Consider the following 57,671-nt stretch of genomic DNA (forward strand, 5'->3'; position numbering starts at 1 on the left):
GAATGCCTGTTTTACTACAGTTTAGACGACGAGCTCGCTCATACTGGTAATCATCGGGATACTCTTTGACATCATTAAGTAGCACATCATCTGGTATTTTATAGGGCTTGGTTTGCCTGGTTGTTTTACTATGAACACGCCGCTTCCAGTTCTGTATGGTGGTTGGGCTCAGATTATAAGACTCAGCCGCCTCGGCAAAGGTCATACCCTCGTCTAAGCTTTTTAGTACCTGTTTGCGAAAATCTAGTGAGTAAGTCATGGTCTTTATAATAACAATTGGATTTGATAATTAATTTATAACACTTTTAGGTGGAATTGACTATAATTGAACAATCTGATATTAACGAAATGAATGTTGAATACCCTGAAGTATTATTTTTCTTAAAAAATATACTTGAAGTTTCTTAGACTTTAGAATTAATCTTTATATAGTTATCTCAAATGCAAAAGCATGACCAAAACCCACCACCCTATTCATCAACTAAATAAACACTATCCAACACGCGCACCGCCTACCTCTGCTACAGTAAGTCATGCAAATATCCTAATAAAAAGGAGCCATTCATGAGCTTACTCAATACGCTTAACCTCACCTACCCCATCGTCCAAGCACCAATGGCAGGAGCGACTACGCCTGAGCTGGCGCTGACAGTGAGTGATTTTGGTGGGCTTGGCTCATTGGGTGCTGGCACCACATCGCCTGAGGTGTTAAACGAGCAAATCAATACCATCAAATCGCGCACCGACCGTCCTTTTATGATTAATTTAATGGTGTTGTCTGAGCATGAGTCTAATACCTTTACTAGCGACATCCCTGCTTGGTTAGACGAATATTATCAAAAAAACCAGATAGACACCTCATTGCCTGAGCGACCAGCGCTTAGGTTTGCAGACCAGTTACAAGTGCTCTATGACAACCCCGTGCCTGTCGCTAGCTTTACCTTTGGTATTATCAGTGCCGAGCAAGTGCAGCACTTACAGAGTCTAGGCACACGTGTCGTCGGTACGGCCAATCATCCTCACGAGGCAAAAGCATGGGCGGATATTGGCGCGGACGCCGTCTGCGTACAAGGCGTCGAAGCGGGCGGCCATCGCGGTGGCTGGCTGCCACAAAGCGCAAATGACCCCATGGGGCTGCTGACATTGATTGGTCAAACGCGCGCTTGCACGGATATTCCAATGATCGCCGCGGGCGGCATCATGACGGGACAGGATATTAAGGCAGTACAAGCGGCAGGTGCTGAGCTTGCGCAAATGGGAACGGCGTTTTTGACCACAGATCAATGCGGTATTAATGATACGTATAAACAAGCGCTTATTGATGCCAGTCAAGGGTTACGCAGTACTGAGACGCGCTTAACCAGATTGTTCTCAGATAAGCTTGCACGTGGATTATTAAACAACTATTTGCGTGATTTTGCTCAGTTTGAGTGTGCAGATACGCTACCGCCCTACCCGCAACTCAATGCCATGACCAAGTTTATGCGGGCGGATGCAGCCAAGCGTTTGGACGCCGAGCATCTGTCGTTATGGGCAGGGCAAGGCGTCACGTTAGTCAAAAACGAAAGTACAGACGCCTTACTGACACGATTAATAAAAGGTTTGTGAATTACTGACCCTTCAGCGTTGCACGAAACCCTTCATAGTCATCAGCCGTTTGCTCTACTGCCTCTATCATCGGCACATGACCGATATCTTCCATCATAATGACTTGCGCTTGCGGGATGATGTCTTTGATCACATTGACCGTTTCAGGTTTGATGACTTGATCTTTATCACCCCAAACCACGAGCGTTGGAATATGATAGTTCGCGATGATTTGAGCGCGCTCCTCGACACTATCAGTGACGATTTGCTCAAGGATTTTGGCGTCCAACTCCTTATTATTGATACGCTCTTGCGCGAATACCGCTTTGACTGACTTGGGCAAATAAGGCGGCTTATACATGACAAAATCGTACATCTTGTAGAAGTCTTCTTTGCTATTGATCAGCAATGGGTTGTTCTCAAGGGTTGCGCCCTCAAGCGATTTTGGCACGCCTGCTGACCAAAACCCTGCGCTATCGACAAGCCACAGACTTTTGACGTCTTTTGGGTACTGTGCAGCATACGCGACACTGATCGCGCCGCCCATCGAGTTACCGCCGATGTGAATATTGCTTGCCAATCCTTTAGCTTGCAACAGCTCATGTAAGCGCGTGGCCTGTGCCTGTGAGCGATAGTCTGCGCTCATAGGTTTGCTCGATTCACCAAAACCCAGCAGATCAGGAATGATCAGATGATAGTCCTCTAACTCATCAGCGATACGGGTGAAGTTGTCTTTATTACCACCAAAACCGTGAATAAGGAGTAAGGGCTCGCCTGTTAGGTTGGCGTTTTCGGCATAAACTAACTTGTCGCCAGAAGTTAGCGTAAATGATTTGACATCCAGATCAGACTTATTGCGCTCATATTGGATAATTTTTTGGGTAGTGTTAACGGCAAGCGTATTGGGCGCTGTGGTACAGCCTACGATAGAGAGACTAAATAGTGCGGCAAGGCCTAAGCGTTTAAATAGCATAAAGACATCCTTGTTTAGAATTAAGGTGGAAACAAAATCTGACTTTGATTTTAGCGCTAAACTTGTGCCTAGATTTTTTAATTTATAACTTTCTAGTCAAACCCTTATTTCTTATGCCTATAAACAAGACTATCGTTAGCTCTTGTTTACCTTTCTAGCCAAGATAGCTTAAGCATTGTCATTTATAATAGGAGCGCTTTATAGCAGTAGTGGTTATAACTACAACCCTAAGCTCACTATCTATTCTCAATTAAACCCAACTGACACTCATCAAAGCCCAATCAAAGTGGCATATAAGGATGCACCTTAAGCGACACGAGTACGCCCTCTAATAAATCGCGTGACCTTACCAAAGGGTCTATCGCCAAAACCATGCTGCTATTTGCCCTACCAACGACACCATGGAGACGGTTACCGCTGCGCCGTATCGTCAAAGTGCACAAAAAGGTTCATGATAGCCATTAACCAACTTACGATAAAGGCTAAACGGTCGCAGCAGGCTTTATGCTATCTTTGCAGTATTTAGCCGACTGCCTTATCCACTAAAAACCTTACCGCAGCTCGCGCATGGATAGCGGTGGTATCAAACACAGGGATGGGGCTGTCAGCTTGCTTAATCAGCATGCCAATCTCAGTACAGCCCAAGATCGCGCCCTCGCAGCCTGCATCAGCTAACTGCTCAATGATCCTTTGATAATATTCTCTTGAGCTATCCAATAACTGCCCTTGGCACAGCTCCTCATAGATAATTCGGTGCACCTCTACCCTTGCGTCTTCTTGAGGTATCACCATTTGCAAACCGCTATCTGTCAGACGCTGCTTATAAAAATCTTGGGTCATCGTAAACTGCGTATCCAATAGCGCTATTTTCCTATTTATCGTTTAGTCTTACTTATCATAGATTATCGTAGCAAAAGTTGCTCTCTAGAAGAGCGCATTATCTAGAGATATTGTTTTTCTCAAGATAAAAAGATGGTTATGAATCTATAGCAAACCTGACGATTGATAATAACGATTTTACCAGTCCGTCATCACGGAGTATCATGAGCACTGCTATCACTTGTAGGATAATCGAAACTATGGCCAACTTCCCCACCATCAGAATACGCACCCGCCGCAAATACTATCGCCTGATCTTTACTGGTCTTATGGCGATGATGATGTCACTCATCATCTCAACCGTATTATTGCTTATAAAGGTGGGCTATATTGACGGTTTTTTTACCGAGCTGATGCACTCGTGGGGATTGGCCTTTATCGTGGCGTGGCCCAGCGCGTATTTTTGTGCTTATATGGTGCAGGAGCACATCCTTAGTCGCATTGAGTTTTATTAAGCCGCTATTTTATTAAGCCTCTATTCTATATAGTCAATCTCTTTCCATATAGCGCCGTGTCATTGACGGCTCAAGCACTATGTCTGTACATGATCAGTATGGCGACTGCTCATCTTTATCAAATGCAGCAATCCATATCTATGCTGTCAAGACAATGACTGAGCATTTAATCCACCTGAAACAAAACCATACATAACGTTATCATCTATTTACTAGACGACCAGTCTATTGTTATCTATAGTATGATCCATACTGATTATATTTAAACCAGATCACACAGTACGATAGCTACACCATAACGTGCTGGTCTGGGACCCACACACATAATAACAAATAATTGATTAAGGATAATTTATGCGCGTTGCTACTTATGATCACTTTGGCAAACCTTCCGACGTACTGAGCGTGGGCGAGCGTCCTATGCCGCAGCCTGCTGCCAACGAAGTACGTATCAAAACCATCCTTTCCCCCATTCATAACCACGACATGCTAACGGTCAGCGGGCAATACGGCTACAAGCCAGAAATGCCAGCGGTTGGCGGTAGTGAAGCGTTAGGAATTATTGATGCGGTCGGTGATGAGGTCACAGACTTAAGCATCGGTCAGCGCGTGGCCTGTGCCAGTGTGCACGAAACGTGGGCAGAGTATTTTGTCGCCCCTGCCACTATGGTATTTGTCATCCCTGATAGCATCGAAGACGAACTGGCCGCGCAGCTGATTGCTATGCCATTATCCGCCTTGATGCTTCTTGAATTCCTAGAAGTAGATAGTGGACAATGGATCATCCATAATGCGGCTAATGGTGCTGTTGGTAAAACACTAGCCATGCTGGCAGCGGCACGCGGTGTGAACACCATTAATCTCGTGCGTAGCAAAGACTCGTTAGAAGAGCTGACCGCGCTAGATATCAAAAACAATGTCGTCACTACTGATGATGACTGGCAAGACCAAGTCCGCGCTATCATCGGTGAGGACAAGATCACCGCTGCTGTGGACTCCGTCGGTGGCGAATCAAGCAATGAGCTGCTATCGCTACTCGGTAGCAACGGCACGTTGGTCTCGTTTGGTATTATGTCAGGTAAACCAATGCAACTAGACGCTGGCAGCCTGATCTTTAAGCAAGCTATCGTCAAAGGCTTCTGGGGCAGCAAAACTAGCCAAGAAATGGATCTGGACAACAAACAGCGTCTGATTGATGAACTACTAGAGCGCGCGACCAACGGCAATCTAAAATTACCAATTGAAGCGGTTTATGGGCTTGATGAGATTACCAAAGCCGTCTCAGGTGATGTGCAATCTGGCAAAAAAGGTAAGGTACTATTAAAACCTTAGTAACTTTAAAGTATTGTCAAAACTATAATTTACACACTAACCTTTCAACGACTATTATCATCAGAGGTAGCATAAAATAACAAGAAGCCCGTTTGTATTTATCCTAAAGTACAGTGGGATTTTTTTGCTTTAATGGCTTTGCAGTCATGAGATAATGAAGCATGCGATAGTTAAGCCATGACTCATGAACATAAACAATAAAACGTAATAGGGATATCACTATGTCAAACGAGAAAACGTTTAAAGCCTTAGTCGTTGAAGAAACTAACGACGGTGAATTCAAAAAAAGCATTCACGAGCGCAAAGTCAGTGACTTACCAGAGAATGACTTGCTCATCGAAGTGCATTATTCATCATTGAACTACAAAGATGCCATGTCAGCCACGGGCAATAAAAGAATCACCAGAAACTATCCGCATACCCCTGGTATTGACGCGGCAGGTGTCGTCGTCAGTGACAAATCAGGCACGTTTAGCGCAGGGCAAGAAGTGTTGGTATTCGGCTATGATCTCGGCATGGACACCGCAGGCGGGCTTGGCCAGATAATCTCGATACCCGCTGATTGGGCGATAGAATGTCCAAAATCATTAACATTAAAAGAAGCAATGATTTATGGTACTGGCGGCCTAACCGCAGCCTTAAGCGTGCAAAAGCTTGAGAAAATGGGCGCAAAACCTGAAGACGGACCAGTCGCCGTCACGGGCGCAACGGGCGGCGTCGGTAGTATCAGTATCGCTATATTAAGTCAATTGGGCTACGAGGTTATCGCCTTCTCAGGTAAGCCTGAACAAAGCGATTATCTAAAAAATCTTGGCGCAAGCGAAGTCCGTCATCGCGATACGATCAATGAAATCGGTAGCAAACCTATCGGCCGTGAGCTGTGGGCCAATGCCATTGATACACTCGGTGGCGATTATCTAGCTAATTTGCTCAAGCAAACCAAAGCGGGCGGCGCAGTGACCAGTTGCGGCCTAGCGGGCGGTGCGGAGTTTTCGATGACGGTCATGCCATTTATCACCAGAGCAGTGTCATTATTGGGTGTCGACTCGGTACTTATCCCCCTTGAGGACAAAAAAGCGATTTGGCAGCGCGTTTCAACCGATATGAAATTGCCTGACCTTGAGGGTTATGCTGAAGAAATTACCCTTGAGCAAACGCCTGAATACTTAGATCGCTTTATTTCGAGTAAGGTGGTTGGGCGTTATGTGGTGAATGTGCGGGGTTAGGTTATTGGTTTAGAGAAATGAGTTTTTAGATGATGGCAGTGCTCTTTCGGGGTGCTGCTTTTTTTTGGAATTCTCAATTGTTTTCCAAAAATTACACAACTAATTACACATAGTGTGTATTATATAATAACTTTAAATAGACTTATCAGCTTACTGAGAGTTCAACATGTGTGACTATAAAAAGTTATCAAATCAACCTTTGGTCTTTGTATTAGCAGAATTTAGATTTTCTCCTATACTAGGTATAAAGGAATACATACCTAAGATTCAAGATGCTTTGAGAAATAAGCTACCAATTCTAAGGAACACTGAGACCCAAGAAATTACGGTGTCGCCTAACGGTATAAGCTTAGAGGCTCAAGCCAACTGGGAGTTTATCTCTAAAAATAGTCATACCGCAGCTTCGGTTAACCAGAATCGTTTATTGTTTATGACTAGTGAATATGAACGCTTTAATGGATTTGAAGAGAACTGTGATTTCTTATTACAAACTATTATAGATGTTATTAACCCAAGCCTCTGTTTAGGTCTTGGCTTACGTTATAGCGATACCATTTTTAACATTGAAGGCAAAGGCTCAATAGAAGATTTTGTTCAGCCTAGACTATACAACAACGATGATTTAAAACTGTCAGGGAGCTTACTAAGACAGACTAATGAAACTTTATGGAGAACCACAGAAGGGGCTATTTTTATTCGTTCGATATACGGTGAGGATAAAGTTTTAGTTTGGCCTGATGCAGAGAATTTACCCATTGCAATAGAAAAATCTTCTGATAAGCCTGTCAAAAGACTACTATTGGATATCGACCATGTATGGAATGCTCAGGAAGAAGAGTCCGGTCCACTAGATTTTAATAAAGGATTAATACTTAGTAAGCTATCACACATGCATAAAATCAGTCGAAAAGCATTTTGGAATGTAACAACAGAACAAGCCAAGGAGGCATGGAAATGAGACAAAACAGTTATGGAGCAAATAGCTGGATAAATAAGAACATTACTACCGCTTTTATAGGCGCTTCTATTCTTGCCACTACTCCAGCCTATGCTTTTAAGAAATCAACCAGTTACGATAACAGTCGTTATATAATTGACAAAATGAGCCAAGCAAGCGGATCAAGTATTAATGTTAAGTACAATACTCGCCAGTCTCAGCTTTCGACAATAAAAGAGTATTTTGATTTGAGTGATGAAGAGCTTGCTAAGCTTGTTGGTGTCTCAAGAAAAACACTGTACAACTGGGAGAAGCAAGGGATTAGTAAAGAAAAAGATAGACAAAGAGTGTTTGAGTTAAGCGTTATCGCAGAAGACTGGAGTTATAACAAGCTTCCTACTGATAAAGAAAAGCTGTTTACCCCTATCCTAGGTTCTACTAGCGTGATGCAAATGTTAACAGACGAAAAGCTTGATAGAGAAAAAATAATTTTTGCAGGTCGACGTCTTGCTCATCAATCACTGACGCCTGAATTAGGTTTAATTTAGAGGTTTAAATGCAGCGTATACTCGAAGCATTAGGATGGCGACAAGGCAGCTTTGTCAAACCTGAAACAGTTGCAAAGCTAATAGGTGATATAGATAGTACGTTCACTATATCTGCTAACAACTTGTTGGTTGTTGCCTCGCAATCATGCGACGTTGCCTCCTCGCAAGAAGAATACATCGAGCTCTCTATTGTCCGGCCTTTATCAGCTGAAGCGTTTAATAAACAGTATAGCCATAATCGTCATCCTAGAATATTGCATATAGAAGCCAACTCAAACAGCTCTGATGAGAAGGTTATTTTAGAGCTAAAAGCTCACGAAAAAATTCAAATAAAAAAGTCACTTCTTGAAGAATTTAAACCTGATTCTTCAATTAACTTTTTAGAAGGGAACCTAAATCAGTATATTGATTGGCTAGCTGGTCGTTATAAAAGACCAGCATTACCTACTAAATTCGATCAGCTAATCGCGTCTTCTGATAAAAAAGGTAAAAGAAAAAAGATTGCTAAGCGAGCTAATGAATATCTAACTGGTATATATGTTGATATTTATCCAAATCGAGATATTAAGGATGAAGAAACTTATTCAGTTAATTTGTTAGGTATAGCTTCTAATGATCAGTCTATTGCTTCTGCTACTGATGCACTTAATGAATATGCCGATATATTAAAAGATGCAGGAATGGACGTCTCTGTTCCTAAAGTAGGCACTGAATTTAAAATTTCTGTAGGTACTTTACGCCAATATCAACGTATCAATTTTGACTATCTTTCGTACGAAGAAAATAACCCTATACCACCTGATACAGGAATTTAGACAAAAAACACCCAACCAAGTTGAGTGTTTTTTATTTCAGCTAAATACTGAGTAGAGATTATTCCCACTCAATCGTCGCCGGCGGCTTGCTCGATACATCATACGTCACGCGTGAGACCTCAGCGATTTCATTCATGATGCGATTCGATACTGTCTCAATCAAATCATACGGTAGATGGGCAAAGCGCGCGGTCATAAAGTCCACCGTCTCAACGGCACGTAGCGCAATCACCCACGCATAGCGGCGGCCATCACCGACCACGCCAACTGATTTGATTGGTTGGAATACCGCAAAGGCTTGCGCGGTTTTGTCATACCAGCCAGAGCGCTCCAGCTCCTGCATAAAGATAGCATCTGCCAAACGCAAGACATCAGCGTATTCTTTTTTCACTTCGCCAAGGATTCGTACGCCTAGACCTGGCCCTGGGAATGGATGACGGTAAATCATCTTCTCTGGTAGACCAAGGGTGATACCAAGTTTACGCACTTCATCTTTAAATAGATCGCGTAACGGCTCAACCAATTCAAACGCCAAGTCATCTGGCAAACCGCCAACGTTATGATGGCTCTTAATGACGTGTGCTTTACCTTGATGTGACTTAGCAGATTCGATCACGTCTGGGTAAATCGTACCCTGTGCTAAGAACTCAACAACTTTACCATCGCTCTGCTCGCTCACTTGACGCGCACTATCAGCGAATACGTCGATGAAGGTTTTACCAATGATTTTACGCTTTTTCTCTGGGTCGCTCTCGCCAGCCAGCGCGGTTAAGAAGCGCTCTTCGGCATCGACGCGGACGACTTTGACGCCCATGTTTTCTGCAAAAACTTGCATGACCTGATCGCCTTCATGCAGACGCAAGAGACCATTATCCACAAACACACAAGTCAGCTGATCGCCAATGGCTTTGTGCAGTAGTGCTGCAACGACTGAGCTGTCCACGCCGCCCGATAGTCCGAGCAATACTTGCTTGTCACCGATTTGCTCTTTGAGCTGTGCAATACGCATATCAGCGATATTGTCTGGCGTCCACTCACCAGCACAATCGCAAATCTGATGGACAAAACGACCTAGCAGCGCTTGACCTTGTAGGGTGTGCGTCACTTCTGGGTGGAACTGTAGACCGTAGTATTTCTTGTCATCATTAGCCATAATCGCAATCGGGCAGCTTGGCGTACTAGCAACGATGTCAAAGCCTTCAGGCGCTTTGATGACTTTATCACCATGACTCATCCAAACGTTTAGCTTGGCAGCCGCGCCGTCAGTCTTGCTGTCTTCGATACCGTCAGTCAGCTGCGAGTGACCATTTACTTCGATGGTCGCCGCACCAAACTCATGAATATCACTGGCATGAACTTGCCCGCCGAAGCGATCTGCCATCGCCTGCATACCGTAGCAAATGCCAAGTACTGGTACACCGAGCTCAAACACCGCGTCATTGATACGCGGGCTATTGTCCGCATGCACACTCTCAGGGCCACCCGATAAGATGACGCCTTTTGCGCCAAAATCGATGATACGCTGAGTGTCGATGTCATAAGGGAACATCTCACAAAATACCCCAGAATCGCGCACACGGCGGGCGATTAACTGACTGTATTGCGAGCCAAAATCGAGGATTAAAATGCGGTCTTGCTTGATAGTTGGCGTCGATGATGCGGTCGTCATAAGGTGAGTATCCATCAATAAAAAATTGGTGCCCTATTTTAACAAGTTTAGCGCCATGAATGGCGGTTGATATGCGGTTTATTCTTAACTATTTTTTTCAAGCGTTGACGCACTCAACATAAGGACATGACTAAGACAGATTTTTGACGCCTATCGCTATAAACCTTTTATAAAACCTTATTTTATAGGTGTGTATCTCTATATTTTCGATGCTTCACTAAATTTCTTAAGTTAATGACTGAAAAACTTACGTAACATTACGAGATAGTGCAGAAACTAACACTTAATAATCAATATGTTACCAAGCTTTGTATTACTATGAATTTGTTCTCTCAAGCGCCAATTAAATATTTCATTAAAACCAAAGCGCTATTTGCTGCCCCTGTTTCCAACGTCCACAGCTCGATAACGATAAGAATAAAAGATTATGACTCCTTTAACGTCTGCGTCTCGTATGATGCACGGTGTGCAAGATACAGTTTTTGCGCCCGTATCATCTCAGTCGACTACTGCCACGATTGCCTTTAGCTTCCAGCTAATGACACGAGCGGAGCCACCTGAGATTGTGATTGCAACCATTAAGTCGTTATTGGCTGTCAAACAGGCAGTGGATGAAATCTTAATTATTGATAATAACCATACGGATAAATCTCTTTATCAACCACTGGCCGCCTTTTGTGAATCGCTAGATGCCGCGCTCAACGTGCGCTTTTATCATATTGATGAGATTGCAGGCTACAAAGCGGGTGCACTTAACTTGGCGCTGGCGTGGATGGACAGACGCTGTAGTCATATCGTGGTGGTGGATAGCGATTATGAAGCATTGCCGCATGCCCGTGAGGCGATGGTACAAGCCATTAACGACTATCCTGAGCACACACTATTACAGTTTCCGCAGTTTTATCGCAGCGCCCATCTTGAGGACATTCACAGCGAGCTGAATCATTACTTTAACCATCACCTATATCAGCCGCGCAATCGTATACGCGCCTTATCGACAGGCACCTATGCGGTCATTCGCCGTCGTGATTTGCAGCAGCTGGGCGGCTGGTCGGGCGCATCAATCACCGAAGACGCGCAGATGGGGGTGCTCATGCATCAGCATGATATGCGTAGCGCCTTTATTCCTACAGTGATTGCAACGGGACTGCTGCCCGCAACCTTGTGTGATTTATTGGCACAGCGTCAGCGCTGGGTATATGGCAATATGCAGATTTTTTGTCGCTATCTTGCCGCGCCATTGTTACGTCGTCTGCATCCGACGTATGCCGCGAGTATGGCGACAACCAAACACAGCAAAGCTGAGCAGCGCCGCTATCAGCGCGCGCACTTGTCGCAGCTCAGTGCATGGGTCAACGGCACAGGGATTTTAATCTTGCTTCAGCTTATCACCGTGATGCTGATGGCGCTCACCTTGATAGTGGGGCACGACAGCACATGGGCGTTACCGATTTTGGCTGTCATCTATGCAGGTTACGGCGTATTTTTACTGCGCCGTTTATGGGCGTATTTGCACGACCAAGCGCCACTCACCCAGCAAATGCAGCGCGGCTATCGACATTCTATTCCTAAACGCTTACGTACATGGCTGATGCATTTAAACTTTTGGGAAGTGGGTGCGCTGTGCTGGTTGCCTGTATTGTGGGGACGGCAAAAGCCCTTTGTGTGTACCCCAAAAATCGCTCCTGATGCCACGCAATCAGCGCTAAAGCACGCCAATCGCCGTGCCTTACCCAAATTACTATTGATATTAAATGCACTCACTGCCCTGTTGGTATCACCGCTGTCTGCGGCTTATTCCCCGATACTATTTGTCTGTGCGCTCACCGTCTTTGGTTTAAAACTCATTGCCGCAAGACTTGCCTTAGCCAATTACAGCACTGCCAGCGAGGCCGAGTACCTGCGTTCTTTATCAGAACCATCAGCACCTTTTCCCTTATTAAATACAGAATATGTAAAGCCACTAAACATTCAAAAAATGCCCTTTATCAAGACGACTGATCGCGTACAAGATAAGCAGACCATCAACTTTTAACCTTTATTTTACTTTTTATTTTGCGCACATTTTTATCCTGACTTTTACCTTTATTTTCAATAACAACAACCATAACAGCGGCGGCCATAACGATGATGAATAAGCGCCGCCATAGGAAATATTATGACCCTTTTATCTTTACCCACTGCTTCTGTCACGCCGCAGAAGCGACCCTTACGCATTGCTATCATTGCGCATTCTTTATACCCGATTGCTGAGCCTTACGCAGGCGGGCTTGAGATGATTACGCATTTGCTATGTGATAAGCTGGTTGCGGCGGGGCACGAGGTGCTGCTTTACGCGCATGCTGACAGTCAGACGGAGGCGACCCTTGTACCGCTATTGTCGCGTCAAGAATTTGAGGCGATGGTCTATCCAAACGAGCATGAGTCGGTGGCGATGGGGCGCGAGGAGATGTACCAATACCTCACCTATCAACATGCGCTTCGCGATATCATCGAGCGTGACGAACGCGGCGAGATTGATGTGGTACACAATCACAGCTTGCATCATATTCCGATGATGATGGGTCAGGTCTTTGGCAAGCGCTTTTTTACCACTTTTCATACGCCGATTTTTCCGCAGCTGCGCTTGGCATTATTGACCCTACAACTGGGCACCGATACGCAATTCACCTCGATTAGTACCTATCAGCAAAAACTGTTTGCCGAATTTGTGCCATCTAAAGTGGTGTATAACGGTATTGATGTGGACTCTTTTGACGCGCAGCTGACACCTATCGATGACGAAGTGTATCTGTGGTACGGACGTATTTGCCCTGAAAAAGGCACGCATTTGGCAATGCAATATTGCTTGGCGGCGGGCAAGCGCCTGATTATCGCAGGCCCCAAAAGCAATGCACAGTATTTTGAGCAATCTGTCGCGCCGTTATTACTCCAAGACAAGCAGCAGGGCAGCGATTTGCTCGACTATGTCGGTCACAAAACCAAAGCAGAGATTAACCGCTACTTGAGTCAAGCGACGGCGATGCTGTTTACCAGTACGTGGGATGAGCCGTATGGTCTGATATTGGCAGAGAGTCTCGCCTGCGGCACGCCTGTGATTGGCTTTGATGTGGGTGCGTGCGCGGAGATTGTCACGTCTGAAACGGGCATTGTGGTCGCTAAAGAAGACAAAGCCGCCTTTATTAAAGCGTTTGATAGCATCAAAAACATCTCACGGGCGGCGTGCCGTGCGCGTGCCAAGTTATTTTGTGCCGATACCACGATGGTCGATGGCTATTTGGATTTGTATTATCAAACGCTGACACCAGAACAACAATCGCTATCCACAGCGCAAAAGCCCAGTGCTGCCATGACCAAGCGCTTACCTTCGATGCCACCACCACAAGCGACGCCAAGTCTCGACACCTTGCCCCAGCACGCTGAGGGTTAAGGGATGCGCATCGGCTATTACGCCCATCATCACGGCTCGGGGCATTGTCGGCAGGCGGACAAGCTGGCGGCGCTACTGCCTGAGCCTGTGCGCGCGCAGTTCACGGTTTTTACCAGCGTGTCTGCGGCGGACTATAGCTTTAGCAATATCAGTGAAGCGCAAGTCGTCCGCCTCGCGCCTGAAGATGAGCGCGCAGACGATGTGCTCAAAGGGCGTGCGGGACAATACTGGCAGCCTGAGAGCTTACACTATTCCCCTGTCGGCAATCGCGACATTCAAACGCGTAGCCATCAGCTGATACAGGCGCTACACGCGCGGCAGATTGCTCTAATGATTATTGATGTCAGTGTGGAAATTGCCATGCTATGCCGCACGATCAGCATGCCCTATCTGTACGTGCGTTTGACTGGCGTGCGGGACGATACGCCGCACATAGAGGCTTTTAAAGGTGCGCTGGCAATGCTTGCCCCGTATCCGCGCGCGCTTGAAGCGATAGACACGCCTGCATGGATGCCAAAGAAAAGCCTGCATTTGGACTTTATCGGTACAGCGCTCAGTACGGATTTAACCCGTTCCGAGTTTTTGACATTACTCAATGATTTAGCAGACGATGCTACGCCGCATCGTGAGGGCGCGCCCATCATCACGGTGATAAAAGGCTATGGCGGACACCAAGCGATTGATGCGCGCCTGCCCACATTGCGTGAGCTATTGCCCGATGCCTTTATCATCTCGCTCGGTCCTATTGACGATAATGTACTCCATCTGGTCGATATCGCCACACAGGTCAAAGACGTGCGCCCGTTTATCATTCATAGCGATGCCTTGTTTATGGCGTGCGGGCTGAACAGCATCGCGCAGGTCTATTACGAGCAGACGCCGCTTATCGTACAACCTGACGCGCGCCCGCATGACGAGCAAGTTGCCACCGCCAATGCTTTGATTGCGCAAGGTCGGGCGCTCAGCTGGAATGACTTTTGTAAAACGGTGCAAAACAATAACGGGCAGCTGCCTACGCCGACAGCCATTACGCAGACAGCGCCTGACTCGGACACCTCAGCTGCCGCATTGATGCATAGCTTTGGCGACTATAGCGATACCAAGGCATGGTTTAATGAGTGGCTGTTGCCCAAACTTGCGCTGCGTCCCGAATAATCATCTTTTAATAATAAGAAAAACTAAGCCTATGATGCATCACGACCCAATCTCCCCGAAGCGACCGACCGCCTCCCCGAAGCGACCGACCGCGCCTGTGAGCGTCATCACTACCTGCTATGGGCGTAACACGCACTTATACAATCTGCTTGCCGCCCTTGCCAACAGCAGTACGCCACCTGCCGAAGTCATCATCGTCAATGACGACGCCGACCCCAAGCGCCTAAACGAATACGCGCTGAACATCGTACAGATTCCGACCACGAAAGATGGCAACGATAAGCAAGCGCGCTTTGATATCGGGCACAATCGCAATATCGGCGCCACGCACGCGAGCTTCGATGCGCTGATATTCTTAGATGTCGATTGTCTGGTTGCGGCGGACAGCATCGCTGGACTGTATAGCAAGCTCACGGCGCATCCTAACGCGCTGCTGATGGGGCAGCCCAAATATCTGACGCGCCCGCTGTCAGCCGCCGAGTCAGCAGCGCTGTCAGCTGGGATGCTAAATAATGCCGCGCTAGATGCGCTCTCCGTATACAACCCTTATCGTCCCAACTTTGCGCCCACAGACTCACTCGCGCCCGCCGCGATGACGCAGACCGAGGACTTCGGGGCGTTTTGGAGCTTGTGCTTTGCCATCACGCGCCAGCAGTTTGATGCGCTTGGGGGCTTTGACACCGCTTATGTCGGCTACGGCGCGGAGGACACTGACTTTGCGTTTCGCGCACGCGCGTGCGGCATGCCGTTTTATCTGACTGCCGAAATCGTCTACCATCAGCAGCACAGCGTCTGCCGTCCGCCGCTAAATCACTTGGACAGTATCGTTATCAATGCCAATCGCTTTTATGATCAGTGGCAACATTGGGCAATGGCAGGCTGGCTGGGTGAGTTTGCTGAGCTCGGCTTGATTGAGTGGCAAGCGGCGCAGACAGCGCCGATTACGTTGCTGCGCGCACCTACAGAAAAAGAACTGGAAGCGTCGCATTGTCCTGATGCACCGTTTGTTTAGAGGTGGTTTTGTTGATGCGTGGCAGGTGAGCTTGCCGCAAAAGTGAAAGCGCCCAAACAGTACCTGCGCTCAAGCCCGCATGGTAAGCTATCTCCGATAGAGTAACTGTATAGATATTAAGGCTCAATGGTTATGACCGATTGAGCTTTGGGAAGTGGTTGAAAATTTAGACCATACTATTTTGTACAATTCAACATACATTCGCAGCTAGTTGTAGGAGAGTTGAAAAATTCCGAGGAAATGCACATCTTAAACTTTGTCCGAGTTTGCGACAAAGTAATTATAGTATTTTTGCGCCTCATCCTCTGAACCTAACGCAACGTCAATAAGCATTTGAAGACCCCATACTGGACCTGGAGTAACCTGCTCTAAATCTAGATCTTCAGGATAAGCATCTGGGTCTATTGCCATATCTAGGTTTACAAACCACCAAATCTCTATCTTTCTCAATAAACCGACCATTTCTTCAAAAGTTTCTGTGACATCAAAGTCAATCCCAGACGAAGCAAATGTTAACATTTCATGAGCTAAGGTGTTGCGGCACCTTTCGATATACTCAAATTTCTCTAAATCTTCATCATCAATGGCACCCATATCTCGTAGCCACGTTAAAGATGCATAGAGTCGGCTTCTATTCAAGACAAGCACCTTTTCTTTATACTCAGCGCTAACAATCATTCCATTTTCATCGAACCCATTAGTAAAAAAGCCTTTTATCTTTTCAACAATACTATTCTTGAGCATCTCGAAGCCCATCGAAAATATAGAGGCTGTAATGATATTTTTTTTAAGCGTCGTGGGGTGAAGTACACGCTCCCATGATGCTTTAACTTTTTCATCCATGTTTGATCTCGATTAATAGAATCAATAGTTTGCTTGTTTCACTAGGTCAGCAATAAGGCATTGCCCATTTTCTCAATAATGTCTTAATTCCCCAACCCCTCAAACGCCACCACCATCCGCGCCAAGCCCGCTTCTAACAGCATACGCGGACAGGCAACATTGATACGCATTTTTGAATGCCCCTCACTGCCATACTTATAGCCTGCGCTCAGCTCCACTTTCGCCGCACGTAAAATATCATAAAGCTGCTCGTCGTCTTGACTATATGCTGAGCAATCCAGCCAAATCAGATAGGACACTTCTGGTCGCATTACCTTGATATTGGGTAGATGTTCAGCGAAAAACTGCAAGGTAAACTCAATATTGTCCTCAATATAGGCAAGCAGCTGTGCCAACCATTCACCGCCGTCACGATAGGCGCTGTGCATCGCGGCATAGGCGAACATGTTGAGCTCATACTCATCGTTTAGATGCTGCTGGGCGTCAATTTTTTCTATCAGTGCGGCATCCTTAGAAAAAATCAGCGAGCCTTTAATCCCCGCAATATTAAAGGTCTTGGTCATTGAGGTCAGACTGACCACCTTATGCTCATAGCCTTGTGCCAGCGTTAAAAACGGTGTAAAGGTATGCTCGCGCAAGGTCAAATCCTGATGAATCTCATCACTGACAATCGCTACATCATGCTTTTTGCAAATCGTCAGTAGCGCCTCAAGCTCCTCTCTCATCCATACGCGCCCGCCCGGATTGTGCGGATTGCAGACTAAATATAGCTTCACATCATGATCGATAATCTTGGCTTCGATATCAGCTAAATTTAAGTGATATTTACCCTCGCTCTCTTGTAACGATGAGGTGATGAGCGTGCGACCATTTTGCTCAACCTTACTCATAAAGGGCGTGTACACAGGATCATTGACCAGCACCGCATCCCCTACCTCGGTAAAGACGTTCATCATCAGCGCTAAGCTTGGCACGACACCCGGGGAAAACAAAATATTTTCTTTAGCAAGTGGTAACTCATAGCGACTGCCATGCCACTCGATAATGGCGTCATATAGCGCCTCAGTAGGTTTGGTATAGCCCAATATGCCATGCTGTACGGCTTGCTCAATCGCGTTTAAGATAGGCGGTGCGGCCTTAAAATCCATATCCGCCACCCACAGCGGAATCGTATCATCGCTATAGTGCCATTTAAGCGATCCCGTACCACGTCTATCGATGACTTCATCAAAGTTATACAACACCCGCATTCCCCTTCATTTAAAATAATGGTTCAGGGTACAACAGGAATGGCGTCATCAACAATCGCTTTATGCAGGATATATAAAGCCGCTGTCTGATTATCAACATCACGCCTATCTCGTCCCTTTTAAAACCTGTTACTATTGGCTAATAGTGGTATACACTCAAAGCATCAACCAAGGAGACCGATGATGACGACACCAGAACAAAAGCCGCCTAAGGACACGCAAGCATACGTCTTGACCAAATCCGATATCGACAACACGCCTGAGACTAAGCATATCCACCAGTTCAATGAGCACGCTATCCGCCATACGGTATCGCTCAGTGATATCGTTGGTCTGACCAAGTTTGGCTTGCACCTCGTACGGGTGGAAGCGGGAGATGAGACGACGACCCATCACTATCACGAGGAGTCGGATGAGTTCATTTATGTGCTGTCAGGTGAGCTGTCGCTGCGCTATGGTGATGAGTATTATGAGCTGAGTGCTGGAGATTTTGTTGGCTTTCCTGCACATGGCGCGGCGCATTCGATGCGCAATGAGAGCGATGCCGATGCCACTTACCTGATGGGCGGCAGCCGACCACCGATCGATATTACCCTGTATCCAGAGATCGACCGTAAGATGTATAAGATTCATGGTAAAAAGGAGTATGTGGATATGGAAGATTTGGGTGAGGTTTGAGTTATTCCTGATGTACCCTATCTATTTAGCTGTCCTTATAATCAGAAATAACATCTTCCGCTTCCCTTTTATAACTATTAGCAAGCTCTCGAAGTGTCACTGCAAAACGGTGATAACCTGCATTTTCAACAGCCTCTGCTTTACTATCATATTCGATTGCTAGCTTTTTCTCTGCTTCACCAGTTGGATCTACCCAATGAGCACCTCTCGAGTTGTATAAGCCAATTCTATAACCACCACGAAGTTCTCCAGCATCTTTATCATTCAAAGTAGCAGCAACTGTCCTGTCAATCCATAACCCATCGCTATCTTTTGGTGTATTGTTAAGAACACTACCTATTTGCTGCATAGCAACTCTGTAATGCCCAGAATCTATACATATTTTTTTAACTTCTTCGAACCATTCTTGAAATAAACCTGAGTCAAAGTGACCTTCCATATCTGTTCCAGGCACAGTATTCCAGTTATGAAGTAATTGCCAAGCATTAGTAGCTAATTGTCTATTGTTTTCACCTATAGTATCTTTTTTGAAATTGTCACTAGTAGATCTATAAATCGACTGAATTATCTGACAAAAGAAATTCGCATCTGTCCCAAGTTTCCATTCTAAAAGCCTAGGTCTGGCATCAAGCTTGTAATCAAGCCATGGTAAGTAAGCCCATTCTATTTTAGCTAACGCTTCTTGATTTATCTCTTCTTTAGACTGTAAGTATTTTATTAACTTAACAACTTCGTATGGTACGAGTGCGTTAATAGATTCTTTAGAGTTTACGCTAGCTAGTAGTACTTCTATACATTGTTCACTATCCAAGCTCTTACCTTGAAACATCCAACTAGATATACATCTTAGAGCTGCTCGTGGTCTCTCATATTGTAAAAGCTTGTTCACAGCAAACTTTATATCTGTCTCAACATATAAAGCATTGGTAAATGTTCGAGTCCAATATTTAGATTCATCTTCTGACAACCAAGACTCGACTCTTTCCCATGTGTTTTCAGAAAATGGCAAATAAGATAAAAACTGACCTAAATCCTCTTCTGACCAGTTCAGTCTATTAATATTATCAACCCAATTCCAACTTTTCTCTCTTAATGATTTCGATATGTATGAACTCAAAAACTCTTTTAACTTATTATCTGACGTTGTTAACAAGCTTGGTAATAAATATTCATCTATCTCATTATTCGAGATACTAGCTAAAGCATACCCGACAGCTTGAGGTGAGGATACTACTTGTACGAATTCTATAACCTGTTCAATACCGCTATAAGTTAACAACTCTTCTATTGCAGCCTTCCTTTTTTCATCAAGTTTACTTTGCTCTTGATTAAAGTCGTCATTGCTTTCATAAAGCTCAAAGTCTCTTTCTGAAAACAAATATTGATAAAGCAAAAAAGGATTATTTGGTGCAAATTTTTCAGAAACATCCTCTATTTTATCGACCATATGACTTGGTAATACCCACTCTGCATCTGTAAATTTACGATGCTTAATAAATAGTGTTGTTAATTCGTTCCAAACTTCCTTTTTATTTTCTTCTGAATACTCGCTAAAACTTTCAGAGCTTAGTTTTTCAATAAAAGACTCAAAACTTTTTTCAGGAAAATGATCTAAATTTTTAATCAACTCTATATTACGCTCAATATTTTTCTCTGTCATACCTACAATCAAATCACCCAAGAACTCGTTCTGTTCCCAATATTCTTGATTTGAAATATTAGCTTCCCACTCACTAGAGATAATATTTTGCCATTTAGGCTTATAGTTTTCAAAAGCAGTTAAATGTTTATTAGGCAACAACTCAAGTAGTAGAATCCAACCTATATCTGGCTCCTCTCTCACTACAGTACTAATAGCAATTTTTCTTTTTTCTGCATCAGCTGTAGTTTGTGGCCTCCAAGGGAGTAAAATTGTAATGAGAGAGTTGATTGGTCTATTTGCCCAATTGCCACCTATATCATGGCTTGCAAGTTCACTCAATATACAAACCACACGTACTAAATGTTGCGGATTCCAAGCTAAAGCTTCAAGTCCCCATAGAAGACCTACAAGGTAGTTTGCCTGACCAAAACCACTACCTTCCTGTTCGAATATCTTATCGAAGGGGCAAGGGTCTAAGCTTAGTGTGTTTTCTATTTGTTTAAGAAACTCATTAGGATTGGCTTCAGCTAAATCAGGTAGTAAGTTATTGATCGTTGCCCATTGTTGCCAAGTAGCTTCACTTAATAGCTCTCTTACTAAGATACAAACTATATTTTCCGCTTTTGATGGAGTACATTGAGTAAATAATTTTGCATTATTTCCAGTCAGCGCCATACCTTCTGCAAGATTCTGGCGAAGTATGCCTGAATATGTAATAACCTTTCCTTGTATACTAGCTAAATATCTTTCATCTTTAGATAACTCAAAGGCAGGATCTTCTTCATTCAATACTAATTCTACAATAGCTTTGAAGTTGTCTAAATCATTATCAAAAATCAGCGAGCCTAAAGCCTCAAGTAATTCTATTTTTCCTCTAACCAACCAAGCTCCATTTTTAAAAACTAGAGGACTATTAAATTGTTTAGAAATATCTTTAATAATAAGTAAGCAGTCTTCATATTCCTTTTTCAAAAGTTGGCTAACTATTTTTCTATCATTTTCATTTTTATCATTCCATCCACCAATTAGTAGTAGAAGTGCTAACTCTGAGCTGTATTGATAGCTAATCAATTGAGTATGATCTTGCACCCTACTATTTTTTAAATGGCTAGGTATTTCTATAATAGACCTATGCTTGGCAAAATCTTCCAACAAATCTTCAGGTAGGTTATCTTTAGTTATAGTTGTACCACTTTGATTATATGATTGAACAACATCTACGATTCTACTCCATACCCTCCTAACATCCTTATTCTGGAATTGGGAAATATGAGAGTGAATTAGAGATAGAACCACACCTTTTTCATCTCCCAAGTCATAACCTAAGACCTGAAAACAGCCTAAAAAATTATATAATTCTTCATCGGTTAAATCTGTACCATTATTGGCATTTTTTAAATGTAATTTAAAAACATCAAGTTTATTAGTCGCTTGGGAAGGGCTAAATTTAGCCATATTAACGTTTGTAAAAAACTCCAAAGAATCCTTAGCATATTTAGCTTGGCGCAAAATGAACTGAACATTTTTATGGTCAGTTGCACTTATATGACTAGTAATCAATGCAATAATATCTTTGCGTTTATCGAAGATAGAGCTATTGTTAAAGTCAGTCCACGCTGCTTGTATAACCTCACCAAATGTAGAGTCACCTTTAGTGATAGCAATAGAATGCTTTACTTGCCCCAAAAGTTTGCGAGACTTATTAGTTTCCAAGTCTTCAATAAATAGAACCAAGTCATCAGTCTCATAACCTAGCCTTTTACCTTGAAAGGCTATTTCTTTGATAGGCCAACATGGCATATTAGGAACATGACCTCTAGATAGCATCAAAACTACAAAACACGCTTGAATATGTGCTTCGAAGTGAGCACCTCCACCTCCTGTAGAAAACGGATTGCTTATTTCCTTATCTTTTTTAGCCAATTATTTTCTCCAAAATATGTTGTGAAATTATTTTTCTCTAGAACTAAAACCCTGAGAAACTAGTTCCACGCTTTACTTATCAAATATAATTCTTATAGATTACTACCCTAATACCCCTTAAACTCCGCTTCCCTTCTCTCAACCATCGCCATCACGCCCTCTTTGGCATCTTCTGAATGAAACAGCGGCGGCAGATAGCTATGGATATTAGCCAGTGCCGTTGCGGCACCATTGCGGCTCGCATCTTGCGCGGAAGATAGCGCGCCTCTAACGCCCAGCGGCGCAGCTTTGCTGATCTCTTGCGCCAGTGTTAATGCGCGCTCGTACTCAGTCCCATTTGCCACCACTTCACTGACCAAGTTCAGTCGATCAGCCGTTTGCGCATCGAACGTTTTGCCCGTGAGTAGATATGGCATGGCTTTTTGCCAGCCTGCCGCCGCGACAAAGCGTACCGTCGCTCCGCCAAATGGCATGATGCCGCGCTGGACTTCCATTTGAGCAAAGTTACAGTTGTCGCTTGCGATGACCACATCACAATTGAGCATCAACTCGATAGCCACGGTAAAGCACGTGCCTTTGACCGCCACCACCACAGGTTTGGTGCGTAAGCGTCCACTAATGCCCCACGGGTCAATTTGATTATCATCAAACTCAAACACACCATCGTTTAGCTTATCTTGTAGCTCGACCAGATCGAGCCCAGCGGTGAAGTGATCGCCATACGCAAAGATAAGCGCACAGCGTAGATGCTCATCGTCTTCATATCGAGTCAATGCGTCAGATAGCTGGGTAATCATATGACTGTCAAAAGCATTGCGTTTATTGGCGCGATTTAGCCCAATCAGGCAAATAGTGCCGTCTGTATCATAAGTAATGCGGTTGTCTTGCGTAGTACTGTCCGTCGTCATGGTGATGTCCTTGTCAAAGTTCTTTTTTATGAAGTGAGTAGGGCGTGTTGAACATTCGACCATGGCACTGACAGCGACTATTTTTTAGGCGATTCGATGTTAAAAATAATAAGTTTAGTCATTCTAAACGCTTATTTTTAACGATGAAGCGGCAAAAAATAGTCCTGTCCCCTGCTTTTATCGTTGGGGCTGATGCTAAAATTGCCCCATACTGCGTTACAAATCTCGCTAAGGCATCTCTGCATTATCGTCGCTTTGTGCCTTGTCTGGAACCATTTTAGCGATCAGCAGTGCCTATTTGCGAATGTTCAACACGCCCTAGTTATATCGTCGAATCTTGCTCGCTTATTTATAGCGATTTGTCGATAGGACTATTTTTAATACTTCATTTAATATAGACAGCATATAACCATAACACAAGCGATAGCAATGACTCGAATGGCGCGATAATAGATAAAAGTTGAACTCATTTGTGATAAGTGCAACTATGATTCAGACTAGGTTGGGTAAAATATCAAGGTATAGAGGGTTTTATGGAGTTTTGGCATGGGTTTTTGCTAATCACTAGCGTTCACTTGCTGGCGGCCGCCTCACCAGGGCCTGATTTTGTGTTGGTCTCACAGCAGACATTAGCCAAAGGTCGGCGTACTGGTTTGATTTGTAGTTTGGGTATTACCTTAGGATTATCGGTACACATTATCTATTCGGTGCTGGGACTGGCGACGGTGATTGCGCATTCGCAGCCACTATTGACCGCGATTAAATGGCTGGGCGGTGGCTATTTGATCTATCTGGGGTGGCAAGGCATTCAGGCCAAACCTAAAAAGCCAGTAGAACTAACAGCATCAGTAACGCAAGAGAACGCACCTATTGATCATTTACAAGCAAAGCAAGACGCCTCTACTCATACCAAATTTACAACGCCTAACGATACTTTCACCACATTGCGTCGCGGGTTTTTCTGCAATGTCTTCAACCCAAAAGCGCCTGTCTATTTTGTGGCGATTTTTACCCTTGTGCTATCGCCAGACATCCCACTTTGGCAATTGGCGATTTATGGCGTCTGGATGATGGTGCTACAGATGGCATGGTTTAGCACCGTGGTGATGCTACTCTCTGTCCCTGCAATTCACCGCCGCTTTCAGCGTTTTGAGCATTGGATCGACCGTGTGTTGGGGTCTGCGATGATCGTATTGGGACTCAACCTGATCTTGCGTCATCGATAACTCATTTGCGAGCGGTGAAATCTGCTACACTGCTGACTTATATCCATATATCGTAGCCTGACATTATGACAAGTAAGCCCATGACCCGTAATCCTGCCAATAGTAAACACAGAAACCGATCGCCTGCGACCGCCAAAAAACTCGGTCAATTGCATCCGCGCAATCCACATCAAGGTCGTTACGACTTTGCCGTATTGACTCGCGCGTTGCCTGAGCTTGCTGAGCATACCATCACCAACCCTAAAGGCGAGCCCACGATTAATTTCTCGGATCATCAGGCGGTTCGTGTGCTAAACAAAGCACTACTGGCAAACTATTACGGCGTTAAGTTTTGGGATATTCCTGACGGCTATCTGTGTCCGCCAATTCCTGGCCGTGCCGATTATATTCACTATATTGCGGATTTACTCGCGCAGACCACGCACGTGAATGCCGACAACACACCGCCAACGGGTAAAGACATTCACGCCCTTGATATCGGTACGGGTGCCAGTGCGATCTATCCGATTGTCGGTAGCCAAAGCTACGGCTGGCGATTTACCGCAAGCGATATTGATCCAGTTTCGGTCAATACTGCCACCCTCATTTGTGACGCCAATCCTAAGCTAAAAAGCGCGGTCAAAGTAAAGCTACAGCCTGAGCCTAAGTTCATCTTTAAAAACATCATTGGTCGTCAAGATTATTTCGATGTGGTGGTGTGTAACCCTCCGTTTCACGCCTCATTAGAAGAAGCGATGGAAGCCAACAGTCGTAAGCAGCACAACCTACAACGTCATCGCGGTAAAAATGAAAGCGAGCAAATCAGCCGTCATTCGACCAAGTCAGATAACGCAGCGCAGAACCTAAACTTCGGTGGTCAGCATAAAGAATTGTGGAGTGAAGGTGGCGAGATTGCGTTTTTGACCAAGATGGCAAAAGAAAGCCAAAGCTATGCTGAGCATGTCGGCTGGTTCACGACGTTAGTATCAAAATCTGAAAACGTGAAACCTTTACAACTACTATTAAAGCAGCTTAATGTCGCGCAGATGCGTATCATTGAGATGAGCCAAGGTCAAAAGAGCACTCGTGTACTCGCGTGGCGCTTTGATACCGACGAAGAATAGTCGTTGAATACCTAACACGCCTAAGTTTCACGTGAAACAAAAAAAGCACCGCTTTGATATTCAAGGCGGTGCTTTTTGCATAAAGGCTAAGTGAAACTCTAAATAGATTAGCCAAAGAACATGACTTTGATACCAATCGCAATCAGCACTACACCGCCCAATGCTTCTGCCTTATCCTCCAGCCATGTACCAGAGCGTCGTCCTAAATAGACCCCGAGCCAGCCAAACACCGCCGTTACGACCGCGATAATCAAGCAAGCTAACCACGCGTTCAAGGCCAATAAATTTAGCGTAAATCCTGCTGCCATGGCGTCAATACTGGTAGCAATAGCAAGGGTAAACATGGTGCGATGGCTAATGACACTACCGCCCACGTCAATATCTTCTTCGTCATCCTCACCACTGAGCACTTCGTACAGCATCTTGCCACCCAGCGCAATTAAGATGATACCGCCAATCCAAGGCGCGGCCGCCGCCAACCATCCCAACAGCGCTGCACCCAATAAATAGCCAATGAGCGGCATCACACCCTGCGCGATACCGAAATATAATGCGGCATAAATAGCGAGATGACGTGCATATTGCTGGCTTTGTTTCTGTGACTTTGCGCCCAGTCCTATCGATACGGCAAACGCATCCATCGCGAGTGCAATCGCGAGCAGCACTACTTCAATCATGGTATTTTCTCTTAACTCGAATAGCAGGTATGATTAGCTTTATAAAAAAGGTTCCACGTGAAACAAAAATACCGCTTCGATAGACGAAGCGGTATTTTTATACGTTGTTACTGATCAGTTTCAAAATTAGATATCTAGATTTGAGACGGTTAACGCATTTTCTTCAATAAAGACACGACGTGGCTCGACATGATCACCCATCAAGCAGGTAAACATATGATCAGCGGCAATCGCATCTTCGATAGTGACACGTAGCATACGACGGTTTTCTGGATCCATCGTGGTATCCCATAGCTGGTCGGCGTTCATCTCACCTAGACCTTTGTAGCGCTGGATAGCCAGACCACGACGCGCGTCGAGCATCATTTGCTGCCAGAGATAATCGAAGTCACGTACTGGAATATCTTTAGTCGTGCCCGCACTTGCTTCACGGCGGATAAAGGCATCACTCTCAAGCAGGGTATTCCACTCGCTTGATAGACGTAATAATTTGCCATACTCACTTGAGTTGATAAAGCTAGCATCTAACAGATAATGGTGTGCCAATTGATGCACATAGACTGTGACACGTGGTAGCCACTGCGCCTTAGTAGATAAAGCCTCATTGTCTGATGCTTCGCCTTCTGCGGTGCTTGCGGCCTCAGTGCCAATTGCAGGTGTCATACCCAATAGATCGGCAGCCGCTGAATCCATATCTTGTGACTGCGGTGCATGAATATTGACCAACTCAATCTCAGGATTTAACTCACTACCAAAGACGTCAAGCTGAGCCTGCATGGCTTTTTGCCAGTCCTGCATCGCAGACTCATCATAAGTCATATCAACGGATAGCTTTGGCGTATGCGTCAACGCATCCAAGATGACCGCTGGGAAGCGAATCTGCAAACGCGCTTTGATCAGCTGAGTTTGGTTATAATCATTCAGCAATGATTCAAGCGCTTGCCCTGTAATAGCAGGCGCATCCGCACTAACATGTAGCTTGGTACTATCAATGGTTGATGACAATAGATACGCTTTTAGCGCCTCATCATCTTTGAGATAAAGCTCTTGACGACCCTTTTTCACTTTATATAGCGGCGGCTGGGCGATATATACATAGCCACGCTCGATCAGCTCAGGCGTTTGACGGAAAAAGAATGTCAGCAGCAGGGTACGAATGTGTGAGCCATCCACATCGGCATCGGTCATGATGATGATTTTATGGTAGCGTACTTTATCTGGATTATACTCATCAGGGCCGATACCACAGCCAAGTGCCGTGATCAGGTTACCCACTTCAGCGGACGATAGCATTTTGTCAAAACGTGCACGCTCAACGTTCAAAATTTTACCTTTTAGCGGCAAAATCGCTTGAGTCTTACGGCTACGACCTTGCTTCGCTGAGCCACCTGCAGAGTCACCCTCCACAATATATAGCTCAGATAGTACTGGATCTTTTTCTTGGCAGTCAGCCAACTTACCCGGCAGACCTGCAATATCCAGAGTCGTCTTTCGGCGAGTCATCTCTCGCGCTTTACGGGCCGCATCACGCGCACGAGCAGCTTCCATGATTTTATTAGCAATGGCTTTACCAGCGCTTGGGTTTTCTAGCAGATAATCATTGAACTTATCATGCATCGCTGATTCGACAGCAGATTTCACTTCACTTGAGACCAGCTTGTCTTTGGTCTGGCTTGAGAATTTTGGATCAGGCACTTTCACCGAGACAATAGCCGTTAGACCTTCACGAGCATCATCGCCAGTCGCCGCGACTTTTTCTTTTTTGAATAAATTCTCACGATCCATGTAGCTGTTTAAGCCGCGTGTCAGGGCTGAGCGGAAACCTGATAAATGCGTACCGCCATCTTTTTGCGGAATGTTATTGGTGAAACACAATACTTTTTCGTTATACGTATCGGTCCACTGCAGCGCGACTTCGACACTGATACCATCGTCTTGCTGACTGGTAAAATGGAATACTTCATTGATACCGTCTTTACCTGCATTGATATAGCTGACAAACTCTAGTAAGCCGCCTTTATGCTCAAACTCACGACGCTTATCAATACGCTCATCGGTCAGAACGATACGCACACCGGAGTTCAAAAATGACAGCTCGCGTAGGCGTTTTGCCAAAATATCATATTCAAAGACTGTGCCGGTGAATACGTCGCTGCTTGGATAAAAGCGGATTTGCGTACCGGTTTGATCGGTCGCTTCCATCTGCTGAATATCAGCGTCAGGTACACCATCAGTATAGGTCTGACGGTAATGATAGCCTTCACGCCAGATATTCATCTCAAGCTTTTTAGACAACGCATTGACGACCGATACCCCAACACCATGCAGACCGCCTGAGACTTTATAGCTATTATCATCGAACTTACCGCCTGCATGCAGGACTGTCATGATGACCTGCGCCGCTGACACCCCTTCCTCTGGATGGATATCGACTGGTACACCGCGGCCATTATCCATCACACTGACAGACTCGTCTTCGTGAATGATGATATCAATCTGATCACAGTGACCGGCCAGCGCCTCATCAATAGAGTTATCCACGACCTCAAAGACCATATGATGCAAGCCTGTGCCATCGTCAGTGTCACCAATATACATACCAGGGCGCACGCGTACAGCCTCTAGCCCACGTAGTACACGGATATCCTTAGAACTATAATCAGAAGGTAATACTTCTGAAACTACAGTAGATACAGCGGCTTCAGTAGCACTGTCGTCTATCAATTGCTCGTGGTCAATAGGTAATGAATCACTCATGTACATTCCTTAATCTAGCCATAATCAGCCGTTTTTATCAGCGCACTTATAAAAATGCACCTCATGATGGCATCTTAAAACCAACTTCTATTATTCATCACTTAGAGTGCATATGAGCGGCTAAACTACTAACCACCGTTAGCCTAAAAAAGGCTGCATAGAGATAAAATTGGCAAATTACTTATTAGTAATAGTCTTTGTTTTTCTAGCCATTGTTAAAACTATTGAAATAAATAAAATATTTAATTATCAATTACTTATAAAGAAATAAAAAATAGAAGTCTGTTATATGATGCTATCGAATAAATTGCTGAGAACAGGACAAAAATAAAGGGTTATTTTAGCATTTTTTTGTCTGTAAGTCACTGTTTACTGGGAGTTTTACGACTTATGAGTCGGTGTCTTTGTCTAATAGCTAGTATAAGTAATAGTCGTGACTGTGATACTCAGTAAAGGACGCATAAAAGGCGTTATAAGTAGGCAGGAAAATGCTTAAAGTGATGATAAGCGATTAAGAATTAATCAACAGGAATTAATCAACAGACCATATCTGACCTTGTTTCACGTGAAACAACCTAGGTTTTGACCATAACTCATTAACCAGATGTACGATATCATCCGTCAAGCTGGTCATGAACACCTGACAAGGCAGCTGCGCTAATGTTGATAAAAGAATACCTATCGCCCTATCGTCTAGCTCTGCGGTGATGTCATCTAGTAGCACGACAGGAGTCGCTCTCGATGTTGAGTTATTAGCGAACGAAGCGCTATATTTATTATCATTGAGCAGTAATGGTAGTTGTGATAAGCGTAGCGCAGTAATAAGCAGCTTCTTTTCACCGCGGGACAATACATTTGCTGCCTGCTCTTTTAGAGTTGGTAATTTAGCATTTACCTCATGGTTTGAGGACGCTGTATTTGTATTTGTCGCCTGACTATCTATAACATCATCAGACCGTACAGTATTATCAGAGCGCCAATGTACGTGGATATCAGCCCGATGATTGCCTATACGGGTATATCCTAACTGTAAATCCTGCTCTAATCGCTCATTAAGCTGTACATCAAGCGCGACATTAGTGTCATAGCCAGCGTTATAACTTAGGCTCAATTTCTCAGCATAAGACGGCAACAATTGCAGAACACTTTTGGCAAAATAAGGCTGCCACTCAGTAAATACTTGCTCACGATAATGATGTATCAATGCCGCATGATTACTTAGTCCTTTATCCCAAGACTTTAGCTCAGCTAGCTGGACTTGCGTCAATTGACGAGTCTTTTTTAGTAAACTATTGCGCTGTTTTAACAGGCGTTGATAGGCGACCCATTGTGGGTGGAAACCTTGTTTCATGTGAAACACCAACCAATCTAATAGCTGGCGACGACTGGCACTACCCTGCTCTAACATATCCATCGTTGAGGGATCTATCAATAGCGTGGGCAGCTGCTCAGTCAATATACTTTGATTGTAGACAGTCGCTTGATTAAGACGCAGAATGGTTGTCGCATCTGCTTGTTTTTGAATGGCCAACGTACGATCATCATTGAGCTTAGCATAGACCGTTGCATGGTTTTGATGATGCTGTATATAACGTTTTGGCTGGTGATGGCGAAAGCTTTTGCCTCTCGATAATAAGAATATCGCTTCAAGTAAAGAGGTTTTGCCGCTACCATTTGCACCGATGACAACGTTGCAAACGGTCGACTGCAAATTAACTTGTGTGAGGTTGCGCAGATTTGATACTTGTAGACGTTCAATCATGATATCGATAGCCGCCCATTATTTTCAGCTTTCAAAGCAAGCAAAAGTTTATTTAAATTTAAGCTGTCCGCGTAAATACTTAAAAGATGCTAGCGCGGTTCAATGCTGTATGATGTGCAAAAAATCAGACTATATACGCATCGGCATGATGACGTATTGATGGAACTCATCATTAAGCTGATTGACCAACACTGAAGCATTCGATTGGCTCATATGCATCTGCAAATCACCTTGAATAACACTTAGCACATCTTGTAGATACGCAGCATTGAATGATAACTCCATTGGTTCGCCCTGATATTTGGCTTGTATCATCTCCACGGCTTCATCTTGCTCAGCATTGTTGGCACGTACCTCTACCATACCATCACTGGCAAAATTAAAGACCACACCGCGCGACTTCTCATTACTCAAAATCGCAACCCGGCGTAATACGTCAGTCATTTTTTCTTGATTAAATAACGCGAGCTTATCTGTATTGCTTGGCATGACGCGGCGATAATCAGGGAATTTGCCATCAATCAAACGGGCAGTAAACGTCACCATTAGGTTTTGGCTGACTTGCCCTGCACTATCTACATCGCCAAATGGTAAGCTCACTTGCAAAAACTCACGCCCAAAACTCAGCGTCACTGCATTGTCCTTATCCCCTAGCATTTTGCCAAGCTCAGTCGCCAAACGCTCAAGCTCGATCACTGCCTTACGTGGCAAGATAGCCTGCATGCTCAGATCAGCACTCACATCTATAACGCTACGTGCCAAGGCCAATCTATGTCCGTCAGTCGCAACGGTCGTCAGCTGCTGCTGTGAAACATCAAACAGCATACCCGTCAAATAATAACGTACATCTTGAATTGCCATCGCAAACTGAGTTTTGTGAATCAAATCTGTCAATCGACTACGGCTGATGTTCAACGGCGTGATATTTTCAGGATTGCCCAAGCTTGGATAGTCTTCACTTGGTAAGGTGCCTAGCGTGAAACGGCTCTTGCCACTGGTAAGCAAACAACGCTCATTCGCTTGAGTCGCTAGGTTAACTTGGGCTTGTGCAGGTAAAGACTTACAAATATCTTTTAGTTTTGTTGCAGGTAGCGTCGTTGTTCCTGCTTCAACACAAGCACCAGCAGGCAATTTCAAGGTCGATGTCAGCTCCACTTCTAAATCTGAGGCTTTCAAGATAAGCTCGGACTCTGATAACTGCAGCTTAATATTACCCAATATCACCATATTATGGCGTTTATCAGCGGCTTTGGCGATCAAGTTGATAGCTTTTAGTAACGATTCTCGATTGATCGATAATTGCATGCTTAGTTACTCTTATTTGAATGATTTTTTTATAAAAATTTGACGTAATCGTCTAATAATACCTTGTCTACCGACTATAATCTACAGAGCATCTATCTGCTTATATTTTCAATATTATAAACGATATTTTCTCCCTAAAATACAGTGAAGACTCACTCTACTAACCTGCCTGTAACATCAACGCTAGCGTCTTATAATCCTTGTCAAACGCTGGATCTGATGCTCGTAATTCATTTACCTTATCGCAAGCGTGCATCACTGTAGTATGGTCACGTCCACCAAATGATTGACCAATTTCAGGAAAACTATCACCTGTTAACTCACGCGATAAGGCCATCGCTATTTGGCGAGGTCTGGCGATGCTACGCGTACGTTTACGCCCCATAATGTCTTTCACCGTTACATCATAGTATTCAGCGACTATTTTTCGGATATTATCCATATTTACGGCTTGTACACGCATAGCAACGATGTCTTTTAACGCGTATTGCACCATCTCAAGAGTAATCTGTGCACCTGTCAAATTGGCATTTGCAAAAACTTGATTGAGAGCACCCTCCAAACGTCTGACATTGGATACCACGTTTTGAGCGATAAACAATGCACACTCTTTAGGCAGCACCATGCCATAAGAAGCGGCTTTTTTCTGCAAAATTTGCACGCGAGTATCAATCTCAGGAGGGTCAACTGCGACTGTCAATCCCCAAGAAAATCGCGATCTAAAGCGTTCATCAAATTCCGTCATTTGTGATGGATGACGATCAGAAGCCAAAATCAGTTGTTTGTCACCACTGGTAAAATCTGCAAACAATGTTAAAAATTCATTACTGCTTTTGGTCTTTCCTGCTAAGACGTGAATATCATCTACAATTAATAAATCTACTTTTTTTATTTTCTTTTTAAAATCTTCTATTTTATTATTTCTTAATGAATAAACCAATTGGTTTATAAATTTTTCAGAAGTAAAATAATAAAAACTTTGATTATTTTTTAGATATCGATGTGCTACAGAATGCATTAAATGCGTTTTTCCTAATCCAGAAGGTCCATATATAAATAAAGGATTGTGTCGATTTTTTGATTGTTTTTTACCAAGCTCGTAACAAGCTTTGTAGGCCAGATTGTTGGACTTACCAGTGACGAATGTCTCAAAAGTAAAGTCAGGGTTGAGATAGCTTAATGACTTGGCATCCACTGAGTCGATCAGTTCTCCCTGACGCATATTAGCGTCGATACCTGCTTTTGAATTATTATGATGGATAGATTCAAATTTATGCTCAGATGGAGTAGGGGAGGGCTTATCCTCCAAAAATAATGATCCTGTTTTTGTCTGCTGACTATCGTCTACCTCACGTCCAGCATTATCAACACGGACAACAACCTCCTCAATGCTACCTTGACTGTGCTTAGCAACCAATTGCTGAATATCTTGAAGATGGTTCTTTTTAATATACGTGACAAAATAATCATTAGGCGCAAGAATGATCAGAGTTTGTGCTTCTTGATAAGCTGATAGAGGTCTCAGCCACATGGTAAAAACGTTGTCTTTAACGTTATAGCGCAAATCGTTCAGACATTTATCCCAAATATTTGCTGTGTCTATCATGAAAAATACTAACCCTATAATTTGCAATAATAATTAACTTTAATAGCCTGACCTTCTACAGAAATACTTGGTATCAACAGTGATTAACTATGTTAAAAGTCACACTGGAAAGTTATGAGAAGCCACACACGAAGTAGGGGCTAATCTAACATAAATACCCTGTGGATAAAACCTTGTTTTTTGGGGATAAGACTGTGGATAGTTTTGTGGATAACTCTACAAGATAAGTTATCCATATTTAGCCCACAGGTTATCCACAACCTTATCCATAGCCTAGTGTTTTGATAAATAAGGATAAAGTGGAGTTAGCCACAGATAAGTAAAGCCCCAATAACAACAACTCTATATATATTAATTAATTATTATTATAGATTTCATGCAAAACTGTGGATAACTTCAGAAATTATTTACTGTCAACTAAAAACACTGATTAAACAAAACGGAAGTATTGAACAAATAATATCTAGCAATCTGATAGCAGAAACTGAATCTCTGAAAACAGGCTAAATTAGTTTATTGACCAAAACTATACTGGATGGTATAATCCTCCGTTATTACGAATTTAGTCCATTATTTTGATAGGTGAGTTATGAAACGTACATTCCAACCAAGCGTGATCAAGCGTAAACGTACTCACGGTTTCCGTGCTCGTATGGCAACTAAAAAAGGCCGTCAGGTCTTAGCTCGTCGCCGTGCTAAAGGACGTCATCGTCTAACTGTATAATCAGTAGATAGCGATAAGCATGGCTAATATTGCTTGTTGTGCTCCTATTGTTTATAGATTGCAATAGTCAATCATCACAACTGACACTTAGCCATATATTAAAAGCGCCCGCATCGGCGCTTTTTTTGTTTCTATATTTTGCTATTATCTTTAATATCGCCATTCCCTATCATATTAGGTCATACCATGCCCAAATCTCTTTTAGCTACACCTACAGCCAATTTTACTAAAGAGCAGCGCCTACTGACACCAGCAGCTTTTCGTGAAGTGTTTGACGCACCTGAGCGTAAGATACATCAGAGCCACTTGATGGCGTTTGTGAGACCCAGTGCCTGTGACAAGCCACGTATCGGTATGGCGATTACTAAGCGTAAAGTGCCTACTGCTGTCGTTCGAAATTTGATTAAACGACATATCCGTGAGCAGTTCCGTACAAAAGCTTTTAAATTAGAAAATAAAGATATTGTTTTTATAGTAAAAAAATCGATAAAGGATATTGATAATAAAGAATTAAAAAAAGAAATAAATAATATTTTTAAAAAAATAGAAAAAAAATAAAATGAAAAAATTATTAGTTTTAATAAATAAAATAATTTTTGTTTTTATATTAAATATAATAAAATTTTATCAAAAAATAATTAGCCCTATCATACCTGCTCGCTGCCGTTACTATCCCACCTGTTCAAACTATGGTAAACAAGCTTTGGCGTGGCATGGCACTCGTGTAGGTAGTTGGTTGCTGTTAAAACGTCTTAGTAAATGTCATCCGCTTGGTGGACACGGCATTGATTTTGTCCCGCTCCCTTTATCTTCTTATCGGTATCAATATATACCTTCTACAACGAGTAGCGATAGTAGAGGATGGGGTGTTTACCGAGATCGTCAGGGGTATGTGCCACGTCTTAACTACTTAATGAAGACAACATAAAAATCATAACTTCGGGCTTTAGATATCATCTTCAATGACTTACCCACAAGTTATCCACACTCTTGGTATCATTTGAAGCAGATTTTTAGTAAAATGATGCACATTTTATGTAAATGACTCTCAACGCGGTTATCGATCATGATGATAACTATGCAATACAGTCATGACACATGCCCTAATTTTTCATTCCCTAATTTTTAATCTAGGAAAGGTTTATGCAAAAGATATTTCGGGTGATGATCATCATTGCGATGCTAATTACCGCTTATCTGCTGATTTTGGCATGGCGAGATGATTATGCCGATGCACCAGCTGTAGAAGCAGTGCCAGAAACTACAAGTTCAGTAGGTGCTGACATTCCTTCTACCACTGGTGCCGCAGGCGATATTCCGGTTCAGACCCTACCTGTGGATAACGCAGCTGTGACAGCGACCCCTGCAAAGGACACAGGATTAATCACGGTAACAACCGATCGCTATGAAATCAAAATCAACCCAGAAGGCGGTGATATTGTCTATGCTGCGCTCAAGCAGTATGACGCGACGCTCGATAGCGATAAGCCTTTCGTATTGCTAGAAAACAACAGCAACCGTGTATACGTGGCTCAGTCTGGCTTGATTGGTCAAAATGGTATTGATACGGCAGAAGGCCGTGCGATTTATAGCCACACCGCCAACAATTATGTAATGGAAGCAGGGCAACAGACATTGTCAGTACCGCTTACTTACAAAAAAGATGGCGTGACAATCACCAAGACATTCACCTTTACTGAAAACAAATATCCGATCGATATTAGCTACAAAATTCAAAACGCCTCTACCAATGCGTGGCAAGGTCAGATGTTTGCGCAGCTAAAACGCGACGATAGTAAAGATCCTGGCATGTCTGATAAAGGCGCGCTGAGCATGGCGACTTATCTAGGTGGTGCGTGGGGTACGCCAGATGATCCATACAATAAACTGAAGTTTAAAGACTTCAGCGATGGTGAGTTGACGACGACCAGTGATAAAGGTTGGGTTGGCATCGTACAGCATTACTTTGTCTCTGCATGGACGCCTGAAAACTTCACGGGTAAATTCTTTACCCGCGAGACTGGTAACGACTACTTTATCGGCTTTAACAGTCAGCCAGTCAATGTCGCACCGAATAAGCAAGTGACGTTGGATGCCACACTGTACGCAGGTCCAAAAGTACAGTCTGAGCTAAAAGATGTGGCAGTTGGTCTGAATAAGACGGTTGATTACGGTTTATTGTGGCCAATATCGAAAGTCTTGTTTGCTATCTTGGAAGGTGTGCATAAAGTTGTGGGTAACTGGGGTTGGTCAATCATTATCCTCACCATTTTAGTCAAAATTGCTTTGATGTGGTTCTCTAATAAGAGCTATTATTCAATGGCAAAAATGCGCGCTATTGCGCCGAGACTAAAAACGCTAAAAGAAGAGCATGGCGACGACCGCATGAAAATGTCGCAAGAAATGATGGCCATCTACAAAGAAGAGAATGTCAATCCGATGGCGGGTTGTCTACCTATCTTGATGCAGATGCCAATTTTCTTAGCTTTGTATTGGGTGCTCGTAGAGAGTGTCGAGCTGCGTCATGCGCCTTGGATTTTGTGGATTCGCGATCTTTCAGCCATGGATCCTTGGTTCATCTTGCCGCTATTGATGGGTGTTTCCATGTTCATCCAGCAGCAGTTGAATCCGCAGCCAGCAGATCCAATGCAAGCAAAAGTGATGAAGTTCTTGCCAATTATCTTTACCGCATTCATGCTATTCTTCCCAGCAGGTTTGGTACTATATTGGACAGTGAACAACTTGTTCAGTATGACTCAGCAATATATTGTAAATAAGAAAGTCGAAGAAGAGCAGAAACGTCGCACGGTAAAAATAGTTGACTAATTGACGCTCTATCAGAAGGATAAAAACAAAAACCATCGCGCAAGCGGTGGTTTTTTTATAAGTGCTAAAATGTTATCCACAGCTTATCAACATTAAAGAGAAAATATCAACGATTAGGCCGCGTTTCAAAGTTTGCTTTGTCACTATGAGCACAGACGTCTATAATGGGATTTTTAGTTATTGAGAGTTATTGTGGATTCCTTAGAGATGGCATTAGCCACACCGAATCATTCTGAAAAATCTAATACATCGGGACTCGCCACGATTGCTGCGATTGCAACGCCACTCGGGCGAGGGGGTGTGGGTGTTATACGTCTGTCAGGTAGCCGTGCTTACGCCATGGCCTGCGCGCTGACGGGTAAATCTGCTTTTACGCCGCGTATGGCTAGCTTCTGCCGCTTTTATCAGGCGGATGGCACCGTTATTGATGAAGGGCTCGTACTGTTCTTTAAAAGTCCGCACTCATTCACGGGTGAAGATGTGATTGAGCTGCAAGGGCATGGCGGCGTTATTTTACAGAACCAGTTGCTTGCACGTGTATTTGAATTAGGCGCCAAACAAGCGAGTGCCGGAGAGTTTTCTTATCGCGCTTTTGATAACGATAAGTTGGATTTGGTGCAGGCAGAGGCGATCGCTGATGCGATTGATGCGACCAGTGCGGCGGCCGCGAGTAGTGCGATTCGTTCACTAAGTGGTGAGTTCTCCCAAAAAATAAACCAGCTATTAGAACAGTTGATTCATTTGCGCTTGCACGTTGAGGCTGCCATTGATTTCCCTGATGAAGAGGATGTCGATTTTTTATCTGACGGCGTGATACAGAGCAAACTTGAGCAAACGCAAGATAAGATACAGCAAGTCTTAGCCACAGCAAAGCAAGGTCAGCTCTTACGTGATGGTATCCATGTTGTCCTAGCAGGTAGGCCAAATGCTGGTAAATCAAGCCTGCTAAATCGTCTAGCAGGGCAAGAACGTGCTATCGTGACCGATGTCGCTGGCACCACGCGTGATACGTTACAAGAGACGGTCGTGCTCAATGGTTTGACACTTCACCTTACCGATACGGCAGGCTTACGTGATACAGAGGATACCGTAGAGCGTATCGGCATTGAACGTGCCCGTACCGCCATTACCCAAGCTGATATGCTGCTGATGGTTTACGATGTGACTCGCGATGTTGAAGAAGAAAGCACACCGTTGCAATTGGCTGAGCAGTTATTCGGCGAGCTGCCAGATGCCAAACGCTTACTCATCATTGCCAATAAAAGTGATCTACTGAGCGATGATAGTAGCGAAAAATCTGCCTCTACGATGCAAGCCGAAATCAAAGATAGAGGCTACGAACAAGTTAATGTTTCATGTGAAACAGGCGCTGGTATCGATAATTTAGTCGAAGCACTATGCGCTAAGGTAGGTTTTCATCCACCAGAAAATAGCTTAATCGCTCGTACTCGTCATATAGATGCTCTCAGACGGACAGCCAACTGTTTAACAGAGGCGCATGAGCAGTTAACGGTATTCCAAGCAGGTGAGTTGGTTGCTGAAAGCTTGCGTCAGGCCCAGCAGAGTTTGGGTGAGATTACAGGTGAGTTTAGTGCTGATGATTTGCTTGGCAAAATATTTGGTAGTTTTTGTATTGGTAAATAACGGTTGAATAACTCTATCTATTACTCAATACATTTGTCTATCTCATAAGTTTTGCTTTTATTCTTAGTCATAAAAGAAGGAATTGCTATGCACTGCCCGTATTGTAATGCATCAGAGACAAAAGTGATTGACTCACGTCTTGCTGCAGAAGGTGCGCAAGTGCGTCGCCGCCGTTCATGCAACAGTTGCCAAGAGCGTTTTACAACGTTTGAGATGGTAGAAGTGGTGATGCCAAGGATTATCAAATCCAGCAACAAGATTGAACCTTACGACAATGAAAAGCTGCGTCGGTCTATCTTATTGCCTTTGCAAAAGCGCCCCATCACTATCGATGAGCAAGAAGCAATGATCAGCCGAGTTGAAAAACGCGTCAGACAGATGGGTGAGCGTGAAATCAGTAGTAAAGTCTTGGGCGAAATCATCATGAGTGAGCTAAAAACTTTAGATGATGTTGCCTATGTGCGCTTTGCTAGCGTCTATCGCGACTTTCAAGACATTGATGCTTTTCATCAGGAAATTGCCAATATCCGTCCAAATGACAAATAAGCTGGTACATCAATAAATATGTCTAACTATTAAACTGATTTTGAGTTCAAAGCGCCTAGATTATTAAATAAAATTCTCCGTAATTATTACCAATCATTCATAAGCCTACTGTTATGCCAACTATAAATCACTCTCAAGATGCGCAAGATCGCTACTTTATGATGCTTGCTATCGAACAAGCTAAGCTCGGTTTATATACTACTAGGCCAAATCCAGTAGTAGGTTGTGTCATCGTCCAAACTGAAGAAGTGGTCGGTCAAGGGTTTCATCCGAAAGCTGGTGAGCCACATGCAGAGGTATTTGCATTAAAAGAAGCAGGCGATCGAGCAGTGGGCGCAACGGCTTATGTGACTCTAGAGCCATGCAGCCATACAGGCCGTACACCGCCGTGTGCGTTGGCACTTATTAAAGCTAATGTAAAGCGTGTTGTGATTGCCGGCCTAGACCCCAATCCACAGGTGGCAGGTCGCGGGGTAAAGCTACTTAAGCAAGCTGGTATTGAAGTGACAGTTGGCATACTGACGGAGCAGGCAGAAGCATTAAATCGCGGGTTTTTAAAAGCCATGCGGACTCAGATGCCATATGTCAGATTAAAAATAGCGACTAGCCTAGATGGTCGCACCGCGATGGCATCTGGTGAGTCAAAATGGATTACATCAAACGCAGCCCGCGAAGATGTACAAAAGATACGCGCACGAAGTGGGGCAATCATAACCGGTAGTGAGACAGTGATAGCTGATGATCCGCAGCTCAACGTGCGTTCAAATCAACTAGGCGTATTACCCGAAAAAATACCATCACCTCAGATTGTAGTGCTCGATAGACGTCAGCGTTTAGAGCACAGTGCTCAGTCTGATTATCAATTGTGCCGCCGTACAGATACGATTTATTGGCGCACAGATGATCTCACTGATTTACTAGCAACATTAGTCAGAGACCATCAGTGTTATGATGTCTTGGTGGAGGCGGGTGCTGGCGTTGCGGGAAGTTTTTTGAGTCAGCAGCTCGTCGATGAATTGATTGTTTATCAGGCGCCTTGTCTCCTTGGTGATCAAGCGCGACCAATGGTCAATTTCAATCCTATCTCACTGGCTCAACAGTTGCGCTTCGATATTTATAATTATGAGAAACTTGGTTCTGACCTTAAATTAACGCTATTGCCTTTGTAGGTTGCTTATTTGTGATTTTGTTATCCGCAAAATGCTTATAATGTGAACTATATGTGGATAAGTACGTTACCATTTTAAATGTTCCACATGAAACTGTGCATAACTTTGTTCCACATGAAACATGAAAAGCTGATTGTTTTTGAGTTTTTATGATAAATTATATACTAATCAATAACTTATGTTTTTTAAATCTTACGTTGCGAGCGCTAAACTAAATTTAGCATCATTGTGGATAACTCTATAATTAATAAAAACTTTAAGAATATTCTATTGACTTATACTTACTTATCCACAATCTATCCTATGACCGCCTGCATTTCCCGTGTGTTTCACTGTGAAGTGTACTCAGAAAGACAGTACTAAGAAATTTGGTCAAGTATTTGATAAATAAAGTGATGTGTTTATAGCAGCATTATAATAACGAGATGAGGACGATATGTTTACTGGAATTATAGAAAGCGTTGGAACTGTAAAATCGATGCAACCAACGGGTGGTGATATACGCTTAACAATAGAGTCTAACGACCTAGATTTTAGCGACGTAAAGCTCGGTGATTCTATTGCATCGAACGGTATCTGTTTGACCGTTGTAGAGCTAGGTAATAACCATTACTCTGTTGACGTTTCACGTGAAACTATTGCTCGAACAGCGCTAGAAGCATTAAAAGCAGGTCATACGGTCAATTTAGAAAAAGCGATGCTACCAACGACTCGTTTTGGTGGCCATATTGTTGCCGGTCACGTGGATGGGGTAGGCGTCGTCAGTAAACTACAGCAAGACGCACGTTCTATTTATATTGAGATTGAGATACCACAAGAGTTGGCGCACTATACAGCGACCAAAGGTTCTATCACGGTAGATGGGATTAGTTTGACTACCAATCTGGTACGTGACAATATCGTTTCTTTAAATATTATCCCACATACGGCACAAGTGACTAATATCGCTAAGCATTGGTTGGTGGGTAACAAAGTCAATATCGAGGTGGATATCGTTGCACGCTATTTGGAGCGTTTGCTAAATAAATCACAATCTGGTGGTATGAATACTGCAAATCCTCAAAGCCAAATTACAGAAGCTTTTTTAGCCGATAATGGCTTTATGAAATAACGTTTGAGGCTGTACTTACCTGTTTAAATATTCACCCTGTCCATATTACGAAATCAAAGTATAGTCAATCCACTATAAAAGCGTTACAGCGTTAACCTCGCTTGAAGTATGACAGATACATCTGTACTCGGTTGCCTTGTACCGCTCTTAAATTGGATCAACTATAATGTTGAGAGGGTGATTTTTTTATTAACGTTTAGGGTATAAAGCTTTGTAGAACGGTTTCTAGATCCTTTTTACGGATAGGCTTGGATAAAAACTCATCCATTCCCACTTGCATGCACGCCTTGCGATCCTCTTCTGTATTATTCGCCGTTAGCGCGACAATAGGTATATCGTCGCCTTGTGCGCGGATTGCCTGAGTAGCTTGTAGACCGTCCATGACTGGCATCCGGCAGTCCATCAAAATCAGGGAGATCTCTTCACGCTGGCTGGCTAATATATCAAGCGCTTGCTGACCATCTTCTGCAACGATACTGCGATAGCCAAGTTTACTTAGCATTTTGCAGGCTATTTTTTGATTGGTTGGACTATCTTCCACCACTAAGATAAGGAGTGATAATGGCTGTGAACTTTCTTCTTGAGCAGTTGTCTCGCTAATGTTCTCTTTAATATCTTGTGTTTGTGTTAGCTTTTTTCTAGCTGGCATTGTCAAGCGCAGGATTTCAGACAGTAATAGCGCACTATCTAAAGGTTTTGCCAAAAAGCCATCACATTGATCGAGTAATATAGAGGGTATACGGCGCTCAGGTTTCATACTAAATAGTATTTTAGGTAAGGATGTATGAGCGAGTAGGCTATTTAATGCCTGCCGTCTATCGATACTAGTGACTATGTGATTGCTGTGCGTTAAATGGGATTTTGTGAGGTCAGCCTGCTCTTGTGATAATGAGTTTTGATATTTCGCTGAGCTGTCAGTATCGGGCTTATTACCAACTAAGATCGCGCTGGTATCATAGTACTCATAATCTAGTAGAAGTATGGGTGCCAAGCTTTGCTGATCTTGACTTAGGCGTTCTGTTAATTGCTCTATAGTCGCTAGGTCTACAGCAGTATAAATAGTGCTAGATATCGCTAAGTGCTCACAAAGCCGCTGTAAATGTTGCGCGACAAGCGGCTGGTGGACGACCGCGATTAGGCAAATATGATTTAGGTGCTGACTAGGATGATATACCGACTGATAGTTTGGGCGTCGGCAAGGCAAATAAAGGTTGAACACGCTACCTTCATTCACAGTACTGGTTAGCTCTATAAAGCCGCCTAGTAATCGCGCAAAGCTATTGACGTTTTTTAGTCCCAACCCTGCATCGATAGCATTTTGCGCTACTGGGTTGATATCTTGGCTATGGGGTTTATTTAAGTACGACAAGAGCTGATGCTGTTTGGCAGATGTTATACCGATACCAGTGTCCTGCACACTAAAGCGCACCCAGCAACTCACTGCATCTGCGGTAAGGTTGTTATTGATAGACTGTAAGGTCTCTTTGTTAGCCTCTGACATTTGCTCGTAGTCAGTTTGTTCTATAATAAGTGCGACATGTCCGGAGGGGGTGAATTTTACGGCATTATGCAGTAGATTCAGCAAAATCTGCCGGAGACGCACCTCATCAGTACCAATAGAGCGTGGACAGTCTGGGGCAAAAAAGTAAATCAGCTCAAGCCCTCTTTGCCTCGTCTCATTTATGATTAGCTCATTAACTTCCTGACCAAGCTTATAAATATCGACGGGCTCAATATTAAGGCGGGTTTTTCTAACCTCGATATTTCCTATATGTAGCGTCTCGTTGAGTGCGGTGAGCATGTTCTGACTGGTGGTAATCAAAGTATCTAATGTTTTGTTTTGTCTTGCATTCAATGTGTTCGGATCGATTGGCTCAAGGATATCGATCATAGCTTCTAGCGGTATGCGCAACTTATGACCGATGACAAACCTAAGTTTATTGAACTCATCAACCTTTTGCTGTAGCTGTTTATTTTGCTGTTGCAACTGCTCGTTCTGATTAACCAGCTCATTGATATCATTAAGCATTACCGTAAAACCATGAACTTGTCCATGCTCACCGAACCATGGAGTGGCATGCAACTGGTAGTTTTGTTTGTTTTGTATTCCGTAGACGGTCAATGTACGCGAGACTTGTAAACCAGCTAGCGTTTGAAGTATGTGCTGAGTAGCCTCGTCTTTGCCCATGACGAAATCAGTGATTATATGCCTGTGTCCGTTTTTGGTAGAGGGTGTAAATATTGTTTCAAAGCGTTGGTTATAGAAACTAATCTGACCATGACGTAAGCTCATCAGCATTGGCAGTGGTGCCTGATCAACCAAGCGCTCCAAACGATGATTTAATGTTTTGATACGTCGATAGTCGTTGTGTAGCTGATAACTGACACGGCTCAGTGCATGACCTAGCAGCAAAAACTCAGTGGTGGACTTTTCTTGTAAAAAGGGCGGCGGCGTATAAGACTCTTTTGCATGAACACTCAAATTATCAGTGTAAGCTATTAGCTGCTCCCAGTTGGTTCGACGGTGGAGCATATAAAATAAAGCAATAAAAAATAGTATCAGAGCCACCGTTAATGGTAGCCAATAACGGTACGAGGTCCATTTGATAGTCAAAGGCTCATAGCGCAACACAATATAAACCTGATGACCACTTTCGAGCTTTATCGTTCCTGTTAAAGCACTACTACTGACTGTATAAGCACTTTGATTGTCCTTAGAAAAAGTGGCGGCATTGACTGTTGGAAACGTTACTGTCGTAAAAGCTGATTCATTAGGTCGAGTCTTACGATGGATATAGGTTTGCCCAGATGGCATCATCAAAATAAGCTGATAACTGATATGGTCAAAAGCAGGCTGTTTTAGGATTTTTTCTATTTCTACATCGATAGGCGCGGCATGCTCAGTAATACTGTACTGTAATGCATGAAAAGTATCTATACTGTGTTGTTCGCTATGATGTCTCAACCCATCAAAAAACGTGACATAGTACAGCAATAGCATGACCAGCAAGGTCAATGCATAGAAGATCAATAATCGCTGTAAGGACTTAAACTGTTGCATGAGAGCATGGCCCTATATCGACACAAAAACATATAGTGAAATCATCAACGTTTCTTATAGTAATTGATTTATTTAAAACCTTGGTACTGATACCTTTTTATTAGCTATAGCAGAATAATAGTGTGTTATTTATAGAGTATTGCTGAAGAAGTATTTTTATTCTATAAGAAGGTCGATAACTAGAGCAATGACACTTTTTATATTATAAAGGCAAAAATCGTCATTAGTCATACTGGATTGAGACTACCACAATTATGGCACAACGTCGTAAACTCACCTATAATGGGCAAATTAACCTTATATAATGCAAGACTATGACTACTGCCACTTTTGATCTGTCTAATACATCTATAAACAATAATAAACTATCTACCGAGCGACTAAGGGTGGTATTTGCAGGCACGCCTGAGTTTGCTGCCATTAGTCTAGAAGCGCTCATTCGCCAGCAAGACGCCCTTAATATCGATATTGTCGCGGTATATACCCAGCCAGATCGCAAAGCAGGACGCGGCCAAAAGCTATCAGCCTCTGCTGTCAAAGAAGTGGCATTAGCGAACGATATTGCGATAGAGCAGCCAGTCACCTTTAAAAAATCCAGCACAGAGGGCATGGCAGCACGACAGACGTTGCGTACGTATCAGCCAGATCTTATGATTGTCGCCGCTTACGGTCTGATTTTGCCTATCGGTGTATTGACCACACCCACGCATGGTTGTCTAAATATTCATGCCTCATTGTTGCCACGTTGGCGCGGTGCCGCACCCATTCACCGTGCATTATTAGCAGGTGATGATGAGACAGGTATCACCATCATGGAGATGGATAAAGGGCTTGATACTGGTGATATGCTCTATAAGGTGAGCGCTAGTATAGAGCCTGATGAGACGGCAGCGAGCCTACATGATAAGATGGCAGCGCTTGGTGCGACGGCTATCGCTACAGTATTAAAAGAGTTATCACATTACCAAGCACAGGCCGTTGCCCAAGATGACAGTCAGGCAAATTATGCCGAAAAGCTCGTAAAAACCGAAGGCGAGGTTGACTGGACAAAGCCCGCTGCTACCATCGAGCGCCAAATTCGTGGATTGACCCCGTGGCCAGGCGCTTATACTTTTCTAAATGGGCAACGCGTCAAAATACTCGCGGCACTGCCCATCAATACCACACAAAAAACAGATAAGCCTGCGGGTACAGTCGTGAGTGTCGGGCGCAAAGCCATCTTAGTCGCTTGTGGTCAAGAGGCTGAACAACCAAATGATAATGCCGCTCATGACGTACAACTCAGCAACACATTGGCGATAACTAAATTACAGTTTGCTGGTGGTAAACCGATGACCGCGAAACAGCTTTGTCATGGTAATCAGCTAAACGACGGTGATCAATTCACAGCAGAATCAAAATAGCTTCATCTAAATAGCTTTAACGACATTTAACCCTACCAGCACAAGACGCGATCAATCATACGTCAAGGAACTACAACTTCATGAGACAAACCAATAGCGCGTCTAAAAACAATGCACCTAGAAACAATGCACCTAGAAACAACAAGCTCAAGCCATCAAGCCATTTAATCATGAATGGCAGCGTACGCGTTCGCGTGATTCGTACCTTGCTTGCTATTCAAGATGGTCATTCGCTCTCAAGCGTGCTTGACCCATTATTAAACAGCCTGCACGATGGTGATAAAGGTTTTGCGCATGCTTTATTGCTCACAACATTACGCCAATGGCATGCCCTTGCACGATTGCTCGACACGCTAGCGGACAACCCTATTGACGAAGTAGAAGTTCGTACCACAATTCAAGTGGGTTTGGTGCAGTTACTGTATTTGGAAGTGGCAGATCATGCCGCGATTCATGAAACGGTTGAAGCGGCAAAAGAGATTGAGTTTGCCCATGCAACTGGTTTAATCAACGCTATTTTGCGCAAAGTCGCCAAAAACCCGAGTAAATTTCGTAAAAAGTGCGATAAAAAACACAGCCTACCGAATTGGCTTGCCTATCAGCTTAAGCAAGATTGGAGTGAGCAGTACGATGCGCTGACCCAAGGCTTACGCCAAGTGGCACCGATGTTTTTGCGAGTCAACTCTGCAGTTACTTCAGTAGAGGATTATCAACAGTCGCTGTATGGCGCAGAAATTGATGCAGATATCGTTGAGCTAACGACTGGTTTTAACGTAGCAAACTCGTCAGAGACTACTACAATACTATCGACCAAAGGCTTAAGACTGCATCAGACTACCGCTGTCAATGCTTTGCCTCATTTTTCCGAAGGCATTGCTAGCGTGCAAGATATGCATGCTCAGCTTGCGGCACCTATCATCAATAAAGCGTTAATGGCAAAGCTCAACGCTGAAAAATCTGATACGGAAAATACCAATAACGAGATACATATTTTAGATGCTTGCGCGGCGCCTGGTGGCAAGCTTGCCCACTGGTTGGAGTTACTCAGCTCAAATGACTCTTCATCGTTGTTTCACGTGAAACAAGATGATGCGGAAGCAAAGCCTTTAGCTTCTAAACTCAAGCTGACCGCTATCGATAATGAAGCACCGCGCATCGAACGCATCTATGACAATCTACAGCGTCTCAATCTAAAACAGCAAGACTTAGAGCAAGCTGAAAAAAATATCGCCCTTAACGTTGTCTGCGCTGATGCCACCAGATGGCAGCATGGCAAAAACAAAAAGGCGGCTACTAATGAACCAGTATTCGATGCAATATTATTGGATTCTCCTTGTACCGCAACGGGCGTGATTCGCCGTCATCCTGATATTAGTATTTTGCGTACCGAAGAAGACATCGAGCAAACCGCCTTGCTGCAAGCCGATATTTTGCATAACCTATGGCCACAATTGAAAGCTGGCGGTTATTTGCTGTATGTCACGTGCTCTATCTTAAAGCAAGAAAACGTCGAGCAAATGCAGGACTTTATCACTCATCATAATGATGCGGCAGTGATTGAGTTTACCGAGGCTTGCAATTGGGGTATCGCGCAAACGATTGGTCGCCAGTGCTTGCCAATCGATAGCGAGAGCGGTGATGGTTTTTATTATGCGTTATTGCAAAAGACTGCTGAATAAACCGTTTTTAACGATTGAATAACATTATTGTAGACAGGACAATCTAATGAAATATATTAGTACCCGTGGTCAGACAGCGCCAATGGATTTTAGCGACGTACTATTGATGGGGCTTGCGCCAGATGGTGGCTTGATGCTGCCTGAGCATTACCCGACCGTTGACGGCGCTGTCCTTGATGAGTGGCGTACGCTGAGCTATCCAGAGCTGGCACTCGCGATTATGCAGCGTTTTGCTACGGACATTCCTTATGCGGATCTAAAAGACATTATTGATCGCACTTATACGGCTGATATATTTGGCTCTGATGACATTGTTCCTGTCCGTAAGCTCGAAGACAACTTATACATTTTAGGATTATCAAACGGCCCAACGCTGGCATTCAAAGACGTTGCTATGCAGTTCTTGGGCAATGCCTTTGAATACGTCCTCAGAAGAAAAGAGGCACGTATCACTATTATTGGCGCGACCAGTGGCGACACGGGTAGTGCGGCGGAATACGCATTGCGTGGTAAAGAAAACGTCGAAGTCTTTATGCTATCACCGCATGGCAAAATGAGTGAGTTTCAGCGGGCGCAAATGTACAGCTTGACCGACGATAATATTCATAATATCGCGATCGATGGCATGTTCGATGATTGTCAGGATATCGTCAAAGCGCTGCAACAAGATGCTGATTTTAAAGCTCAGTATGACTTGGGCACGGTCAACTCTATCAATTGGGGACGCATCCTCGCGCAGATCGTTTATTACTTTAAAGCGTATTTTGCGGTGACGACAAGCAATGATGAAAAAGTCAGCTTTAGCGTGCCTTCAGGTAATTTTGGTAATATTTGTGCCGGTCACATCGCTCGTGAAATGGGTCTGCCCGTTGAGCGTTTGATCGTCGCCACCAACGAAAACGACGTACTCAATGACTTTTTCAATCAAGGTGCTTATCAGCCACGTCCCACTGAAAAAACCTACGTAACCTCAAGTCCATCAATGGATATCTCAAAAGCCTCAAACTTTGAACGTTTTGTTTACTTGTTGCTGGATAAAGACAGCGCACGCGTTCATGAGTTATTTGACGGTGTAAAATCAGGTCAAGGGTTTGACTTGTCTGATTTGATGGAGGCGGTCAATACGCGTTATGGCTTTGCTGCTGGCAAATCAACCCATAGCGATCGCTTAAACACGATCAAAGCATTGTATGAACAGCATGGCGAACTTGTCGATCCGCATACAGCTGACGGTATCAAGGTTGCCAAAGAGCTACAGCGTGAAGGCGAAGTCATCATCTGTGCAGAGACCGCATTGCCTGTTAAATTTGCTGACACTATTGTTGAAGCAGTAGGGCAAATCGACATCGAGCGTCCAGCTCACACGGAAGGTTTAGAAAGCCTGCCACAACATGTCATAGTGTTGAACAATGACGCGGCATTGGTCGCTAAGCAAATTCGTCAACATGTTGAACCAAATCCAGCATAAGCGATAAACGTTTTGAGTTCATCTTCTATAGATAGAAGCGTTTGTATAAAAGTTACACCATTGTAATAAAGTGTTTATGATTGTGTTATGGTATAGATAATTGTAGTATTAGAAACAGCGTCGGCAAGTCATTATGTTGCTAGACGCTTTTTTGGAATATTTATAGCCAATTATACTGAACAGCTGCCCTATCGTTGTTATGATAAAATCACCTATAAACTACTGATAATCTAAGTTATTTTTATAAAATAAAATATAGATTTGGTAAAAAACGAGCGTGGTTTATTGTGACCGAAACAGTGGTACCTATTGTGGATATAACGATGAAGATGAGCTTAAAAAAGACAGCAAAAGCACTGGCAAAAGGATTATTAGTTACGACATTTAGCAGTGCCATGTTGATGACCACAGCCCACGCCAATAATCCACCACCTACCATAAAAGCAGATGCCCCCAATCGCTATATCGTCAAAAAAGGCGATACGCTATGGGATATCTCAGGTCGCTACCTCGACAGTCCGTGGCGCTGGAAAGAGATTTGGGCCACCAACAAGCAAATCAAAAATCCAAACCTTATTTATCCTGATGATATTCTTATTCTGTGTGTCATTCAGGGCAAGACTTTGGTAGGGGTTGATACTGGTGAGGGCTGTGCAGGTATCGAAAAGCAGCTAACAGGTAATGTGGTTGCCAGCACCGTCGCGATCACCTCGACTGCTAATAGTATCCCGCCTGTACCATGGTCTGCTATTCAGCATTGGCTGGATAAAACCCTCATTGTAAATCCAGAAGATTTCAATACCACACCGTATATTTTGGCATCCAAAAATCGCAACCTAATCACGGCAAGCGGGGATAAAGTCTATGCCAAAGGGGTGCCACTGATCGTCGGACAGCGCTACGGGGTATACCGCGAGGGTGATCTGTATGTCGATCCCAAAACTCAAGAGGTCATCGGATTAGAGGTTACACAGGTAGCGACTGGTCTTGTCACATCGACAGAAACGAATGGTATTACCAGCTTGCAGCTTACTGACAGTTACGACAAAGAAGTACGTGAAGGCGATCGCGTGTTTGTAGAGTTGGACAACGCTATTCCACCTGTCTTTTATCCAACGCCTGCCAACGTCAGTCGTGGTGGTATGATTGTGCGGGTGATGGACTCAATCAGCTCTGCCGCTAAAGGCAGCGTGGTAGCGATCAATTTAGGCAGCTTGCATGGTGCCAAACCAGGTGATGTACTGACCGTTTATCAAAAAGGCCCGCTGGTCAGGGACGTAAGAGACAATGACATGCCGGTACGCTTGCCAAATGAGCCAAGCGGTATGGTGATGGTGTTTAATACCTTTGACAACATCAGCTATGCTTACGTACTTGACTCTGAACTACCACTCAATGTTGGCGATCAGCTATTACCGCCTCCTTACTTATAAATGTATCAGGCTCTTTAGAGCGTGCCACTAGCTTGATTCTGCGAGACAGACGACCATGACGGCAGTCACTAAGCCCCTATCTGATAATCAGCGCGCCATATTGGCGCTGTGGTATGAGGTAAATGCATCATTGTCTGCTTATCATAAGCTCATAACGACTTATGGTGATGCGCAGCTTGCTTGGCAGGCTACAGTAGGCGCTTGGAAGCAGTTAGGACTTCATCATACCCATCTCAAACGCCATGAACAGCCAGAACAAACACGTGCTGCTATTGATAAGATACAGCAAGCACTTACAGACGGTCGCTATGGTTTATTGTTTGCCGGTCAGCCCGACTATCCTGCTCAGCTTCTTCATATTTATGATCCGCCGCCATTATTGTTCTTTCGAGGAAATAGCGCGCGCCTGCATCAAGCTCAAATTGCTATCGTGGGCAGTCGAAAACCAACAGCCCATGCTCAAAAAATCACGTTCGATATGGCGCAATATCTGGCACAGGCAGGGTATGTCATCACCAGTGGTCTGGCAATAGGCGTGGACAAACGGGCTCATCTAGGAGCTTTGGCGCAGACTGATCTTGACTATCAAGGTCGTACTATCGGCGTGATGGGGACAGGGATTGATGTGAATTATCCCAATCATCGTGACCAGTTATTTGCTCAAATCATCGAGCAAGGTGGCTGCATTATTAGTGAGCTACTACCGCATACTCAGCCGCACAAACATACCTTTCCGCGCCGTAACCGTCTAGTTGCTGGGCTGAGTCTAGCCACGATTGTGACCGAAGCGACGATCAAAAGTGGCTCGCTCATTACCGCCCGTTTAACCTCTGAGCAAGGCAAACAAGTCTTTGCCATTCCAAGTCATATTGATAATAGCAATGCCGAGGGTTGTCATCATCTGATACGTGAAGGCGCAACGCTGATTTATCATCCTCAGCAGGTGTTAGAGGACGTCAATGGTCAGCTTGAGTATGGCAAGCGCTCGTATAGACCAACAGATATTATTATAAGCGCTGATAGCCACCAAGTGGAGGTCACTCAGTCATCTGTCGCATCAAATGTAAAGAGAAACTCTGTCACAATGGTCAGTCAGCCAGAACCTTCTCATATAAAATCCCCTCGTAGCGCGCTCGTTGTTCCTGATCACTTAACACAGATTTATGAGCAGCTCGATTGGCATGGACAGGATTTAGATGCGCTTGTTATTGCCACTCAGCTTGCGCCGTCACAACTGATTGGACAGCTGATGGAACTTGAACTAATGGGCGTCATCAGTGTGCAAGGCGGACGCTATTTACGTGTATAGCGTATCGATACTCCTACCTGCCACATAAGAATAAGTAGAATGGGTTCTAAATATCGCTACCTTAGTCAGACTGTCTCTTGTGCTATTATTAGTGTCTCTATTCCAGCATGAAACATGTAAGCTATGAGCCAATCTATACCTTTTATCACTGACTCTGCCACACAAGCTGCAAACTGGCTTAAAGAAGCAAAGCTACTTGCATACCCAACAGAAAGCGTTTGGGGTATTGGTTGCGACCCTTATAACAAAGCCGCTGTGCAGCGTATCTTGGATATTAAACAACGTCCGCAAGCCAAAGGCATGATCGTCATTACCGATAGCGTAGAGCGTTTGTCACCTCTACTAGCGTCTTTAAATAATGCCCAGCGCCAGCAAATTATCGATAGCTGGCAGTCAGATGTTAATGACAGCGAGCTACACAATCGCCAAGCGCATACTTGGTTATTACCCATTCCTCAGACACTTTCGACCACGATGCCCTCATGGATAATGGGTGAGCATCAGACCATTGCAGTCAGGGTCATCGCCCATCCTATCATACGAGAACTGTGCCAACAGATGGTCAGCGAAAATAACCCATTTGGCTTCATTGTTTCGACTAGCTGCAACCCATCAGGTCAAGCGCCTGCTAGCACCTTTGACACTGCCTATGGTTATTTCGGTGAGCAGATTGGCTATTTTCAGGCTGATACTCTAGGTTATATCTTACCCAGCCAAATCCGTGATGCAACGACAGGCTCAGTCATTCGTTAGTAGGCAATAAACGACCTTTCATACCATTATAGCCTAGTCTTTTGTACTGTCTTTTTTGTGCTGTCGCCATCGATAAACCATATTTCACTAGCTGAAGATTACTATGGTTATCGTTCTGTAGCCATAGCAAAATATACCGTCTCAGCGCTAGCTATCGCTAAACCCGCTTCCTTAGTTCCCGTTGCTTTACTAAAAGTATGTAAAAGTCATTTTGATAAAAACGACAAAAAAGTAGACGATAGTTAAAAGGAGCTGATTTTTATTGAACGATGAATCTTTCAGCAATAGGTCATCGCTGCGATATTTGATACACATAGGGAGTAGGCTATGAAGGTTTTAATTAGTGGTGGCTCAGGGTTTTTGGGTAGTGCATTTAGCCAAGAGTTAATCGAACGGTATCGCACACAAGGTAAAGAGGTGATGATTACTTGGCTGACCAGAGATAGCAATAAAGCTCATCCTGATGACATTAATATGATGACTTATGACGAGCTTAAAAAGTCTGACATGAGCTTTGATGTCATAATGAACTTAGCTGGCGCAGGTATTGCTGACGCGCGTTGGAGCGATGAGCGCAAAGAGCAATTAATAGCCAGTCGTATTAAGCCTACTCAATCGATATTAAGCTTCATCGAACGTACGGCAACAAAGCCAAAACTACTGGTAAGCGGCTCAGCAATCGGTTGGTACGGCACGCAAGGTGATAAGCCATTGACTGAACACAGCAGTTTTGAGACAGACTTTGCCCATCGCTTATGTGAGGAGTGGGAGAGCTTGGCGCTCAAAGCGACTGATTACGATGTCCCTGTCGCTATTGTACGAACAGGCGTTGTGATACATCCTGAAGGTGGTATGGTGGCAAAATTACTATTGCCATTTAAGTTTGGCGTTGGCGGGCAGTTGGGTGATGGTCAACAAATTATGAGCTGGATTAGCCGTGACGATTGGGTGGGGGCGGTGATTTTTATTATTGAGCAGTATCTTTTCAGTCAATTTGGTCATAAACAAAGAGTTTCAAATAACGATAATGTCATAGAGACAAGAAGTGATACGCCAGCCTTTGTCTATAATCTCACGGCGCCCAATCCTGTGAGTAACCATACTTTTACTAAAACGCTTGGCTCATGGTTACATCGGCCGACACTTTTTACCTTGCCAGAGTTTTTACTCAAGCTCATGTTTGGTGAGATGTCGACGCTACTAATAGATGGTCAAAAGGTGCTGCCACAAGCGCTATCAGATGCAGGTTACGCATTCAAGCACGTGACACTCAAACAGGCATTAGAGGATCAAAAGTAGTTACATCATGATTGTTTCATGTGAAACATAAGAAGGTCGGCTTATATTAAATATTCACTAGATTGTATTTCTGTCTAAGGGCAATCCATGCGTTACGCATTTTTCATCATCATTTTTTTGCTCTTGCAGCTGTTTAGTGCGGGCGCTGCTTTAAGCTTACAGTGGTGGTTACAGCCTTGGATCACGCCAACGCTTCAGATCGCTATATGGTCTGCTATATTTATTATTACTAATGGATTGTTGATATTAAGTGTCAAAAGAGTATTTGCCAATAGCTACCGCTGGGTTAGCGGTTGGATGTTGGTTATGCATTTTATGCTGCTCACGGCATTGCTGATAAGCCTATTCTATGGTGGATACTGGCTAGTAACACCACTCTTAGGCGCCTCGTCATATGAATCTAATATGATTTTTATTGGCCTACGAGCGCTTGCATTGGTGATATTCTTAGGGTTGTTCGGTTTCGCATTGTATAGTGCTTATGTGCCAGTCGTACGTAAGCTGTCCATTAGTATCAACAAACCGCTCGCTAAACCACTGCGCATTGCGGTCGCGAGTGACCTGCATCTAGGACGACTATTTGGCGTAGCGGCGATAGATAGGTTGAACCGTCTAATGATTGACTCGCAGGCTGATATGCTACTGATGCCAGGCGATATCATGGATGACAATACAGACGCATTTAATAGCTATAATATGGCAAAAAACTTAGCTGAGCTATGCAGCAGCCTGCCATACGGCGTCTATGCAACATTGGGTAATCATGATTTGTATGGGCACGAACAGCCAATCAGCCAAGCGTTAGTCGATGCAGGCGTACATTTATTAAATGATGACGTGTTTGGTATCGAACATGAGGGTCAGCCTATATGGCTGGTTGGACGTTTTGATAATCATAAACGCCAGCGTGTCGCGACAACTGACCTGCTCGCGAAAGTTGATACTTCACAGCCAGTGATACTGCTGGATCATAGACCAAGCGATATTGATGAGCACAGCCAGTTACCAATCGATCTACAGGTATCAGGACACACTCACAATGGACAAGTATTCCCCGCCAACTTTATCGTGAGCGCCATCAACCGATTAGGCTATGGGTATGAGGCCATTGGCAGAGGACATTTTGTGGTGTCCTCGGGTTATGGCTTTTGGGGTATTCCGTTTCGATTGGGCTCACGCTCAGAGGTTTGGTTAATTACCGTTTCTGATCATACTAATAAATAGCTAGTTCCAGCTAACCGCTATGCCGCGAGCCGCGATTTTGTACTAATGACCTCACGGACGAAGCCGCCAAAACCATGAATAATATTTTTTGTTTCCTGCCCAAGTCCTTGATGCACGCTCATAAAATGAATAAAGCCGTGCGGTGCGCCCAGCACAGTATGGGTTTCAACAGGGACTTTATAACTCTTTAGCTGTTTGGCATAAGCAAATGCCTCATCACGCAATACATCGAGTTCAGCGGCGACGATATAGGTGGGACATACTTTGCTGTTATCACCAAGCATTGGCGAATTGAGTATATGTATGCGTGGCAACGGACTATTCTCAAGACAAGCAGCGTCAAATACTGCCACATCAGCATGATCCAATAGCAGGCCTTCACCATACAGCTCCCAACTCGGATAATCTGTCTCGATATCAGTCACAGGATACAGCGGCATCTGTGCTAGCGGCGCAGGTAGCTTCTTTAATAGATCAAACATTTTCTGACCATCTACACCCAAATCTAACCAAGCGTTTTCGTTTGGTGCGGTGAGTTGCTGTGCAATTAAGGTAGAAAGGCCACCACCTGCGCTATCGCCTGCAAGAACGATGCGTGACGGTAAGGCACCTAAGGTATGGCAATGCTCAGCCAACCAAGCATAAGCGGTGATACAGTCTTTTAACGCTGCAGGTGCAGGACACTCAGGAGCCAAGCGATAATCCACACTGACCACAGGCCAACCAGTCTGCTCACAGACTGCGTGACAGAACTCGTGATGTGTATCGACATTACCGATACAAAACCCACCACCATGAAAAAACAACATGGCTGTTTGGTCAGGGTTATGAGCACGTCTTTTTTTAGCGCCAATACTCTTGGTACCTGCCTGATAGCAGCGAATGGTCATATCGCTATCATCCGCGTTGGCTATGGTTTTATCTTCCCAATTGACAGGTGTTTCGCCTTTTTTGATAAAAGGTTTGATGTTACTTAGCATACTGCCACCTGCTTGGTGCCATGCGCTTGGTGCTTGCATCGCCACCGCATCAGCAGCAAACCTTTCACGGAGTTCATGCATGGGCGTTAGCTCTAATGGCGTCTTAAGATGACTATTCACCGCAAGGATCAGGCGCAAATGAGCATTGGCGTGCTGATATTGTTTTGAGTGAGGCCCTTTTAAGTAACCAATCAAACCTTCTAATACTGGTGTTGGTAGATAGCCAAGACCTTTCATCGCATAGTGCAGAGTGTGTGGTTGGCAATGTGCCATTGGGTTATAACTGAGCATTTTTTCTTTCACGCTCAAACGCTTTTTTTGTACACCGTTGTCTTTCACTTCACCAACCATCTCACCGTTCGGCGCCAAATGCAGCGTCATCAATGTTTTGTTCAATAAGGTATTGATTGATGATACTGTTGAATTAGACATAATATCTCTCATAACTGTTTTTGAGTGTTTACTGTTACATCAGCGTACACTTTAAGATAAGGAATAATATTTGTAGCAATAATAAGGCAGTAGTGCGTAAAGCAGGGTGTTATTTGGTAATGGCGTGGGTAGCAACGGTAACCTATTTAGAGTAATTGACGGTTTTTTGTACGTTTTGTTAACGTATATTGAGACCAGTTAACACAGCCCAGAAATGCTGAGTACTTGTTTTAAAGAAAGATCTAACCATATTTGTCGTAAATGCGAAAAATTCCTTTACTTTAGGCTTGAAATTTATACTTATTACCTTTATCAAGCAGCTATTAGAGCGTATTAATAAAAAAAATGAATGATAACCGTTAAGTATCTGATAAAGGCATGATACAGCCAGCGATTGGCTGATTTATTGTGTCTTATCTCAATTATTATTGACATTCCAAGGAGATATCATGAGCGAGCAAAATACCAACCAAGAAAACTTTGATCAAACAGTGGTACATGACAATGTTGATCACAAAGACAGCATCTTAGAAGAAACCATGAACGAGTTTGATCCACAGAACAACTCAGGTGAAGAAGCCACCATCGAAAACGAGATCGATCTTGATACGTTCAAAGCGCGTATCGCTGAGTTAGAAGGTGAAGTGAAGCAAGCCAAAGAAAGCACTGCTCGCGCCAACGCTGAAGCTTACAATGCACAAAAGCGCGCCGAGCAAGAAGCGGATAAGAGCAAAAAATTTGCTCTTCAAAAATTTGCCAAAGAGCTACTCGATATCGTCGATAACTTAGAGCGCGCTATCGAAAACGCAGACGCGAATGACCCAGTCGCTGAAGGGGTGAAATTAACCCACAAAGCATTGGTCTCTGTACTTACACGTCATGGCGTAGAAGTGGTCGATCCAGAAGGTGAGA

The 57,671-nt window shown here is 43.9% G+C and carries 46 protein-coding genes (1 of these 46 running past the window's edge); 31 read left to right on the forward strand and 15 right to left on the reverse strand.

Annotation, left to right across the window (positions count from 1 at the left end; all coding sequences use genetic code 11):
- A partial coding sequence (locus BLR43_RS07900; protein ID WP_093070195.1) for an IS630 transposase-related protein occupies window positions 1-259 on the reverse strand: 259 nt, incomplete at its 3' end.
- A 305-nt stretch (window positions 260-564) separates the two neighbouring features.
- On the opposite strand from BLR43_RS07900, the gene BLR43_RS07905 reads away from it, so the two are divergent.
- Window positions 565-1,608: an NAD(P)H-dependent flavin oxidoreductase gene (locus BLR43_RS07905; protein WP_093070197.1), complete on the forward strand. Its 1,044-nt coding sequence runs from the start codon at window positions 565-567 to the stop codon at window positions 1,606-1,608.
- 1 nt (window position 1,609) lies between these two features.
- On the opposite strand, the gene BLR43_RS07910 is transcribed toward BLR43_RS07905, so the two are convergent.
- Both BLR43_RS07910 and BLR43_RS07915 read right to left on the reverse strand, forming a co-directional pair.
- A complete protein-coding gene (locus BLR43_RS07910) occupies window positions 1,610-2,560 on the reverse strand; it encodes an alpha/beta hydrolase (RefSeq protein WP_093070199.1) in 951 nt (316 codons plus the stop codon).
- Between the two features lie 522 nt (window positions 2,561-3,082).
- Window positions 3,083-3,439: an aspartate/glutamate racemase family protein gene (locus tag BLR43_RS07915; protein ID WP_223335369.1), complete on the reverse strand. Its 357-nt coding sequence runs from the start codon at window positions 3,437-3,439 to the stop codon at window positions 3,083-3,085.
- A 200-nt stretch (window positions 3,440-3,639) separates the two neighbouring features.
- Between BLR43_RS07915 and BLR43_RS07920 the strand changes: the two genes are divergently transcribed.
- The 6 genes from BLR43_RS07920 to BLR43_RS07945 all read left to right on the forward strand — a co-directional run bounded on the left by BLR43_RS07920 (window position 3,640) and on the right by BLR43_RS07945 (window position 8,752).
- A complete protein-coding gene (locus BLR43_RS07920) occupies window positions 3,640-3,894 on the forward strand; it encodes a DUF2798 domain-containing protein (RefSeq protein ID WP_071002646.1) in 255 nt (84 codons plus the stop codon).
- Between the two features lie 354 nt (window positions 3,895-4,248).
- Window positions 4,249-5,226, forward strand: a complete 978-nt coding sequence (locus BLR43_RS07925) for a zinc-binding dehydrogenase (RefSeq protein ID WP_093070201.1) — start codon at window positions 4,249-4,251, stop codon at window positions 5,224-5,226.
- Window positions 5,227-5,447: 221 nt separating this feature from the next.
- Window positions 5,448-6,452, forward strand: coding sequence for a YhdH/YhfP family quinone oxidoreductase (locus tag BLR43_RS07930; protein WP_093070203.1), 1,005 nt, complete (start codon window positions 5,448-5,450; stop codon window positions 6,450-6,452).
- 166 nt (window positions 6,453-6,618) lie between these two features.
- Window positions 6,619-7,410: a TIGR04255 family protein gene (locus tag BLR43_RS07935; protein WP_093070204.1), complete on the forward strand. Its 792-nt coding sequence runs from the start codon at window positions 6,619-6,621 to the stop codon at window positions 7,408-7,410.
- Window positions 7,407-7,937 carry a hypothetical protein gene (locus BLR43_RS07940; protein ID WP_093070207.1) on the forward strand — a complete coding sequence of 177 codons (531 nt, stop codon included), beginning with the start codon at window positions 7,407-7,409 and terminating at the stop codon, window positions 7,935-7,937. The genes BLR43_RS07935 and BLR43_RS07940 overlap by 4 nt, the downstream gene beginning before the upstream one ends.
- An 8-nt stretch (window positions 7,938-7,945) precedes the next feature.
- Window positions 7,946-8,752 (forward strand): hypothetical protein, encoded by an 807-nt coding sequence (locus BLR43_RS07945; protein ID WP_093070209.1) that lies wholly within the window; start codon window positions 7,946-7,948, stop codon window positions 8,750-8,752.
- A gap of 58 nt (window positions 8,753-8,810) precedes the next feature.
- On the opposite strand, the gene guaA is transcribed toward BLR43_RS07945, so the two are convergent.
- Window positions 8,811-10,421, reverse strand: coding sequence for a glutamine-hydrolyzing GMP synthase (guaA, locus tag BLR43_RS07950; RefSeq protein WP_093070211.1), 1,611 nt, complete (start codon window positions 10,419-10,421; stop codon window positions 8,811-8,813).
- Window positions 10,422-10,848: 427 nt separating this feature from the next.
- Between guaA and BLR43_RS07955 the strand changes: the two genes are divergently transcribed.
- The 4 genes from BLR43_RS07955 to BLR43_RS07970 all read left to right on the forward strand — a co-directional run bounded on the left by BLR43_RS07955 (window position 10,849) and on the right by BLR43_RS07970 (window position 16,018).
- Complete coding sequence (locus BLR43_RS07955) at window positions 10,849-12,456, forward strand: glycosyltransferase family 2 protein (protein WP_093070213.1); 1,608 nt, start codon at window positions 10,849-10,851, stop codon at window positions 12,454-12,456.
- A 123-nt stretch (window positions 12,457-12,579) separates the two neighbouring features.
- Entirely contained in the window at window positions 12,580-13,851 is a 1,272-nt protein-coding gene (locus BLR43_RS07960) for a glycosyltransferase (protein WP_093070215.1), read from the forward strand.
- A gap of 3 nt (window positions 13,852-13,854) precedes the next feature.
- Window positions 13,855-15,006 carry a hypothetical protein gene (locus tag BLR43_RS07965; RefSeq protein ID WP_093070217.1) on the forward strand — a complete coding sequence of 384 codons (1,152 nt, stop codon included), beginning with the start codon at window positions 13,855-13,857 and terminating at the stop codon, window positions 15,004-15,006.
- A 31-nt stretch (window positions 15,007-15,037) separates the two neighbouring features.
- Window positions 15,038-16,018: a glycosyltransferase family 2 protein gene (locus tag BLR43_RS07970; RefSeq protein ID WP_167669395.1), complete on the forward strand. Its 981-nt coding sequence runs from the start codon at window positions 15,038-15,040 to the stop codon at window positions 16,016-16,018.
- Between the two features lie 249 nt (window positions 16,019-16,267).
- Here BLR43_RS07970 and BLR43_RS07975 read toward each other — a convergent pair whose 3' ends face one another.
- Both BLR43_RS07975 and BLR43_RS07980 read right to left on the reverse strand, forming a co-directional pair.
- Window positions 16,268-16,861 (reverse strand): hypothetical protein, encoded by a 594-nt coding sequence (locus BLR43_RS07975; RefSeq protein ID WP_093070221.1) that lies wholly within the window; start codon window positions 16,859-16,861, stop codon window positions 16,268-16,270.
- A gap of 83 nt (window positions 16,862-16,944) precedes the next feature.
- Window positions 16,945-18,111, reverse strand: coding sequence for a MalY/PatB family protein (locus BLR43_RS07980; RefSeq protein ID WP_093070223.1), 1,167 nt, complete (start codon window positions 18,109-18,111; stop codon window positions 16,945-16,947).
- A 180-nt stretch (window positions 18,112-18,291) separates the two neighbouring features.
- Here BLR43_RS07980 and BLR43_RS07985 point away from each other — a divergent pair, with 180 nt between their 5' ends.
- On the forward strand, window positions 18,292-18,789 hold the full coding sequence (locus tag BLR43_RS07985) for a cupin domain-containing protein (protein WP_093070225.1): 498 nt from the start codon (window positions 18,292-18,294) through the stop codon (window positions 18,787-18,789).
- A gap of 25 nt (window positions 18,790-18,814) precedes the next feature.
- Here BLR43_RS07985 and BLR43_RS07990 read toward each other — a convergent pair whose 3' ends face one another.
- Both BLR43_RS07990 and BLR43_RS07995 read right to left on the reverse strand, forming a co-directional pair.
- Window positions 18,815-22,354, reverse strand: coding sequence for a hypothetical protein (locus tag BLR43_RS07990; protein ID WP_093070227.1), 3,540 nt, complete (start codon window positions 22,352-22,354; stop codon window positions 18,815-18,817).
- A 107-nt stretch (window positions 22,355-22,461) separates the two neighbouring features.
- The gene (locus BLR43_RS07995) at window positions 22,462-23,262 is read right to left on the reverse strand and encodes a crotonase/enoyl-CoA hydratase family protein (protein ID WP_093070228.1); all 801 of its coding nucleotides are present in this window, start codon (window positions 23,260-23,262) and stop codon (window positions 22,462-22,464) included.
- Between the two features lie 533 nt (window positions 23,263-23,795).
- On the opposite strand from BLR43_RS07995, the gene BLR43_RS08000 reads away from it, so the two are divergent.
- Window positions 23,796-24,488: a LysE family translocator gene (locus tag BLR43_RS08000; protein ID WP_093070230.1), complete on the forward strand. Its 693-nt coding sequence runs from the start codon at window positions 23,796-23,798 to the stop codon at window positions 24,486-24,488.
- A 65-nt stretch (window positions 24,489-24,553) separates the two neighbouring features.
- Window positions 24,554-25,591, forward strand: a complete 1,038-nt coding sequence (gene rlmF, locus BLR43_RS08005; protein ID WP_093070232.1) for a 23S rRNA (adenine(1618)-N(6))-methyltransferase RlmF — start codon at window positions 24,554-24,556, stop codon at window positions 25,589-25,591.
- A gap of 107 nt (window positions 25,592-25,698) precedes the next feature.
- Here the strand turns inward: rlmF and BLR43_RS08010 are convergent, their stop codons facing one another.
- From BLR43_RS08010 to dnaA, 5 genes are all read right to left on the reverse strand, one after another.
- Window positions 25,699-26,268: a manganese efflux pump MntP gene (locus BLR43_RS08010; RefSeq protein ID WP_093070234.1), complete on the reverse strand. Its 570-nt coding sequence runs from the start codon at window positions 26,266-26,268 to the stop codon at window positions 25,699-25,701.
- A 126-nt stretch (window positions 26,269-26,394) separates the two neighbouring features.
- On the reverse strand, window positions 26,395-29,025 hold the full coding sequence (gene gyrB, locus BLR43_RS08015; RefSeq protein WP_093070236.1) for a DNA topoisomerase (ATP-hydrolyzing) subunit B: 2,631 nt from the start codon (window positions 29,023-29,025) through the stop codon (window positions 26,395-26,397).
- A gap of 532 nt (window positions 29,026-29,557) precedes the next feature.
- Window positions 29,558-30,787, reverse strand: coding sequence for a DNA replication/repair protein RecF (gene recF / locus BLR43_RS08020; RefSeq protein WP_093070238.1), 1,230 nt, complete (start codon window positions 30,785-30,787; stop codon window positions 29,558-29,560).
- Between the two features lie 129 nt (window positions 30,788-30,916).
- Window positions 30,917-32,092 carry a DNA polymerase III subunit beta gene (gene dnaN, locus BLR43_RS08025; RefSeq protein ID WP_093070240.1) on the reverse strand — a complete coding sequence of 392 codons (1,176 nt, stop codon included), beginning with the start codon at window positions 32,090-32,092 and terminating at the stop codon, window positions 30,917-30,919.
- Between the two features lie 160 nt (window positions 32,093-32,252).
- Window positions 32,253-33,698, reverse strand: a complete 1,446-nt coding sequence (dnaA, locus tag BLR43_RS08030; RefSeq protein WP_093070242.1) for a chromosomal replication initiator protein DnaA — start codon at window positions 33,696-33,698, stop codon at window positions 32,253-32,255.
- A gap of 589 nt (window positions 33,699-34,287) precedes the next feature.
- Between dnaA and rpmH the strand changes: the two genes are divergently transcribed.
- The 8 genes from rpmH (at window position 34,288) to BLR43_RS08070 (ending at window position 41,718) form a co-directional block, all read left to right on the forward strand.
- Complete coding sequence (gene rpmH / locus BLR43_RS08035; RefSeq protein WP_007394757.1) at window positions 34,288-34,422, forward strand: 50S ribosomal protein L34; 135 nt, start codon at window positions 34,288-34,290, stop codon at window positions 34,420-34,422.
- Window positions 34,423-34,608: 186 nt separating this feature from the next.
- Entirely contained in the window at window positions 34,609-34,980 is a 372-nt protein-coding gene (gene rnpA / locus BLR43_RS08040) for a ribonuclease P protein component (RefSeq protein WP_093070245.1), read from the forward strand.
- 1 nt (window position 34,981) lies between these two features.
- The gene (gene yidD / locus BLR43_RS08045; protein WP_093070248.1) at window positions 34,982-35,350 is read left to right on the forward strand and encodes a membrane protein insertion efficiency factor YidD; all 369 of its coding nucleotides are present in this window, start codon (window positions 34,982-34,984) and stop codon (window positions 35,348-35,350) included.
- A 215-nt stretch (window positions 35,351-35,565) separates the two neighbouring features.
- Entirely contained in the window at window positions 35,566-37,248 is a 1,683-nt protein-coding gene (gene yidC / locus BLR43_RS08050) for a membrane protein insertase YidC (RefSeq protein WP_093070251.1), read from the forward strand.
- A gap of 207 nt (window positions 37,249-37,455) precedes the next feature.
- Window positions 37,456-38,892 (forward strand): tRNA uridine-5-carboxymethylaminomethyl(34) synthesis GTPase MnmE, encoded by a 1,437-nt coding sequence (gene mnmE, locus BLR43_RS08055; protein ID WP_093070253.1) that lies wholly within the window; start codon window positions 37,456-37,458, stop codon window positions 38,890-38,892.
- A gap of 87 nt (window positions 38,893-38,979) precedes the next feature.
- Window positions 38,980-39,438, forward strand: coding sequence for a transcriptional regulator NrdR (gene nrdR, locus BLR43_RS08060; protein ID WP_071002667.1), 459 nt, complete (start codon window positions 38,980-38,982; stop codon window positions 39,436-39,438).
- Between the two features lie 113 nt (window positions 39,439-39,551).
- Window positions 39,552-40,607, forward strand: coding sequence for a bifunctional diaminohydroxyphosphoribosylaminopyrimidine deaminase/5-amino-6-(5-phosphoribosylamino)uracil reductase RibD (gene ribD / locus BLR43_RS08065; RefSeq protein ID WP_093070256.1), 1,056 nt, complete (start codon window positions 39,552-39,554; stop codon window positions 40,605-40,607).
- Window positions 40,608-41,043: 436 nt separating this feature from the next.
- Window positions 41,044-41,718, forward strand: coding sequence for a riboflavin synthase (locus tag BLR43_RS08070; protein WP_058025226.1), 675 nt, complete (start codon window positions 41,044-41,046; stop codon window positions 41,716-41,718).
- A gap of 196 nt (window positions 41,719-41,914) precedes the next feature.
- Here BLR43_RS08070 and BLR43_RS08075 read toward each other — a convergent pair whose 3' ends face one another.
- On the reverse strand, window positions 41,915-44,779 hold the full coding sequence (locus tag BLR43_RS08075; RefSeq protein WP_093070258.1) for a response regulator: 2,865 nt from the start codon (window positions 44,777-44,779) through the stop codon (window positions 41,915-41,917).
- Window positions 44,780-45,093: 314 nt separating this feature from the next.
- Between BLR43_RS08075 and fmt the strand changes: the two genes are divergently transcribed.
- From fmt to BLR43_RS08115, 8 genes are all read left to right on the forward strand, one after another.
- Window positions 45,094-46,182, forward strand: a complete 1,089-nt coding sequence (gene fmt, locus BLR43_RS08080) for a methionyl-tRNA formyltransferase (RefSeq protein ID WP_093070261.1) — start codon at window positions 45,094-45,096, stop codon at window positions 46,180-46,182.
- Between the two features lie 80 nt (window positions 46,183-46,262).
- Window positions 46,263-47,861, forward strand: coding sequence for a transcription antitermination factor NusB (locus tag BLR43_RS08085; RefSeq protein ID WP_093070263.1), 1,599 nt, complete (start codon window positions 46,263-46,265; stop codon window positions 47,859-47,861).
- Window positions 47,862-47,907: 46 nt separating this feature from the next.
- A complete protein-coding gene (thrC, locus tag BLR43_RS08090; protein WP_093070266.1) occupies window positions 47,908-49,329 on the forward strand; it encodes a threonine synthase in 1,422 nt (473 codons plus the stop codon).
- Between the two features lie 323 nt (window positions 49,330-49,652).
- A complete protein-coding gene (locus BLR43_RS08095) occupies window positions 49,653-50,762 on the forward strand; it encodes a LysM peptidoglycan-binding domain-containing protein (protein WP_093070268.1) in 1,110 nt (369 codons plus the stop codon).
- A 55-nt stretch (window positions 50,763-50,817) separates the two neighbouring features.
- Window positions 50,818-52,071 (forward strand): DNA-processing protein DprA, encoded by a 1,254-nt coding sequence (gene dprA / locus BLR43_RS08100; protein WP_093070271.1) that lies wholly within the window; start codon window positions 50,818-50,820, stop codon window positions 52,069-52,071.
- A gap of 123 nt (window positions 52,072-52,194) precedes the next feature.
- Window positions 52,195-52,824: an L-threonylcarbamoyladenylate synthase gene (locus tag BLR43_RS08105; protein WP_071002675.1), complete on the forward strand. Its 630-nt coding sequence runs from the start codon at window positions 52,195-52,197 to the stop codon at window positions 52,822-52,824.
- A 327-nt stretch (window positions 52,825-53,151) separates the two neighbouring features.
- The gene (locus BLR43_RS08110) at window positions 53,152-54,123 is read left to right on the forward strand and encodes a TIGR01777 family oxidoreductase (RefSeq protein WP_093070273.1); all 972 of its coding nucleotides are present in this window, start codon (window positions 53,152-53,154) and stop codon (window positions 54,121-54,123) included.
- Between the two features lie 87 nt (window positions 54,124-54,210).
- Complete coding sequence (locus BLR43_RS08115; RefSeq protein ID WP_093070276.1) at window positions 54,211-55,347, forward strand: metallophosphoesterase; 1,137 nt, start codon at window positions 54,211-54,213, stop codon at window positions 55,345-55,347.
- A 17-nt stretch (window positions 55,348-55,364) separates the two neighbouring features.
- Here the strand turns inward: BLR43_RS08115 and BLR43_RS08120 are convergent, their stop codons facing one another.
- Window positions 55,365-56,759 carry an alpha/beta hydrolase gene (locus BLR43_RS08120; RefSeq protein WP_093070278.1) on the reverse strand — a complete coding sequence of 465 codons (1,395 nt, stop codon included), beginning with the start codon at window positions 56,757-56,759 and terminating at the stop codon, window positions 55,365-55,367.
- Window positions 56,760-57,208: 449 nt separating this feature from the next.
- On the opposite strand from BLR43_RS08120, the gene grpE reads away from it, so the two are divergent.
- Window positions 57,209-57,671, forward strand: the 5' portion of a protein-coding gene (grpE, locus tag BLR43_RS08125) for a nucleotide exchange factor GrpE (RefSeq protein WP_093070281.1). Its footprint extends 137 nt past the window's final position; only the first 463 of its 600 coding nucleotides appear in the window; its start codon is at window positions 57,209-57,211; its stop codon lies off the right edge, out of view.

Origin of the sequence: Psychrobacter pacificensis (assembly GCF_900101915.1) — a bacterium.
Lineage (GTDB): Bacteria > Pseudomonadota > Gammaproteobacteria > Pseudomonadales > Moraxellaceae > Psychrobacter > Psychrobacter pacificensis.

Bases quoted from the DNA above. Each gene is read 5' to 3' on its own strand.
- rpmH (WP_007394757.1), top strand. From the start codon at position 34,288: ATGAAACGTACATTCCAACCAAGCGTGATCAAGCGTAAACGTACTCAC.
- BLR43_RS07980 (WP_093070223.1), bottom strand. From the start codon at position 18,111: ATGCGGGTGTTGTATAACTTTGATGAAGTCATCGATAGACGTGGTACG.
- rnpA (WP_093070245.1), top strand. From the start codon at position 34,609: ATGCCCAAATCTCTTTTAGCTACACCTACAGCCAATTTTACTAAAGAG.
- BLR43_RS08120 (WP_093070278.1), bottom strand. From the start codon at position 56,759: ATGTCTAATTCAACAGTATCATCAATCAATACCTTATTGAACAAAACA.
- rlmF (WP_093070232.1), top strand. From the start codon at position 24,554: ATGACAAGTAAGCCCATGACCCGTAATCCTGCCAATAGTAAACACAGA.
- BLR43_RS07925 (WP_093070201.1), top strand. From the start codon at position 4,249: ATGCGCGTTGCTACTTATGATCACTTTGGCAAACCTTCCGACGTACTG.
- BLR43_RS07940 (WP_093070207.1), top strand. From the start codon at position 7,407: ATGAGACAAAACAGTTATGGAGCAAATAGCTGGATAAATAAGAACATT.
- BLR43_RS07995 (WP_093070228.1), bottom strand. From the start codon at position 23,262: ATGACGACGGACAGTACTACGCAAGACAACCGCATTACTTATGATACA.
- BLR43_RS08110 (WP_093070273.1), top strand. From the start codon at position 53,152: ATGAAGGTTTTAATTAGTGGTGGCTCAGGGTTTTTGGGTAGTGCATTT.
- ribD (WP_093070256.1), top strand. From the start codon at position 39,552: ATGCCAACTATAAATCACTCTCAAGATGCGCAAGATCGCTACTTTATG.
- BLR43_RS08000 (WP_093070230.1), top strand. From the start codon at position 23,796: ATGGAGTTTTGGCATGGGTTTTTGCTAATCACTAGCGTTCACTTGCTG.
- BLR43_RS07970 (WP_167669395.1), top strand. From the start codon at position 15,038: ATGATGCATCACGACCCAATCTCCCCGAAGCGACCGACCGCCTCCCCG.
- BLR43_RS08095 (WP_093070268.1), top strand. From the start codon at position 49,653: ATGAAGATGAGCTTAAAAAAGACAGCAAAAGCACTGGCAAAAGGATTA.
- thrC (WP_093070266.1), top strand. From the start codon at position 47,908: ATGAAATATATTAGTACCCGTGGTCAGACAGCGCCAATGGATTTTAGC.
- guaA (WP_093070211.1), bottom strand. From the start codon at position 10,421: ATGACGACCGCATCATCGACGCCAACTATCAAGCAAGACCGCATTTTA.
- BLR43_RS07905 (WP_093070197.1), top strand. From the start codon at position 565: ATGAGCTTACTCAATACGCTTAACCTCACCTACCCCATCGTCCAAGCA.
- recF (WP_093070238.1), bottom strand. From the start codon at position 30,787: ATGATTGAACGTCTACAAGTATCAAATCTGCGCAACCTCACACAAGTT.
- BLR43_RS07965 (WP_093070217.1), top strand. From the start codon at position 13,855: ATGCGCATCGGCTATTACGCCCATCATCACGGCTCGGGGCATTGTCGG.
- BLR43_RS07935 (WP_093070204.1), top strand. From the start codon at position 6,619: ATGTGTGACTATAAAAAGTTATCAAATCAACCTTTGGTCTTTGTATTA.
- dnaA (WP_093070242.1), bottom strand. From the start codon at position 33,698: ATGATAGACACAGCAAATATTTGGGATAAATGTCTGAACGATTTGCGC.
- BLR43_RS08010 (WP_093070234.1), bottom strand. From the start codon at position 26,268: ATGATTGAAGTAGTGCTGCTCGCGATTGCACTCGCGATGGATGCGTTT.
- fmt (WP_093070261.1), top strand. From the start codon at position 45,094: ATGACTACTGCCACTTTTGATCTGTCTAATACATCTATAAACAATAAT.
- BLR43_RS07920 (WP_071002646.1), top strand. From the start codon at position 3,640: ATGGCCAACTTCCCCACCATCAGAATACGCACCCGCCGCAAATACTAT.
- BLR43_RS07960 (WP_093070215.1), top strand. From the start codon at position 12,580: ATGACCCTTTTATCTTTACCCACTGCTTCTGTCACGCCGCAGAAGCGA.
- BLR43_RS07910 (WP_093070199.1), bottom strand. From the start codon at position 2,560: ATGCTATTTAAACGCTTAGGCCTTGCCGCACTATTTAGTCTCTCTATC.
- yidC (WP_093070251.1), top strand. From the start codon at position 35,566: ATGCAAAAGATATTTCGGGTGATGATCATCATTGCGATGCTAATTACC.
- BLR43_RS07945 (WP_093070209.1), top strand. From the start codon at position 7,946: ATGCAGCGTATACTCGAAGCATTAGGATGGCGACAAGGCAGCTTTGTC.
- nrdR (WP_071002667.1), top strand. From the start codon at position 38,980: ATGCACTGCCCGTATTGTAATGCATCAGAGACAAAAGTGATTGACTCA.
- BLR43_RS08070 (WP_058025226.1), top strand. From the start codon at position 41,044: ATGTTTACTGGAATTATAGAAAGCGTTGGAACTGTAAAATCGATGCAA.
- BLR43_RS07955 (WP_093070213.1), top strand. From the start codon at position 10,849: ATGACTCCTTTAACGTCTGCGTCTCGTATGATGCACGGTGTGCAAGAT.
- BLR43_RS08085 (WP_093070263.1), top strand. From the start codon at position 46,263: ATGAGACAAACCAATAGCGCGTCTAAAAACAATGCACCTAGAAACAAT.
- BLR43_RS08105 (WP_071002675.1), top strand. From the start codon at position 52,195: ATGAGCCAATCTATACCTTTTATCACTGACTCTGCCACACAAGCTGCA.
- BLR43_RS08075 (WP_093070258.1), bottom strand. From the start codon at position 44,779: ATGCAACAGTTTAAGTCCTTACAGCGATTATTGATCTTCTATGCATTG.
- mnmE (WP_093070253.1), top strand. From the start codon at position 37,456: ATGGCATTAGCCACACCGAATCATTCTGAAAAATCTAATACATCGGGA.
- gyrB (WP_093070236.1), bottom strand. From the start codon at position 29,025: ATGAGTGATTCATTACCTATTGACCACGAGCAATTGATAGACGACAGT.
- BLR43_RS07975 (WP_093070221.1), bottom strand. From the start codon at position 16,861: ATGGATGAAAAAGTTAAAGCATCATGGGAGCGTGTACTTCACCCCACG.
- BLR43_RS07930 (WP_093070203.1), top strand. From the start codon at position 5,448: ATGTCAAACGAGAAAACGTTTAAAGCCTTAGTCGTTGAAGAAACTAAC.
- dprA (WP_093070271.1), top strand. From the start codon at position 50,818: ATGACGGCAGTCACTAAGCCCCTATCTGATAATCAGCGCGCCATATTG.
- BLR43_RS08115 (WP_093070276.1), top strand. From the start codon at position 54,211: ATGCGTTACGCATTTTTCATCATCATTTTTTTGCTCTTGCAGCTGTTT.
- dnaN (WP_093070240.1), bottom strand. From the start codon at position 32,092: ATGCAATTATCGATCAATCGAGAATCGTTACTAAAAGCTATCAACTTG.
- BLR43_RS07985 (WP_093070225.1), top strand. From the start codon at position 18,292: ATGATGACGACACCAGAACAAAAGCCGCCTAAGGACACGCAAGCATAC.
- yidD (WP_093070248.1), top strand. From the start codon at position 34,982: ATGAAAAAATTATTAGTTTTAATAAATAAAATAATTTTTGTTTTTATA.